Genomic DNA, 54,919 nt, shown 5'->3' with positions numbered 1-54,919 from the left:
CTAGCCCCGCAGCGGCGGCGCCCCTTCCTCGCACTGGACCTACGCCGGATGAACCGCCTGCTGTCGCTCGACCCCGTCTCGCGGACCGCGATCCTCCAACCGGGGCTGCGCGCTCCCGAGGCCGAGGCGCTCCTGGCGGAACAGGGCTTCACGCTCGGCCACTTCCCCCAGTCCTACGAGTGGGCCACCATCGGCGGATTCGCCGCCGCCCGCTCCAGCGGCCAGGCGTCCGCCGGCTACGGGCGCTTCGACGAGATGGTGCTGGGCCTGACCGTCGCCACCCCGCGGGGCACCCTCGACGCCGGCCGGGCCCCGCGTTCCGCGGCCGGCCCCGACCTGCGGCAGCTGGTCCTCGGCTCCGAGGGCGCGCTCGGCGTCATCACGTCCGTGACGGTGCGGATCCGCCCCGTTCCCCAGGCCAAGGTCTACGAGGGCTGGCGCTTCGCCTCCTTCGCCGAGGGCGCCGCGGCCCTGCGCCGGCTCGCCCAGGACGGGCCCCGCCCCACGGTGCTTCGCCTGTCGGACGAGACCGAGACGATGGTCGGCCTCGCCCAGCCCGACGCCATCGGCGCGGGAGGGTCCGCGCCCGCCGGATGCACGGCGATCGCCGGCTACGAGGGCACCGCGCAGGACACCGCGTCGCGCCGGGGACAGGCCGCGGCCGTCCTGCGCGCCTGCGGCGGCGCGTACCTGGGCGAGGAGCCCGGCGAACGCTGGGCGCGCGGCCGGTTCTCCGCCCCGTACCTCCGGGACGCGCTCCTCGACGCGGGCGCCTTCGCCGAGACCGTCGAGACCGCCGCCTTCTGGTCCCGGATCCCGGAGCTGTACGACGCCGTGCGTGAGGCGCTCACCGGCACCCTGTCCGCGGCCGGCACCCCGCCGCTGGTGATGTGCCACATCTCGCACGTCTATGAGAACGGCGCTTCGCTCTACTTCACCGTCGTCTCCGCGCAGGGCGAGGACCCCGTGGCGCACTGGACCCCCGCCAAGGAGGCCGCCAACGACGCCATCCTCTCCGCGGGCGGCACCATCAGCCACCACCACGGCGTGGGCACGGACCACCGCGACTGGTACGTCCGGGAAGCGGGGCCGCTCGGCGTGGAGGCCCTGCGCGCCGTCAAGGACGCGCTCGACCCCGACGGGCTGCTCAATCCCGGCATCCTGCTGCCCGTCCCCTGACCCTGCTGGCGGCCCGGGCACGGGCGCTCGCGTGCCGTCGGCCCGCCATCACCGCACGTCGCCCTAGCCGCCGGCCCCCCCGGGTGCGTTTCCGGGTCGCCGCAGCGACGCCGTAGCATCCGCTGAGGAGCGACGACATGGGAAGGGACGCGATGGAACCGGACGTGACCGTGGCAGCACGCACGGAGGACGTGGCGCTCACCCGCGCCGCGCAGGCCGGTGACGTCACGGCGCTCGGCCTGCTCCTGGGGCGGCACCAGGCGGGAATGCGGGCCGTCGCTCTGAGCATCCTGGGCCCGGGGCCCGATGTGGACGACGTGCTGCAGGACGCCGCGCTCACGGCGCTGCGCCGCATCGGCGACCTGCGCGACCCCGCGGCGGTCGGGCCGTGGCTGCGCATGGTCGTCCGCAACGGCGCGCGCTCCCTGCTGCGCGGTACGGTCGCCGCCGCGCCGGTCGACGACCTCGTCCTGCGCGCGGCCGACTCCGGTCCCGAGCGATGGCTGGAGCGCACCGCGCTGCGGGACTGGATCTGGGAGGCCATCGAGCAGCTCTCCCCGGCCCTGCGGCTGCCGCTCGTGCTACGGCACTTCACCACCGGCGTCAGCTCGTACGACCAGATCGCCTCCGCCTGCGGGCTTCCCGTCGGCACGGTCCGCAGCCGGCTCAGCCAGGCTCGCGCCAAGCTCACCCAGGCTCTCGCCGACACCGCGGAGAGCGCCCACGACGACACCGCCCGGCGTACCCGCGCCAGCGCGGCCGAGGCCCACGAGACACTGGCCGCGGCCGAGAGCGGCCACTTCGCCGAACTGCTGCGCGAGCGCTGGTCACCCGAGGTCGCCCTGCTGCGTGGCAAGCAGCGGGTGGGTGGCCGGAACTTCCTGATCCGCGGCATGGAGTGCGACCTGGCCGACGGCGTCCGCCAGCGGCTCGCCCACGCCGTCGCCGGGCAGTCGCTCGCCATCTGGGAGATGGACATCGTCAATCCCCCGGACAACCCCGACCACTGCCCGCCCACCGTCGCCTGGCTGATGACCCATGACGCGACGGGACGGGTCGAGCACCTGCGCCTGCACCACCCCCGCCCCGTGCCCGTCCCCGACGTCGCGGCCGCCTGAGCGGAACGGGGCGGGCCGGGGTGGGCTGACCGGGGACGGGGGTGGCCGCGGCTCAGCGGTGGAAGCGGATGTAGCCGTTGCCGTCCGCGTCCGAGCCGCGCTTGGTGTAGGCGTGGACGTCGGCGCGGCTGCCCGAGGGCTTGTAGAGGTAGATCGTGTCGCGGTCGTTGTTCCACAGGAAGTTGCAGTTGTCGCGGTAGACCACGTTGTTCTTGTCGGAGTCCGTGCCGTGGCCGCCGCGGAGCTTCACGTAGTCGCCGGGCTGGAGGTAGTGGTTCGCGGTGAAGCGGAAGCGGTTGCCGGTGGCGTCCTTGACGACGTAGCCCTTGAGGTTGACCGTGGCCGAGGCGGAGTAGTTCCTGATCGTCAGGTACTCGGCGCGGGTGTTGCCGGAGGAGCAGCTGTTGGAGTCGCGCCCGGGGGCGTCGTACTGCGCCCCGAGGACTTTGAGAGCCGAGCTGTACTCGGCGGCGTGCGCCTGGGTCGGTATGAGAACGGCGGTGGCGCAGGCCGCGGCGAACGCGGCCACGCCGATACGGGCGTGCTGGGACATGGGTATCCCCCCTGTTGGGACAGAGCCGGGCGCGTCACGCGCGCGGCGGAAGCAGGACCCTACATCAGGAGCCCGGCCGCGGGGCCGTCGGCTCTCGAACCGGCTCGTCAGAGCCGTCGTCGGACGTCGTGGGCCTGTGGCCCGTCCACTCCGTTCGCGCGTGAACGGCGCGCGCGGAGCGGGCGGAGGACGCGTGGCGGGTGCGCCGACCGCCCGTCGTGCCGGGAACGCGGACCCCTCGTCGACGCCTTACGAGGTGTCACATCACGCCAGGGCGACGGACGTCGGACGTGACGGGACGTGTCGGGACGTGACCTATGGGACGCGGTCGTTCCCCGTAGGTTCCGCACCGCGCAAGGGCGTGCCCCACAGGGCGGGGTGCTGCCAGGATGTGCGCATGAGCGAGAAGGCACAGGGGCGCGACGAACTGCTGGCGGCCGCGGTGGGGTTGCGTCAGCGCGGGGACGCGGAGGCGGCGAGGGAGCGGCTGGTCGCCGCGGTGGAACGGTTCCCCGGGGACGCGGAGGTGGCCTACCAGGCGGCGTGGGCACACGACGTGCTGGGCCTGGAGGCCGAGGCGGTGCCCTACTACGAGCAGGCCCTGCGCGGCACGGGGCTGTCGGAGGACGACCGGCGCGGCGCGCTACTGGGCCTGGGCAGCACCTACCGGGTCCTGGGCCGGTACGACGAGGCGGTGCGGCTGCTGCGTGCGGCCGTCATGGACTTCCCCGGCGACGGCGCGCTGCGGACCTTCCTGGCGATGGCCCTGTACAACACCGGCGGACACCGGGAGGCCATGCGGATCCTGCTGACGCTGCTGGCCGACAGCAGCTCCGACCCGGACATCGCACGCTACCGGCGGGCCGTGGCCTCCTACGCGGAGGACCTCGACGCCACCGTGTGACCTGGTGACCTGGCCGCGCGGGGCGCGTGCCCGCTCGCGTGGGCACCGCGCCCGCCGCCCGGGTCCGAACCACCGTCCGCCGGGCGGCACTTCGGATGCCGGAGCGAGAGCGGGCCGGGCGGCGAAGCCCGCCGCGCACATGCATGCGCCGTCCCGCGAGCGCCGGGTGCCGCCGGATCCACGACGGCACCGTCCGTGCCGCCGCGTCCCCCCCCGGTGGGACGCGGCGGAGCCTCAGCGGCGCAGGAGACGGCGGCTGACGACGGCGCAGATACCGATGAGCACCGCGGCGAAACCGAGGAGCGCCAGCCGCTGCGAGACGTACAGCGTGCCCACGCCGAGCCTGAGGACGGGCACCGACAGGCCGATGTACGCGGTCAGGAAGAGCCGTCGAAGGAGCCTGCCCGGCGAGGTCCTCCCGGGCATGTCACGCCGTGGCGTCCGCCTCCCGTGCGGCGCCTTCCCCGGGGTGCCGCCGCGTGGCGCCGCTCCCGGCCGGACGGTCCATCTCGCGCCATTCCGGCCGCAGTCCCGCCAGGCTGGTGATCAGTAGGTACACGGCCCCGCAGGCGAGCAGCACCGGCACGAGCCCGGCGGACGCCACCGCGGCCCCGGCGGCCAACCCGCCGAGTGGGATGCCCGCCCAGGCCAACGAGTCGCCGAGGGCGCCCACCCGGCCCAGCATCCGGCGCGGCACCCGCTCGAGAAGGACCGCTCCCAGCACGGGGTTGAGGAAGCCCGAGCCGAAACCGCTGACGGCGAAGACGGCCAGCACCGCTCCCAACGGGACGTCGAGGGTGAGGATCAGGAACCTCGGCGCTCCCGCCAGCAGGAAGCCGATCAGGAACACCGCCCGGCGTCGCAGGCGGTGAGCGGCCATCGCGGCGATCAGGCTCCCGGCCACCGCGGCGGCCCCCATCACGCTGCCGGTGAGGCCGATCACGGCCGGCCCGTTGCCGGACTCCTTCGCCCAGACGGGCCTGAGGACCGTCGTGAACGCCGCGTCCAGCAGGTTGGTGACGCTCACCATGGCGATGACGACGAGCAGCAGCGGCTCGCCCCGCAGAAAGGCGAAGCCCGCGCCGAAGCGTTTCCAGTAGCCCTCGTCCTCCCCTCCAGGGTGCGGCGACGCGCACTCGGCCGGACCCGCCGCACGGCGGGGGAGCGCCAGCGCGATGATCAGCGAACCGAAGGCGAAGCTGCCCGCGGTGACGACGAGCCCCGTCAAGGGGCCGAGCAGCGCCACGAGGGAACCGCCGACCGCCGGGCCCACGGTGGAGGCCAGTCGCTCCGTCGCGCCCGACAGGCCGGCGGCCCGCTCCAGCCGGACCCCGGCGCGTTCGGCGGCTTCCGGGACCATGACCTCCTTGGCAAGGTCCCCGGGTCCGCGGGTGGCGCCGATCACCGCGACCAGGGCCAGCAGGAGCGGAAAGGACAGCAGGTCCGCGGCATGGAGCAGGACGACGGCGGCGGCCGCGGTCGCGCTGGTGAGGTCCGTGGTCCAGGAGACGGCCCGGGAGCCGACCCGGTCCACCAGTGGTCCGGCCAGCGCCTTGACCACCACGTAGGGGAACATTTCGCAGAAGGCGACGAGCCCGGTCCGGGTGGCGCTGCCGGTCGTGACGAGCACGAACCAGGGCAGGGCGACCGCCGACACCGCCGTGCCGCTCAGCGAAACGGCCATCGCAGCCAGCACTCCGACCAGAGGCCGCAAGGACCGCCGACCGGATATGCCTGGCGTGTCCGGGGCACTCAGGGGCCGCTCCTTCACGAAGTCCCCGTTCCTGACCCCGTCTCAGGACCGGTGTGCCGCTCCGGCGCCGCGGGTGCGTCCGGTTCCGGCAGGAGCTGGGTGATGACGCCGACCCGCTCGGCCCTCGCAGGGGCATCCGCCGCGGCCTCGGGAGTGTCCCTCCGGTACCGGGCGAGGACGGCTCGCAACTCCAGCCCCAGGGCGACGGCCTCCTCGGGCGTGAGCCGCAGGGCCCAGTCGCTCAGGTCGAAGGCGTCCCGCCACACGCGGGGCATCGTCTGCAGCTCGTTCAGCGTCTGCTGGGTGCGCACGGTGTACGTGGCGGCCACGGACTGCAGGAAGGCCAGGGTGGCCTCGGGCTCTCGATCGACCAGCTCCCGGTCGTTGAGTCGTGTCGTCTGGTGCACCGCTCGCCACCAGCGCTCGCGCGCGTTGCCGCGCTCCGCGTCCTCCTCGACGAAACCGGCCGCGCCGAGTTGGCGCAGGTGATAGCTGGCGGTGCCGGAATTCACGCCCAGCCGTTCGGCGAGGCGGGTGGCCGTGGACGGGCCGTACTTCCTCAGCAGTCCGATGAGCTGGACACGCACCGGATGCGCCATGGCGCGCAGCCCCTTGGCGTCCAGGACGACCGAGTCGTCCTCAACCGGGCCTTCCCGTCTGTTCGTTGAGTCGGTCACACCGCACAGGCTAGACCGCGAAGAAGTGTTTGCAAAGAGATCTTTGCAAACACTTCTTCGCGGTCCCTCCGCGCGGATGGCGCCTTAGTTGCTGCTAACATGCAAGTGAAGGTAGTCGACCCTGGCACAACCGCGCGGAGGTGGTCGAGATGGTGAGCCGCATCCGGCTGGAAGACCGTGAGTGCCCGCTGTCGACGACGGTCGGGCACGTCGGCGAATGGTGGACGCTGCTCATCCTGCACGACGCGTTCGACGGATACACCCGCTTCGACCAGTTCCAGGAGAACCTCGGCATCTCGTCGAGCATGCTGACCACCCGCCTCAAGACCCTGGTCGCGGACGGGCTGCTGGAACGGCGGCCGTACCAGACCAACCCGACCCGCTACGAGTACCTCCTCACGGACCTCGGCCGCTCACTGCGCCCGGTGATCGTCGCCCTGGCGGCGTGGGGCAACTCCCGCCTCGCGCCGCATGAGCGCAGCATGATCCTGGTCGACGCGAAAACGGGCGAGGAGGTCGAGCCGGTCGTGGTCGACGCCGCGACGGGCCGGCGGCTCGACGACGGCGAGGCCTTCGTCTACGCGGCGGGCCCGGCCGCGAGCGAACTCATGCGCGCCCGCTACGCCGGCCGCGACAGCGGCTGACCCGAGACGAGCAACCGGAGGCAAGCTCCCGTGCCCACTGCGGACGAACTACTCGGCCATGCCGCCGTCGCCGCGCTCGCCGACTGCCTGGACACGGCCGGCGCGGCACGGATGGCCGCCGCCGTGCGCGACGCCCTGCCGGCGCTCGACGGCCTGGCGCTGCGCGAGCGCAGCGACCTCGTGCGCGACGCGATGCTCGCATCCGGCCCGCCGGAGGCGGCGGCCCTGGAGGCGGTCGTACGGTCAGCGCTGCCCGACCCGCGCTTCACCGGGTGGATGATCTGGCCGGTCACCGAGGCCGTGGCCGTCCTCGCCTCCGGCCCGGCCGCGGGCACGGCCTTCGAGGACGGGCTCCACCTCCTCGCGGACCTGACGCCGCGACTGACCGCCGAGTTCGCCCTCCGCCGCATGCTCAACGCCGACCTCGACCGGGCGCTCGCCGTCGTCAGCGGTTGGACGGCACACCCGGACGAGCATGTGCGCCGCCTCGCCAGCGAGGGGACCCGGCCCCGCCTGCCGTGGGCCGTACGCGTGCCGGCGATCCTCGCCTGGCCCGAGGCGACCCTGCCGATCCTGGACGCGCTCTACCAGGACCCCTCGGAGTACGTGCGCAGATCCGTCGCCAACCACGTCAACGACATCAGCCACGCCCGGGTGGACCTGGCCGTCGAGACGGCCCGGCGGTGGACGGCGGCCCCCGACGCTCACACCCCCCGGCTCGTCCGCCACGCGCTCCGCACCGCCGTCAAGCAGGGCGACCGGGGCGCGCTGGCGCTGCTGGGCTTCGGCCCCGCGACGGAACTGACCGTCGAGGGGCCGTCCGTGCCTCGGCCGGTCGTCGCGGTGGGCGGGGAACTGCGCTTCGCCTTCACGCTGGAGAACCACGGCGACACGCCGCTCCGCCTCGTCGTCGACTACGTCGTGCACTACCGCAAGGCCAATGGCGCCACGTCGCCCAAGGTCTACAAACTGACGACCCGCACCCTGCGGCCGGGGGAGCGGAGCGAGCACACCGGCACACGCTCCTTCAAGCCGATCAGCACCCGGGTCTTCCACCTCGGCGAGCACATCCTCGAACTGCAGGTCAACGGAGAGCCCCGCGGCAAGGTCCGCTTCGACGTCGTCAGCGACGACCCGCGGACCGGGAGCGACGCGTAAGGGGCCGGACGGAAAACCGGATGCGAGTGCCGCGCGGCCGACCCTACGCTGGGCCCGCGTGCGGCGTGAGGCGCGCCGTACCGATCGTCAGCGGATCGGAGACCCACGGGGTATGACCAGTCAACTCTTCGCCGTCTGCTTCAACGCCCCCCGGCCGCCGGACCTGGCGCGGTTCTGGTCCGGGCTCCTGGGTTGGGAATCGGCCGACGGCCCGGACGGCGACGTGGTGATCGCGCCTCCTGACGCCGCCGGATTCCGCATCCGCTTCCGGCCGAGCCAAGAACCGAAGACCGGTCAGAACCGCGCGCACTTCGACCTGACCAGCGCCTCCCCCGAGGAGCAGCAGGAGACGGTGGCCAGGGCGCTGCGGCTCGGCGGGAAGCACATCGACGTGGGCCAACTCCCGGAGGAGGGGCACGTGGTGCTCGCCGATCCGGACGGCAACGAGTTCTGCGTCATCGAGGCGGGCAACGCGTTCCTCGCCGATACCGGCTTCATCGGGGCGCTGGCCTGCGACGGTACGCAGCACGTCGGTTACTTCTGGAGCGAGGCGCTGCGATGGCCGCTTGTCTGGGACCAGGATCAGGAGACCGCGATCCAGGCGCCGGACGGCGGCACGAAGATCACGTGGGGCGGCCCCCCGGTGGCGCCGAAGACGGGCCCGAACAGGCTGCACCTCGAGCTGGTCGTCCCCGCCGACGCCTCCTTCGAGGCGGAGCTCGACCGGCTGGTCTCGCTGGGCGCGTCACACATCGACGCAGCCGAAGGCGACGGCGAGCAGGCACTGATGCTCGACCCCGACGGCAACGAGTTCTCCCTGCGCGGACTCCGGTAGCGGGGTCGCCGTCGCACGGCGGCGCGGTCCGCCGCGGCAGGGTGACGAACGCTGCCGCGGTGTACCGGGAGCGCTGCCACGCCGGTCAGCGGACGACGATCCGGTGCTCACCGGCCGGCACGAGTTCGCCGATGACCGGGGCGCCGGGCACCTCTCCCGCCACCAGCAGGCCCCCCGACGTCTGGGCGTCCGCCAGCAGCAGCCGGGTCAGTTCGTCCGCGCCGCCGAAGTCGGTGTACGGGGCGACCCAGGCGAGGTTGCGGCGGGTGCCGCCGCTGACGTAGCCCTCCGCCGCGGCCTCCCGGGCGCCGTCGAGGTACGGCACCGCCGAGGCGTGCACCACCGCGCTCACCCCGGAGGCCCGAACCAGCTTGTACAGATGGCCCAGGAGCCCGAAACCGGTCACATCGGTCGCGCACACGGCGCCCGCCGCAAGCGCCGCCTCGGCCGCGTCCCGGTTCAGCGTCGTCATGGTCTCCACGGCCTGCGGGAACACCTCGCCGGTCGTCTTGTGGCGGTTGTTGAGCACGCCCAGCCCCAGGGGCTTGGTCAGCGACAGTGGGACACCGGCCCGGCCGGCGTCGTTGCGCAGCAGGCGGTCCGGGTCGGCTGTGCCGGTGACCGCCATGCCGTACTTCGGCTCCGGATCGTCCACGCTGTGCCCGCCCCCCACGACGCAGCCCGCCAGGCCCGCGACGTCCAGCCCCCCGCGCAACACCTCCCGGGCCAGCTCGATCGGCAGGAGATCCCGCGGCCAGCTCAGCAGGTTGACCGCCACGAGGGGAGTGCCGCCCATGGCGTAGACGTCGGAGAGGGCGTTGGCGGCGGCGATCCGGCCCCAGTCGTAGGGATCGTCGACGACCGGGGTGAAGAAGTCGGCGGTGGTCACCACCGCCCGTGCGCCGGGCCCGCACTGCCGGACGACGGCGGCGTCGTCACCGGTCTCCAGACCGACGAGCACCTCGCCCCCGGGTGAGCCCCCCGAGCCCCACGGGATCAGCCCGGCCACCATCTCCTCCAGCTCCCCCGGGGGGATCTTGCAGGCGCAGCCGCCGCCATGGGCGTACTGCGTGAGCCGTACCTCGTCCTGCCGGACGCCGGTCTCCGTCATGATCGCGTGATCCTCTCGGTGAGCACCGCAGTGTGGCGCGTTGACTTGGGTGGAGGGGCGGAGTTCGATGAATGTCCGGCCACGGCAGGGAGACGTCAAGGTGCCTGGTGGCCCTCCCGGTCTTCAAAACCGAGGTGTCCGAGCAACTCGGGCAGGCGGGTTCGATTCCCGTCCGTCTCCGCCGGCCGGGCCGGTGCCGTGTCTCACCGCGCCGCGCCCGCGTCCCTCGTCCCCTGGAGCGGCGCAGCGGCGCAGGGCGCCGTCCAGGCGTACGGTCCGGCCCGTCCGGTCGAGATGCTCCAGCAGCGGGATGCAGACCCGCCGGGTGGTGTCCAGCGCCCGCCGCGCCTGGCTCGCGGTGAACGGCTGCTCCAGCCGGGCCAGCAGCGCCGCCGCCCGCGCGTCCGCGCCCGGCAGCAGCACGATGCCCTCGCCGATCCGCAGCAGCGCGCCCGCCGCCTCGGCCGCCGCGAGCAGCTTCGGCGTCAGCCCCAGCCGCTCCAGCCGCTCGGCCTCCGGTGCCCGGAACGGGGCGCGTGCCAGGTCGGCGCGGACCTCTTCGACGGCGGATTGCGCCGCGGGCGGCAGCGTCGGGCGCGCACGGCTCCCATAGAGCCTGCCGTCCCCCTGCCGCAGTTCCGGCGCGCCCCCGGCCAGCGCCTCCACCAGCGAGCGGTCCGGCAGCCCGAGCGCCTGGCGGGCCGCCTCCAAGGGCAGGCCCGGCTCCAGGGGGTTGCGCAGGGCGTGCTCCTCGACCGCCTCCCGCAGCCCGTCGCGCAGCGCGGCCCAGCGCTGCGGGTCCGCCAGCCAGTCTCCGGCCACCGGTTCGCTCGGCGGCAGGACGCCCATGGCGAGCAGCTCCGCGCGCCGGACCAGGCCCCGCCGGCGCAGTTCCGCCGCCCCGTCCGCGACGGGACGGGAGCGCAGATCCTGCGCCCGAGCCGCCGACGCGCCGCGACGGGTCAGCGGAGGCGGCCGCACGTCGAGCACAGTGAGACCCGCGGGGACCCGGTGGCGCCCCGGGTCCCGCAGCAGCGCGGTGTCGGCGACCCGCAGGGGCAGCGCCGTGGCCAGCCGCAGGCGCGCGCTGTCGTCACCGAGCGGACGGACGGTCACCGGCACCGCCGCCGAACCGGCGTGCAGCATGAGTTCGCGCGGCAGGTCGCCGGCGGCGTCACCGCGCAGGCGCACGTCGACGAGGTCGGTGGTCAGCCAGCGGTCCGGGGTCAGCAGCGCGTCCCCGCGCCCCAGCGACCCGGCTCCGGGCCCGGTCACGTTGACCGCGACCCGGGCCACCGCGAGGACCTCCTGGCGCGGCTCCTTCAGCGACTCCAGGCCGCGCACGCGCAACGGCCTGCCGTCGCGGGCGAGCCGCAGGTGGTCGCCGACCCGGACGGTGCCCGCGGCGAGCGTCCCGGTGACGACCGTGCCCCGGCCCCGCACCGTGAAGGCGCGGTCGACCCACAGCCGCACGTCCGCCGCCGGATCGGGCGGCGGAGTTGCGCGTGCCAGCCGGACGAGGGTCGCGCGCAGCTCCTCGAGCCCGGCGCCGGTGACGGGGCTGACGGCCACGCACTCCACCTCCCCCAGGGAGGACTCCGCGATGCGGGCCCGGGCCTCCTTCCGCGCCGCGTCGGGGTCGGCCAGGTCGCAGCGCGAGACGGCGAGGACGCCGTGCCGCACCCCGAGGGCGTCCAGGACGGCGAGGTGCTCCTCGGACTGCGGCTGCCAGCCCTGGTCGGCGGCGACCACGAAAAGCACCGCGGGGACCGGGCCGACACCGGCCAGCATGTTGCCCACCAGGCGCTCGTGCCCGGGCACATCCACGAAGGCCATCTCCCCGGCGCCGGGAAGCCGTGTCCACACGAACCCGAGATCCAGGGTCATGCCGCGCCGCCGCTCCTCCGCCCAGCGGTCGGGCTCCATCCCCGTCAGCGCCCGCAGCAGCGCGGACTTGCCGTGGTCGACGTGCCCGGCGGTGGCGACGACGTGCATGTCAGGCCCCCGTACCCGGCAGGATGCCGGCCCGGCGCACACAGACCGCCAGTTCCTCGTCCGCCTCCTCCGGCACGGCCCGCAGATCCAGCAGGCACCGGCCGTCCTCCACACGGGCCAGCACCGCGGGCTCCGCCCGCCGCAGCAGGGCCGCGTACCCCGCGGGCAGGGACACGGCGGCGCTCGGCAGGGTGACGCCTGGCGCGCCGCCGCCGCCGACGACCGCCAGGGTGTCGCGCGCCGTGCTGTCGAAGCCGTGGGCGCGAAGCTCGGCCGCGAGGCGCTCGGCGCGGTCCCGCAGCCGCCCCGAGTCGGCGTGCAGTGCCGCCCGGGTCGGGGTCTCGGGCCCGCGAACGGTCGCCTCCAGCGCCGCGAGGGTCAGCTTGTCCACCCGCAGGGCGCGGGCCAGCGGATGGCGGGCCAGCCGGCGCACCAGATCCGAGCGGCCCAGCACGAGTCCGCACTGCGGCCCGCCCAGCAGCTTGTCGCCGCTCGCGGTGACCAGCGACGCCCCCGCCCGCAGCCAGCCGGAGGCGTCCGGCTCGTCCGGCAGCACCGGGTCCGGGACGAGCAGCCCCGAACCGATGTCGGCCACCACGGGCACACCGAGCCGCGCCAGTTCCGCGACGGGCACGTCCCGGGTGAAGCCGGTGACAAGGAAGTTGGAGGGATGGACCTTCAGGATGAGCCCGGTGTCCGGCCCCACGGCCGCCGCGTAGTCGTCCGGCGTGGACCGGTTGGTCGTCCCCACCTCGCGCAGCCGGGCGCCCGTGGACACCAGCAGATCGGGCAGCCTGAACCCGTCGCCGATCTCCACGAGCTCACCGCGGCTGACGACGATCTCCCGGCCCTGCGCCAGTGCCGTGGCCGCCAGAACCAGGGCCGCGGCCCCGTTGTTGACCACGTGCGCCGCCTCGGCCGCGGGCACCTGCCGCAGCAGCGCGTCCAGCGCGGACCGCCCCCTGCGGGAACGCGCGCCGGTGGCCAGGTCCAGCTCCACGTCCGTGGTCCCGGAGGCGGCGAGCACGGCGTCACGGGCCGCCCGCGACAACGGGGCCCGACCGAGATTGGTGTGCAGCAGCACCCCTGTGGCGTTGAGCACCGGACGCAGCCTGGCGGCGGTCGCCGGGAGCGCCGCGACGGCGATGTCGGCGAGCCCGTCGGCGGGCACCTCGCCGGCACGCGCCCGCTCCTGCACCCCGGCCACCACCTCCTTGACAACGGACCGCCCCAGCCGCTCCGTCGCCGCGGCGAGCCGGGGGTCGGCGAGCAGCGTGTCGGTGCGCGGCACGTGACGGCGCGTGTCGGCGGACGGGGAGGGAACGGTGGAGGTCTGGTCGCGGTCCATCGGCTGCACCTCGCTCTGGCCTGTCTGCGGCCCAGGGTACGGCGGCCCCGGCCGCCGGTCGTGGCTGCGCCGCGCCGGGTCGTGATGTCGTGTGCGGGTGCGTCGTGGTCGGCGGTTGCGGTTTCTGCCACCGACGGCAGGAGGCCCTGCCGCGGCACGCGCAAGAAGACGCCACGGAGCGGCGACCGGATGGCAGCTTCGAACACGTCATCGCCGCGACGCGGGCACAGGGGAAATCGGTCGCAGAAAGTGGTGGGGGGATGAAAGCGGTGGAGAGTCGGTCCCGCGTGATGAATCTTCTTCGAGCGCACGCCCCGCGCGCCGACGGGGTACCCCCGGCAAACGCTCCGCGCCGGCTCAGGCCGCCCCCGCGGCCCGCAACCGGTCCCGCTGCGGCTTGACCACGTACGCGGGGTCCTTCGTCGATACGACACCCGCCTCGAAGGTGCCGAAGCGCTGCAGGGCGCTGCCCGCCAGCAGGGCGAGTCCGCCGGCGGCCGCCGCGGCGCGGCTGCGCCGGGCGAGGGTCAGCGCGGTGAGGGCGCCGCCCAGTGTGAGGTACTCCGACGCCTTGCGCAGCCGGTGCGGGAGGCCGGTGGTGTACGCCTCCGTCACCAGACCCGGCCGGCGGTCGATGAGCCGCGAGGCGACGATCTCGGCTGCCGCGCCTACCACGCCGAGGCGCCGGGCGGGCCCCGCCTCGGCCACGGAGGTCAGGAGCATGCCCAGCCCCGCGCCACTCGCCGCCGCCGACCCGGTGAAGACGAAGGGCAGTTCGCGGCGGGCGTCGTGCCACGCGGGCACGGCCGTCTGCGACAGCAGCACCGCCGTGTACGAGGCGACGCCGGGGGCGAAGAGCGCCGCCGACAGCCCGGCCGGTCGTGCCGCCCCGCGCAGCAGCCTCCCGGGCAGTGTGGCGCGCACGCCCGCGGGCAGCACCTCGGCCGCGGCCGCCAGTGCGCTGCCGGGCCCGTACGCCACGAGGATCCAGGTGCCCACCGACATCGGCGAACTCGGCTTGGCCACCCGGAGCATGTGGTGGAAGCGTTCCGGCCGCCCGAGGTCGGCGACCAGCAGATACATGCTCGCGAGCAGGGCGCCGAAGCCGCCGATCCGGCCTGCCCGGGCCAGCTCGGGGCGCCTGGTAAGGTCCGCGCCGGCCGCGAGCAGGGCGGCCCCGGCGGACAGCCCGCCGGTGAACAGGTACGCCGGGACTTTCCACTCCCACACCGGCGGCTTGAGCACCGGACGCCCGTAGTAGGAGCGGAACGTCGCCTTCGGCACCATGGAGCGCTCGCGGCTCCCGTCGTCGTCGCGACCGTGCCGGCCGGCCCCGTCGCGGGTCACCGCCGCACCCCGCCGACGAAGACGGCGGCGGAAGCCGCCAGCAGCGCCGACGCCGCCACGCCCGCATGCTTCCACATCGACTTCAGGTCGCGGGTCGGCACGACCGGGTCCGGCGGGAACCCGTACACCTCCGGATCGTCCAGCAGCAGGAAGAACGCGCCGTCCCCGCCGACCCCGTCGTCCGGGTCGCGGCCGTAGAGCTGGGCCTCGGTGACGCCCGCCTCGTGCAGCTGCGCCACGCGCTGGTCGGCCCGTTCGCGCAGCTCGTCCAGCGGCCCGAACTGGATGGAGTCCGTGGGGCAGGCCTTGGCGCAGGCCGGTTCCAGGCCGTCGCGGAGCCGGTCGTAGCACATCGTGCACTTCCAGGCCCGGCCGTCGTCGGGACGCCGGTCGATGACGCCGTAGGGGCAGCCGGACACGCAGTAGCCGCAGCCGTTGCAGATGTCGGGCTGAACGACGACCGTGCCGAACTCGGTGCGGAACAGCGCCCCGGTCGGGCATACGTCGAGGCACCCGGCGTGCGTGCAGTGCTTGCACACGTCCGAGGACATCAGCCAGCGGAAGTCGGTGCGGGTCTCGGCGCCCGTCCCGGCACCGGGCAGGTCGAAGGAGGGGAAACCCAGGTCCACCGGTGCCGTGCCGAGGTCGCCGCCGCCGCGTTCGGCGACCTCCAGGGCGTCCGCCACCACCTCGGCCGTCCCCTCCGTGCTGGAGGGGCCGACGGGCAGGCCGGCCAGGCCCGCGTCCTGCCGGCCCAGCGGGCGCTGCTGCTCGACGAAGGCGACGTGCCGCCACGAGCTCGCGCCCAGCATGCCGGTGTTGTCGAAGGACATGCCCAGCAGGTCGATGCCGTCCTCGGGGATGGCGTTCCACTCCTTGCAGGCCACCTCGCACGCCTTGCAGCCGATGCACACGGAGGTGTCGGTGAAGAAGCCCATCCGCGGCGGGTGGTCGCGGTGCCCGGCGTCGCCGGCGGGATCCGCGAGCGGCCCGTAGAAGCTGTTGTCCTGCGTCATGACGGCTCCTCCGGCCGGTCCGGTTCCAGGTGCGCCCGCTCGACGCGGCCGTCGGCCGTCGCTATGCGGGTGCCGGTCTCCGTCGTGATCCCGGCCCTTCGCCGGTAGTCCTCGACGTACTCGAGCAGGGCCGGTCCCCTCGGGCGCCGTCCCGGCCGGACGTCGCAGGTCAGCACCTTGCTCTCCTGGATGAACACATTGGGGTCGGCGACCACGCCGATCAGGTCGTTGACCACGTCGCCCTTGCTGAGCCCGGTCTGGCCCCAGTGGTACGGCATCCAGACCTGGTGGACGACGCGCCCGTCGACACGCAGCGGCGCCATCCGGTCGGTCACCATGACGCGCGCGTCGACCGCCGTCCTGCTGGTGACCACATGGGCCCAGTCCAGGTGGCGCAGCCCGCGCTCCGCCGCCAGCTCCGGCGAGACCTCCACGAACAACTCCGGCTGGAGCTCCGCCAGGTAGGGCAGCTGCCGGCTCATCGCCCCCGCCGTGTGGTGCTCGGTGAGCCGGGCCGCGGTGAACACGTAGGGGAACACCTCGGAGTGCGCCTCGGGCGGCGCGGGGTTGGACGGGTTGTCGGGCCGCCCGTAGACCTTCCGCACCGGGTTGCCCTGCTGGCCGTAGAGCAGGTTGCGCATCGGCGACTCGTGGGGCTCGTAGTGCGTGGGCAGCGGGCCGTCCGCGAGCCCGGCCGGGGCGAACAGCCACCCCTTGCCGTCGCGCATCATGATGAACGCGTCGTCGCCCTCGAGCGCCTCGGCGCCGGACGCCCCCGGCGGGGCCTTGTAGTCCGGCGGCTTGTTCTTCTCGAAGTCGGGGATGTCGTTGCCGGTCCACTCGCCGGCCTCCGCGTCCCACCAGACCAGCTTCTTCCGCTCGCTCCAGGGCCGCCCCTGCGGGTCGGCGGAGGCGCGGTTGTACAGCACACGACGGTTGAGAGGCCAGGTCCAGCCCCACTCGGCGTCGTACGGGCCGGTCTCGAAGCGGGAGGTGCGCCGCCTGGCCTGGTTGGTCTCACCTGCGTAGACGCCGCTGTAGATCCAGCAGCCGCAGGCCGTCGAGCCGTCGGCCCTCAGGTCGAGGTAGCTGTCGACGGTCCGCCCGGTGCGCAGGTCGATGCCGTTGATGCGGCGCAGCACGTCCGACGGAGAGGGCTCGTCGCCCTCGACCTCGTAGTCCCAGGCCAGGTCCAGCACGGGGCGGTCGCGCTCATCGGTCGAGCCGGCCAGCCGCTCCTTGATCCGCAGCCCGAGCTGGTAGAAGAACCACAGCTCGGAGCGCTGGTCCCCGGAGGGTTCGACGGCCTGGTCCCGCCACTGCAGCATCCGCTGCGTCTGCGTGAAGGTGCCGGCCTTCTCCACGTGCGAGGCCGCCGGGAAGAAGAACACCTCCGTGCGGCAGGTCTCCGTGGTGATCTCCCCGGTCTCGATCTCCGGCGCGTCCTTCCAGAACGTGGCGCTCTCGATCATCGCGAGGTCGCGGACGACGAGCCAGTCGAGGTTCGCCATGCCCAGGCGCTGCAGGCGGCCGTGGGCCGAGCCGACCGCGGGGTTCTGGCCGAGCAGGAAGTAGCCGAAGACCTTGCCCCCGTCGACCATGTCCATCACGGTGCGGTAGGTGCCGTGGTCGCCGTCTATCCGCGGCAGGTAGTCGTAGCAGTAGTCGTTCTCCGCCGTCGCGGCGTCGCCCCAGTACTCCTTGAGCAGTGACACCGTGTAGGCGTCGGCGGCCCCCCAGAAGCCCTTCTGCCCGCGCCCGCGGATCCCGTCAAGGTAGGTGGCCAGGTCCTCGTGGGACACGTCCGGCATCGGCAGGTAGCCCGGCAGCAGGTTGAACAGGGTGGGCACGTCGGTGGAGCCTTGGATGCTGGCGTGGCCCCGCAGGGCGAAGATCCCGCCGCCCGGGCGCCCGATGTTGCCCAGCAGCAGCTGGATGATCGACCCGGCCCGGATGAACTGCGCGCCCACCGAGTGCTGGGTCCAGCCGACGCTGTACACCAGCGAGGCGGTGCGCTCCCGGCCCGAGTTCTGCGTCCAGGCCCGGCAGACCTCCAGGAACAGCTCCTGCGGCACGCCGCAGATCCGTTCCACCATCTCGGGGGTGTAGCGCGAGAAGTGCCGCTTGAGCACCTGGAAGACGCAGCGGGGGTGCTCCAGCGTGGGGTCGGACTCGATGCCGCCCGGCGCCCCCTCGATGAAGGGGCCGCCCGCGCCGTGCTGGTAGGGGGCGGACACCTCCTTGTTGTGGTGGCCCGGACGGCCTTCCGCGGGGACGCTCGCGTACGACCAGCTCGACGCGTCGTACGCCGCGGTGTGCGGGTCGTAGCCGCTGAACAGCCCGTCCAGGTCCTCGGTGTCCTGGAACCGCTCGCTCACGAGGAAGGGCGCGTTGGTGTACGCCGCCACGTACTCCCGGAAGTCCAGGTCGTGCGTGAGGATGTGGTTGATCACGCCGCCGAGGAACGCGATGTCGGTACCGGCCCGGATGGTGACGTGCTGGTCCGCGTGCGCGCTCGTGCGCGTGAAGCGGGGGTCGATGTGGTAGACCTTGGCGCCGCGCGCCTTGGCCTCCATGACCCACTGGAACCCGACGGGATGGGCCTCGGCCATGTTGGAGCCCATGATGATGATGCAGTCGGAGTTGACCAGGTCCTGCTGGTAGTCCGTGGCACCGCCACGTCCGAACGAGGCTCCCAGACCGGGAACCGTGGCGGAGTGTCAAATGCGGGCCTGGTTCTCGATCTGCAGGGCGCCGAGCGCGGTGAACAGCTTCTTGATGAGGTAGTTCTCCTCGTTGTCCAGCGTCGCCCCGCCGAGGCTGGCCAGGCCCATGGTGCGGCGCAGGGTCCTGCCCTCGGCGTCGGTGTCCTGCCATCCCTTGCGCCGTGCGTCGAGCACCCGGTCGGCCACCATGTCCATGGCCGCGTCCAGGTCCAGTTCCTGCCACTCGGTGCCGTACGGCGGGCGGTAGAGCACCCGCTGCTCCCGCTGAGGACCGGTGACCAGCTGCTTGCTCGCCGAGCCCTTCGGGCACAACCGGCCGCGCGAGATGGGACTGTCCGGGTTGCCCTCGATCTGGACGACCTTCTCGTCCTTGACGAAGACGCGTTGCGCGCAGCCCACGGCACAGTACGGGCACACCGAGCCGGCCACCCGGTCGGCGCTCTCCGTGCGGGATCCGAGGCCGGCCGAGCGGGCCGACTGCGCGGCCTTGCCCCGGCCCAGTGGGTCCGTCCCCGTGAGCTGCCGGTACACCGGCCAGGCGCCGATCCACCGCTTCATGCCCATCCGCCCGCTCCTTCGTGCGCTTCTCCCCGCGTCCTTTCGACGCTACCGCGCGGACGGCCGCCCGCAAGTCCAGGGCGACGCCGCCCCTCCGCACGGCTTCCTAGCCGGAAGGTGCCGTGGCGGCGCCGGCAGCGGTGGCGAGCAGCCCGGTGGCCAGATCGACGTCGCGGGCCGTGGTCCACCGCCCCACCGACAGCCGCAGGGCGGTCAGGGCACGCTCGTCCTCCAGGCCCATGGCCCGCAGCACGGGCGAGGGCGCGCGGCTGCCGCTGTGGCACGCGGATCCGGTGGATGCCGCGACCCGGGGTACCGCGGCGAGCAGGTCGTGGCCCAGCACGCCGTCGATGCTGACGTTCAGGGTGGTGGGCAGGCGGTGGCGCTCGGACCCGTTGAGGTGGACACGGCCGGGCAGTGCCCGGGACAGGCCCCTGTGCAGCCGGTCGCGGAGTTCCTCGGCTCGCGCGCCGGCGCCGTCGGCGAGGTCCGCCGCCGCGATCTCGGCGGCCGCCCCCAGGGCCACCGCGAGGGCGACGTTCTCCGTGCCGGCCCGCAGCCCGCGCTCCTGCCCGCCGCCGTAGACCAGCGGTTCCAGGCGCAGGCCCGGGCGTACGTACAGCGCGGCCACGCCCTTGGGCGCGTACATCTTGTGCCCCACCACCGTCAGCAGGTCCACGCCGAGCGCGCCCACGTCCAGGGGGATCTTCCCGGCGGCCTGCGCGGCATCGCAGTGGAACAGCACGCCTTGGTCGCGGGCGAGCCGGGCGAGTTCCGCGACGGGCTGCAGGGTGCCGGTCTCGTTGTTGGCGGCCATGACGGAGACCAGCACGGTGTCGGGGGTCAGCGCGGCGGCCAGGACGTCCGGGTCGAGCCGGCCCTCCCGGTCCACCGGCAGGACCGTCACCCGCGCCCCGTGCAGCCGCCGCAGCGCGGCGCAGGTCTCCAGCACCGCCGGGTGCTCGGTGACCTGGGTGATCACCCGTGGGCGGTCGGCTCCGGAGGCGAGCACCGCGCCGCGCACCGCCAGGTTGTTCGCCTCGGATCCGGAGCCGGTGAACACGATGTCCCGCGCCGCCGCCCCGATCAGCGCAGCGACCTGGCGGCGGGCCCGCGCGAGCGCCGCGGCCGGCTCCGCGGCCCAGGCGTGCCCGCTGGAGGGGTTGCCGAAGCCGGTGGTCAGGCAGGGCGCCATCGCCTCGACCACACTGGGGTCGACGGGCGTGGTGGCGTTGTGGTCCAGGTAGACGGTGTCCCTGCCGAGGCCGGGATGCGGCGGCGCCTTCATGAGTCGTTCCTGCCTTCGTGGACGGGGGTCCTTCGTGGACGCGGGCCCCCTCGCGGAGGTGTCCGGAGCGGACGCGACGGGTGCGCCGGTGTGCCCGCCATCAGCCGATCGCCGGCCGGCCGCCGGACACGTCGAGGACGGCGCCGGTGATGTATCCCGCGCGGGCCGAGGCCAGGAAGACGATCGCCTCGACGATCTCCTCGGGCTCGGCGGGCCGGTCCAGGACGGTGGCGCGTGCGACGGACGTGAGCGCCTTCTCACCCATCTTCACGGTGCCGGGGGTGCGGACCGGCCCGCTGGCCACGGCGTTCACGCGTACCCCGCGCGCCCCGAACTCGTCGGCCCACACGCGCGTCATGAGCTCCAGCGCCGCCTTGGAGGCCCCGTAGACGGCGGCCCCCCGCGCGGGAACGCTCGCCGCCAAAGTGCTCAGGTTGACGACCGCCCCGCGGCCGCGCGCGGCCATGCCCGGAACGAGGGCCCCGACCAGCAGCAGGGGCGCCCGGGCGTTGACGGCCATGTGGACGTCGAACATCTCGGCCGTGGAATCGGCGGCGCCCGCGAACCGGTAGATGCCCGCGTTGTTGACCAGGACGTCCACCGCGCCCGCCGCCTCGGCCAGGTGCAGCACGTCACCGGGATCGGACAGGTCGGCGGCGACGAACCGGGCGCGCCCGCCGGTGGCTTCCGCCTCCGCAACGACCCGCGCGCCGCGGTCCGCGTCCCGTCCGTGGACGACGACCTCGGCGCCCAGCGCCGCCAGCCGCAGCGCCGCCCCCCGTCCGATGCCGGCGGTGGCCCCGGTGACGAGGGCGGTGGCTCCGGCGAACTCCTGGAACTCCTGGGGCACGGCTTGCTCCTCGGGGCACGGCGGTGCGATCGGCGGACCGCGCGGTCCTGGTCCGCGCTGGTTGTCTACCGCACGGACCGCCACCCCCGAAGTCGGCTCGCCGCCGCAGCGGCCGTTCGTGGCGGGCCCGTCCGGGGCCTCGTCACGCCGCTTCGCCCCGCCCCTCGGCGCCTCTCTGCCCCGGCCGGCGCCCGGCCCGTCCGCGGCGCCGACGGACGCCATGGGCAGCCGGCGACATCACCCCGAAGCACCTCGCCTTCCGCGAGGTCCTCGCCCGGCACACCACCGTCCCCGACGAGCCCGTGCGAGCCGTCCGAGAAGCCCAGTCCCGGCTCCGGCGGCCCCGAGCGCCGCTCGTCAGGCCTCGCCCACCAGCACCCCCGCGAAGTGCCGGAATTCCGTCCGTTCGCGGTGCATGGCCCACAGGACGCCCGCCAGCGCGGCGGGATCGTGCCGGGGGTGCCCGGCCGCGATGACCCCGGGGACGATCAGCTGCGCGACGTGGATGTCCTCACCCGCCAGCGTGTCGTGCAGCATCCGGGCGTAGGCGCTCTGCGCCGCGTACGCCACGGAGGTCCCGGCGCGGGCGGGCAGCGGCCGCACCGCGCTGCCGCCGCCCACGAAGAGGATGGTGCCCCGCCCGAGGAACCGCATGTCGGGCAGCACCGCGTGGACGGCGGTGACGGCCCCGCACAGGGAGAACCGCAGGGGCCCCGCGAAGTCGGCCGCGGTCGTCTCGAGCAGGGGCCGCATGAAGTCCCGGTGCGGCGCCGGGCTGTACTGCAGCACCTCGATCGGCCCGAGCGCGGACGCGGCGGCGTCCAGCGCGGCGCCGAGGGCGTCCGGGTCCAGGACGTCGGCCGCGAACCCCTGCGCGTGCACGCCGTCCTGGTCCAGCGCGGCCGCCAACGCGTCCAGGCGGTCCTGGTCGCGGGCGACGAGCGCGACGTCGAAACCGTCGCTGCCGAACTGGCGCGCCGAGGCGGCGCCCAACCCGCGCCCCGCGCCGACGATGACCATCGTCGTCATGTCTGTCCTCGTGTTCCGCTGCGGGCGCGCTCAGCGCGGCACGAGCTTGAGCGTCACGGCGCGTGCCGTCCCGCCGGCCGTGGGTTCGGTGCGGTCCGCGCCGCGGCAGGCGGCGTCGCGCCGTTCGTCGACGACCCGGTCGTCGACCTCCGCGAAGTCGACGTCCCGCTCGACCCCTCCGGTGCTGATCCGGCCCTTGCGCCGGGTCCGTGCGGCGCCGAACCATGTGCCGCCGCGTCCGTGGTCGGACCGCACATAGAGGTCGCCACCGTCGCGGAGCACCCAGATCGTGGTGGGCGGGTCCAGGGTGCCCGGATCGCACCGGGGCGCGAGCGACAGCTCGTCGGCGGGCTCGATGCGGTCCAGTTCGTCCTTCGTCCACGTCGTCATCGGCGCGACTCCTCGGCGGTGTCGGGAACCCAGTTTCGTGCGTCCTGCCGCAATGATCGACAATTTCGGCCCCGGGCTGAAGTTCCCTGCGGCCAGACGTGTCCCGACCACCGTCCGCCCGCGCGCCAGGGCCCGCCTCGCACCGGCGAAATGGGGTGGAGCGGACAGCGGCGCCCTCCTTAGGGTCGGGGGATGAGCACACGCACCTTCCGCGTCACCGTCCGCGGTGTCTTCGACGGCCTCACCACCGAGCAGCGCGCCGAACTCCTCGCCGACGCGGCGGAACACGACGTCCTGCGCGCCGCCTTCACCCCCGAGGGCCACCTCACCTACGACATCGCGGCCCGCCCGGCCTTCACCTTCCGCTTCCTCGACTCGGGGGAGGCGGAGGAGGACATCCTCGAGGCGGCCGTACGCGCCGAGACGGCGGCCAGGGCGTGGCTGGACGAACGGGGCTACGGTCACAGGAACCTCAGGTCCCAGGCCGAGGACCTCTCCCAGGCGCCGCTGGGCAAGCGGCAGCGCCGCGCCGCGGCCCGGGGGAACACCTGACGCACGGGCGTCGTCCGATGCCGCGGGGTCGGGGGGTGTCAACTATGGTTGACACCCTCCGAGTCGGCTTCGTCGAGGAGGGCCGGCTGCGGCAGGTCTTCCGGCGCGACGGCCGCTGGTACGACATGTTCACCATGGGCCTCCTGGAGGGCGAGCTCCGCGACTGAGCCGCCGCCCTCGCGGTGGGTCGCCGGCAAGGGCCGCCGGGTGGCTCGGGGGAGGTCCGGGCCGCTGGTCGCGCCGGGTACGGGGCTGACGTAGCCTGGCGGCGTCAGGAGTGATCCGCGGCAGGCGCAGGATCCGGAGCAGGCACAGGGGGTCCGCGTGACCACAGCACCATGTCCCGATCTCGAGCGGGCCCCGGTAGACACCGCGGCCGCGCCCCCGGAGGACGGCTGCGCCGACTGCCTGGCCGCCGGGCACCGCGACTGGGTCCATCTGCGGCTGTGCCTCACCTGCGGCCACATCGGCTGCTGCGACAGCTCCCCGGGGCGGCACGCCACCGCGCACTACGAGGCCACCGCTCACCCCGTGATCCGCTCCTACCAGCCGGGCGAGACCTGGCGCTGGTGCTACGTGCACGAGTCCACGGCCTGAGGCCGGGAGACCGCCTTCCGGGGCCGGGGTCCGACCGTCGTCCCGGGGGCTCGCGTCAGGAAAGGGCGGCGCCAAGCAACGGGTGGAACAGCCGAGTCGTGTGCTGATCGATCGGGCACTCGAGTCCCCAGGGGTGGCCATGACCAGCGGCTGCGACGCTCCTGGCGACTACGTCTCCGCCGAGCAGCTCCGCGGGCGGATCGACACCTCCAAGGTGCATCCGGCGCGGCCACGACGTGTTCCCCGGGCGGCACCACTGGCGGCCGGACGACGTCGACGACACCCGTGCGGACGCCTCCGAGGAGTGCGTCGCGACCCTCGAGGACATCGACGAGACCCGCTACCGGAGCATCGACGACGTCACGGACGCGGACATCGACGTCTTCGTCGCGGCGGCCCGCACGCCCTGGCGCCGCGCCGGCGCCGTCTCCCGGACGACGGAGGGGGCGGCGCCGGGCGTCAGCGCCGGTAGATCGTGATCGAGTGCCCCACCTCGTCGATCGGCTCGCTGCCTGCGATGAGTTCCGCCAGCCGGCCCTCGGCCTTGGCGACCGCGGAGTCCGACACCACGAGCAGCCCGTGGACCCGGTCCTTCGGGACATCGCGCGGGTCGGCGGCGTCGATGCCGTAGTGGGCGGGATCGCCGCTCCCCTTGTAGACCAGCCACACCCGCTCGCCGGGGTGGCGTTCGCGGAGCCGGTCCGCGAGGCGGCCCAGGTCCTGGCCCCAGTCGACGTTCGAGTCGTGCAGGCGCAGATGGGTCTTCGACGTGCCGCCGAAGGCCTCGTTGGAGTACGGCAGGTAGTACGGGAAGGTGCGCAGCGAGCTGACGGCGACGAAGACGGCGAGTGCCGCCGCCGCGGCCGCCCAGCGCCGCCGCAGGGCGGTGGTGCACGCGGCCGTGACCGCCCCGAGCATGGGCAGGAAGATGACGTAGCGGACGCCGAAGTCGCGTGAGCCGGTCATGGCGGCGGCCGTCAGCACGGCGGCCGGGACGAGCAGGTACGGGGCGGCGGGCCGCAGCCTGGGCAGTGCGAGCAGCGCGACGGCGCCGGCGAGCCACAGGGCGAGCATGCCGAGCGGGGTCTTCACCAGCACCGCGGCGGGCAGGTAGTACCACAGCGCCCCGCGGTAGTGGCGGCCGAAGAGGAAGCCCTCGAAGGTCGAGTCCTCGAAGCCGAACTGCACCGCCATCCCGTCCTTGTAAGCCCTGGGCAGCGGGAGCGCGTCGACGGCCGCGGCCCGCAGCCCGCGCAGGGCCGGCAGGGTGTCGGGCGCCGTCCAGCGCAGCCGCGGGTCGACGACCAGATAGGCCGCCCACACCACCGCGACAGCCAGGACCCCGACCCCGCCCGCAGCGACCGCGGCGCGCCGCAGCGACCGTCCCGCGGCGGGCCGCTCCGTGCCCCGCTCCGCGCCGCGCCGGTCCGCGTGCCACACCGACAGCGCGGCCGCGAGCAGCAGGACCGGGACGGCGGGGAGCGTGCTCATCCGCGTGGCGACCGCCGCGCCCAACGCCGACCCTGCGAGCGGCAGATGGAGCCTGGGACGTTTCCGGGCCCGCCACAGCGCCCACGCCGACGTCAGCAGGAAACCGGCTGCCGGGACGTCGAGGGTCGCCAGCGAGCCGTGCGCGATGACGTCGGGTGAGAACGCGTACAGGGCGAGCGCGAGCAGCCCTCCGGGCGCCCCGGTGAGATCCCGCGCGAAGGCGAGCACCACCAGCCCGAACAGCAGCGTCAGCGCGATGACCGGCAGCCGGGCGGCCCGCATGAGCCGCCCGGGATCGTTGCCCTGCGCGTAGAGCACGCTGCGGCCGAGCTCCGTCTGGTCGCCCTCGAAGGACGGGTCGAGACGCGGGTGGGCGAAGGCCAGGCCGCCGGCGATGAGCAGCTTGCCGAGCGGCGGGTGCTCGGGGTTGAAGCGCAGGCTGTGCTCGCGCAGATAGACCGTCGCGGTGCCCACGTACACCGGCTCGTCGATCGTGGGCGTCTGCTGGACCGCGGTCGTCACCATCGCCCACGCCATCTGCGCGAGGAGCGCCAGCACGGCCAGGACGTACAGCGGGCGGCGCAGGGGCGGCGGAGGAGACGGGAAGCGGCGCGCCCGCAGGGCGCCGACGGCCCCGGGCGTCACCGGCTCGGGGGACACCGGTGCGTGCGTCATCGGCGTCACCGGCTCGGGGGACACCGGTGCGGGCGAGGGTTGTCGCCGCGTCACGGTGCGCCCACCCCGCCGCCCGTCCTTGCGGCGCCGCAGCCTCGCGCAGGACTCCTCGCGGCCGGGGCCGCCGGCGCCGCCGGCCGCGCCGCCGACCTCGGCGGCTGGGCTCGGTCTGCCGCACGGGGTGCGTGCCGCGCGCCGTACCGTGGGCGCATGGCAGTCCCGGAACTGATCCGCATCGTCTCCCGCTCCTCACCGATGGCGCTGGCTCAAGTAGAGCGCGTACGCACGGAGCTCGCCGCGCTCCACCCCGGTATCCGGACGGAGGTCGTGCCCGTCACCACTTCCGGTGACCGCTGGATGGGCGACCTCGCCCGGTTGGGGGGCAAGGGCGCGTTCACCAAGGAGGTCGACGCCGCGCTGCTGGAGGGGCGGGCGGACCTGGCCGTCCACTGCGTGAAGGACGTGCCCGCCGACCGGCCGCTGCCCGCCGGGACGGTCTTCGCCGCGTTCCTGAAGCGGGACGACATCCGCGACGCCCTGGTGCACCCCGGCGGACTCACCCTCGACCGGCTCCCGCCCGGCACGCGCGTCGGCACCTCCTCCGTGCGCCGCGTCGCCCAGATCTCGGCAGCGCACCCGCATCTGACGTGTGTTCCGATGCGCGGCAACGCCAACCGCCGTCTGGACAAGCTCGCGGCGGGCGACGCCGACGCGCTGCTCCTGGCCGTGTCCGGGCTGCGGAGGATCGGCAGGACCGACGTCATCAGCGAGGTGCTGCCGGTGGAGACGATGGTGCCGCCCATCGGAGCGGGTGTCCTCGCCCTGCAGTGCCGCGAGGGCGACACCGGGACGATCGACGCCGTGAGCGATCTCGGCGACCCGGCCGCGCATCGGGAGACCACGGCCGAGCGGATGTTCCTCCACGTCCTGCAGGGCCACTGCAACAGCCCGATCGCAGGCTACGCCCACGCCGGACCCGAAGGCAGGCTCTCCCTGCGGGCACGGGTCTTCTCCCCGGACGGCAAGACCGTCCTCGAGGCCCATGAGTGGGCGGGCCCCCTCGACCCCGCCACGCTCGGCACGTCGGTCGCGGTGGCGCTGCTGCGGCAGGGTGCGCGCGAGCTCATCGACAGCATCGGCCACTGAAGCGCGTTGCCGGAGCGGGAACCGGGCGGCGCACCGACCCCGAACCGGGCCGCCCGGGGCAGCGCGGGGAGACTGGGGGTGCCGCTCTCGCCGTCCGCCACCGCCCTGGGAGACCGCATGCCCCGCCGAGACCCCCGTGTGCTCGTCTACACCCGCACCACCGCCTACCGGCACGACTCGATCCCGGACGGAGTCCGGGCCCTTTCCGAACTGGGGGCCGAGCACGGCTTCCGGGTCGACGCCACCGAACGGCCCGAGGACGTCGAGGGGACGCGTCTGCGCCGATACGACGCCGTGGTCTTCCTATCCACCAGCGGGGAGGTGCTCAGCGACGCGGGCCGGACCGCTCTCGTGGCGCACCACGCGGACGGCTCCGGATTCATGGGAGTGCACGCCGCGGCCTGCACCGAGGGCGCCTGGCCCTACTACGGGAAGCTGCTGGGCGCGCGCTTCACCGGGCATCCGCCCCTCCAGGCGGGCACAGTGCTCATCGAGGACACCGCGCATCCGGCCACGGCGCACCTGGGCGCGGCCTGGAAGGTCACCGACGAGTGGTACGACTTCGACCGCAGCCCTCGTCCCGGAGTCCGGGTACTGGCCCGCGCCGACGAGTCCTCGTACACGGGCGGTTCGATGGGGGCCGACCATCCGCTGGTCTGGTGCCACGAGTACGGCGGCGGCCCCGTCTTCTACACGGCGCTGGGCCACTCCGCCCGGGCGTACCACGACGCGGCCTTCCGGGCCCATCTGCTCGGCGGGCTCCGGTCGGTGCTGCCCGAGGGGACCGGCTGAGCCGGTCGGTCAGGAGGTCGCGCGGATGGCCGGGCCCGCGACGCCGACCCCTCTGTCCGCGCCGCCTCCACGGGCCGGCGATCCGGGCGTGGGCCGACGGCCCGGTCTCACAGGCGCCGCAGCACGGCGACGACCTTGCCCAGGATGACCGCCTCCTCGCCGGGTATCGGGTCGTAGGCGGGGTTGTGCGGCATGAGCCAGACCCGGTCGCCCTCGTGCTTGAGCCGCTTGACGGTGGCCTCGCCGTCGATCATCGCGGCCACGATGTCGCCGTGGTCGGCCGCGTCCTGACTGCGCACCGTCACCCAGTCGCCGTCGCAGATCGCGACACCGGTCATGGAGTCGCCCACCACCTTGAGGGCGAACAGCTCGCCCGCGCCGACGATCTGCCGGGGGAGCACGAAGACCTCGTCGACCTGCTCCTCGGCGAGGATCGGCGTGCCGGCCGCGATCCGGCCGACCACGGGTACACGCGCGGACGGCGAGGCGCTCACGGGCGCCGCGCCCGGCTCCGATTCGTGCTGCGCCGGCCAGGAGCACCGCACGCGGTAGGCGCGCGGCCGGTGCGGATCCTGCTCGAGCACGCCCTTGCGCTGCAGCACCGCCAGCTGGTGGGCGACCGAGGACGTACTGGCCAGTCCCACGGCTTCACCGATCTCACGCATCGACGGCGGGAAGCCGCGGGTCTCCACCGAGTTCAGGATCGCCTCGACGATGTGGGACTGACGGTTGGTCAGCCCGTCGGGGCCGGGGTTGTCCGAGCCCTTCGGGCGCCCACGGCGCACTGTCGTAGTGGTGGGCTCCATGCCCCGTCCCTCCCTGTGCGGATCCTGCTGCGATGCGTAACGTTACCCTGATCCATGACGTTTTTGGAACGCGTGTGCGAAGGCGTGGAAAGCGTGTGCATGCCGCGTGTCGCACCGCGCTGTCCCGCACGGCTCCTGCAGTCGCGCACACGATTCCTGCCCGGTCCCCTTGGGGGCCGTGCGTCCGCACGCGGAAGTGCGGCGGGACGCAACGCGGCCTGAGCCCGTGGCCGTCCCCGCTGCCCGTCCCCCGCAGCTGCCCGCACGCGTCACGGCAGGGTGCGCGGCCCCCCGCCGAGGGCTTGGAGCTGCGCTGTGTAGGCTGAATCGGGCAGCCGGGCAGGGTGACGGTGGAGGAAGACGCGGCGATGCGGTCAGCGGACGCGGAGCAGGGGGACTCACTCGACGACGCCGCGGCGGTGTTCACGGCCGTGCGCCCGCGCCTGTTCGGCATCGCGTACCGGATGCTCGGCAGTGCCGCGGAGGCCGAGGACGTCGTCCAGGACGTCTGGCTCCGATGGCAGGGCGCCGACCGCTCCGCCGTGGAGAACCCGACCGCGTTCCTCACCACCGCGACGACCCGGCTGGCGATCAACGTCACCCAGTCCGCCCGCGTCCGGCGCGAGGGCTATGTCGGCCCCTGGCTCCCCGAACCGGTCGACACCCGTTCCGACCCCGCGCTCGGCGCCGAACGCAGCGAGGCGGTGGAGATCGCGCTGCTGCTCCTGCTGGAACGGCTGACGCCCACCGAGCGGGCGGCGTATGTGCTGCGCGAGGCGTTCGACTACCCGTACCGGGAGATCGCCGGAGTGCTCGACCTGAGCGAGCCCAACGCCCGCCAGCTCGTCAGCCGTGCCCGCAAGCACGTAGCCGCCGGGCGGCGCGAGCGGGTGGGGACGCAGGAGCACCGCCGACTGCTGGAGGCGTTCGTCGCGGCCGCCAGGGCGGGAGACATGGCAGGCCTGGAGAAGCTGCTCGCCACGGACGTGGTCAACTACGGCGACGGCGGCGGCGCCGTGCGCAACGCCGCGAAGATCCCCGTGGTCGGCAGCACCAGGGTGGCGAGGTTCATCACCGCCTTCGCGCCGCGCTTCTGGCCCGACACCGAAGTGGCGTGGGTCGAGGCGAACGGGCAGACCGCGGCGCTCGTCGTCCACGCCGGCACGCCGATGGCCCTTCTGGCCATCAGCGCCTCCGAGCAGGGCATCGACCAGCTCATGTGGGTGCTCAACCCGGAGAAGCTGACGGGCTTCAGCTCCCTGGCCGCAGCGGCCTCGTCCGCGCCGCCCGAGTAGCCGAGACCTCGGGCGGGTCGGTCCGTTCGGGTGACCTCGCCGGAGCGTCGCACGGCCGACGCAGGCGGAAGCCGCGCCCGACGGTCTCCCGTGGGCGCGGCCTCCGCTTCTGCGAGGTGCGTGACCGCCGGAACGCCTGCGGGAGGCGCGCGGCCGGTCGTCAGATGAGATGTGCCGGTCTGTGCCGGGGGCGCTCGAGCCGTTACCGGCCGCCGCCACCGCCACCGCCGTGGCCACCGCCGCCGCCACCGCCGTGGCCGCCGCCACCGCCGCCGTGGCCGCCGCCACCGTAGCCGCCGCCATGGCCGCCGCCGTAGCCGCCACCATCATGGCCGTAGCCACCGCCCCAGCCGCCGTAACCGCCCCAGCCGCCGTGGTCGCCCCAGCCGCCGTAACCGCGGTCGTAACCGCCCCAGCCGCCGTAGCCCCCGCCGCCGTAGCCGCCGTAACCCCCGCCGCCGTGGCCACCGCCGCCGCCGTGGCCACCGCCACCGCCGCCGCCGCCGTGTTCGGCATAGCTCACCACTGAGGCCGGTGAGCTCGTCGGCGCAGCGACGGCCGTCGAGGCCGCACCCCCCAGCGCCAGCGCAAGGCCTGCCACTGCGGCGAGGGGCCACTTGGAAACACGCATGAGAACTCTCCTAGCCAGGTCGATTCCTGGTGTGGACGTCAAAGGCACCACGGACCGGGACACCGGCCCGTATCCCCGCGGCCGCGACAGATGACCATGGCGGCCGGGAAAGGTTGTTCGAAATGTTGCCTTTGTCACTATTCGTCCACAACCCCACGCTCCAACCGTCAGGGCGTGACGTCAAGGAACGAGCCGGGTAGTCCGACTACCACGCTCCCGGGGCGTCGGGGGCGCCCTGGCGTCAGGCGCTCGATGCGTCGTCGAAGGGCTCGTCGCTCCACCGGAACCAGGCTCGACCACCCTCGATGTGCAGCAGGAACTCGGGGACGGGGCCGGAAGGCGAGGACAGCGCCACGACCCGGCGCACCTCGTTGTACGCGGCCTCCCACGCCTCCCAGGGCTCGTCCTCCTCGGCCGGAGCGGTCATCGCGACCCGCATCAGGGCGAGCTCGCGCGCGAACAGAGGCTCCACCCGGGCGAAGGCCGGGGCGGGCGCGAACCGCCCCGACAGCCACGGGAAGTCGGCCTCCTCGACCGTGATGCCGCCGACGGGCTCCCCGTCGTGCAGTACCCGCCAGGTCCCGCCCACGAATCCCATCGCGTCTCCATCGGCCTCAGTGACCGGCGGCCGCTGCCTGCTGCGGCTCCTCGTGCAACGCGGAATCTGCCGCGCCCCGGGTGAAGGCGGTGAACGCCACGCGCAGCCCCGCGCGTTCGGGCGAGCAGCAGAACGGTCCCGCGGTGGCCGCGGTGTCGGGGTCGAGCGGTGCCAGCCGCACGAGCCGCCACGGACCGTCGTCACGGCGGGCGCGGATCGTGACGGCGTCGCCGGAACGGCTGGCGCGGACGGTGACGCTGCACCCGGCCCAGTCCGGTACCGGCGCGAGCGACCAGTCCGACACGCCGCGGGTGACGACCGCGCCCAGGTGCGGCACACCGTCGGACATCTCGATCCCGGCCTTGACCCACGTCCGCGCGTCGACCCGGATCATGAGCCCGGCCTGGTCGTACAGCGTGTCGAAGTCCGCGCGGAAGGTCACCTCCATCGACGTCTCCGTGGGGAAGCCGGTGAGCAGGGCGTGCCCGTCGTCCCGGACGAAGCCGTAACCGGTGGTGCGCCAGAAGTCGCTGCGGTCGCGGGTGGTGACCAGCAGTCCCGATCCGTCCGCCTCGGCGTGCTGCGGGGCGTTGAGCCAGGTGGCCTCGTCCCAGTCGATCGGATGCCGCTCGTCCATGGACCGTCCTTCCGTCGGGCGGGCCCCGGACGCGAATGCCGGGGGCCGCCGGTGGCGTGGCGGCCCCAGCGTAGAGCAGCGGCCCGGTGGCGGGACACGGCGTGGGGCAGGCGGAGGAAGGCGGTCACTCCCGCTCGGAGCGGAGGGGCGGCACCCGCGAAGTCCCGGGTTCGGGTCCGCTGGACAGCGCGGACAACCCTTCGACCGCTCGCGATTCGTACCTCCCGATGTCCGTCGGCTCGCGCCGGACGGTGATCAGAGCCGCGTCGTCGCCGAGCTGCCCGCCGCAGTAGGCGAGGAGGTCGTCGTGCACGTGCCCCACGAGCCCCTTCGGGTCGGCGGGGCCCGCCCAGGACGCCACGCGCTCGGCGAGCGGGTAGAAGCGGCCGGCGGCGTCACGGGCCTCGGTGACACCGTCGGTGTAGAGCAGCAGGACGTCGCCGGGTGCGAAGGGGAAGATGTCCACGCCCGGGTGGGAGGGCTGCAGCAGCCCCAAGCCGATGGGAGGTGCGGGCTGGGTCGCGTCGAGGGGGACGATGCCGCCGGCGGACAGCCGCAGCGGGGAAGGGTGGCCGCAGTTGAGAATGCGGACCTCGGGCCGGTCGTCCGGGAAGTCCACCAGGATCGCGGTGATGAACGACTCGACCGCCGCGTCGTCCTGCTCGCCGTCACTACTGGACTGCGCGGCCTTCCAGGACACCGTCGCCTCCAGGTGCGCGTACATCGCCCGCAGCGGCGGCGCGCGGTAGGCGACGCTGCGGAAGGCGCCGAGCAGCAGAGAGGCGTCGCCGATCGCGGGCAGCCCCTTGCCGCGGACGTCACCGATGAGCAGCCGGGTGCCGCCGGGCGTGCGCACGGCCGCGAAGAGGTCGCCGCCGATCCGGGCCTGGTCCTCCGCGGCCTGGTAGGCGAAGGCGATCCGCAGCGGGCCGATGCGCTCCGGCAGGGGCTGCAGGACGACCTGCTGCGCCGCCTCCGCCACCGAGCGCACCTGCTGCAGTTCGGCCTGGTGCCGTTCGCGCAGCACGACGAAGAGCACGGTGAAGGCCGAGACGAGGATGAGCGCGATGATCTCGCTCTGCCGGTACGACGCGGTGATGGTGCCGTCGGCGACCGACACGACGGTGAGCGCCGCCACCGCCAGCGCCCCGATCAGGGCGGTGAGCTTGAGCCTGCCGAAGGATGCGGTCAGCGCGGGCGCCACCACCAGAAGCGGGCCCAGGTGGCCTTCGGTGGGGATCACCAGGTCGCTGACGACGATGGCAACGATCAGCAGAAGGGGGACCGCGATCAGAGCGGGGTTCCGCTCCGGGGTCCAGGATGTGCGTGAGCGCCGTGGGAAACGCATACCTCTTGCTTACACCTCGACGGCCGCACCCGGCCAAGGCCGGAGGCCGCCGGACAACCCCCGCCTGCCGTCCGTCCACGGCAGAACCCTACTGAGGGGCCGTCCCTGTCTGTCGTGCCGGCCGTGTCCGGTCGCAGCCGTGGGGCAGGGCCGAGCGCCGGGGTCAGGACGGCGCGTGCCGCAGCGGGGCCAGGGCCCGGCTCCAGGACAGGACCTCGTCGAGGACGAGTGCCAGTTCGCCCGCGCGGCGCGGGCCGGGCTCGAAACGGCTCATGTCGGCGAAGTCGCGGAAGAGGGAGAGCGCCACCTGCGCGCGGACGGTGGCCACCCGCAGCTCCGCCATCACCAGCCGCAGATGCTCCACCGCGCGGGTGCCGCCGACGCTGCCGTACGCGACGAAACCCGCCGCCTTGTTGTTCCACTCGGCGAAGAGGTAGTCGATGGCGTTCTTGAGCGCCCCCGGGATCGAGTGGTTGTACTCGGCCGTCACGAAGACGTAGCCGTCGAAGGAGTCGATCTTCTCCGCCCATGCGAGGGTGTGCGGTCGGCTGTACCGGCCCAAGGAGGGCGGCACGGGCTCGTCGAGCAGCGGAAGCTGGTAGTCGAAGACGTCGACCAGCTCGTACTCGGCGTCGCCGCGCAGCACGGCGTTCTCGTACACCCACTGCGCGACAGCCTCGCCGAGGCGTCCGGGGCGGGTGCTGCCGAGGATGACGGCGATCCTGGTCATGGCTGCTCCTGGACGGTCCTGTTCCGATGACGGGCGGCACGGTCGCCGCACGCGACCGGGCCGTTGTGGGACCTTCCATGGGCGTCCGCCGGTGAACCCGGCGGGGCCGGGGGTTCACCCGATCGCGCCCCTGCGGGGCGGGCCCACCGAGGTGGCTCGGCGCGTGTGCGCCGTGGTCTCAGCGGTCCCGGGGCACCGGGAGGACGCGGAAGGCGAGGGGTGCGACGGGGCCTGCCGGTAGGCGGGAGGGGGACGGGCGGCGCGCCGTGCCGAGGTCGATCTCGATCACCCGAGGTCGGGGAGCGGGGGCCGGGCGGGCGTCCGCGGTTCGATGGGCTCCCGGCGGGGCCGGGCCCGCCATGTCGAGCGCCGTGGGTCTCAGCGGTTCCGAGGTTCCAGGGAGATGCGGACCGTGATGCGTTTGCCGACGGGTTGGCGCTGGACGTCGTACCCCTCGCAGACCGCGAGGATGATCTCCAGGCCGTGCTGGCCGATCCGCCCCGGTTCGGCGGCGCGGGCCAGCGGGAGGGCGCTGCTGGTGTCCCAGACGGAGACGAGCAGCGTCGCCCTGTCGACGTCCACCTCGAGGTCGAGCAGGCCGGGGCCGGGCGCGTACTTGCAGGTGTTGGTGACCAGCTCACTCACGACCAGTTGCGCCGTCTCGACCGTCTCGACCGGTACCGGGACGCCGTGCTCCCCCTGGACGCGGGCGAGGAAGGCGGCGGTGAAGCGCCGCGCCGCGGAAATCGCCTGTGAGTCACCCTCGTGTGCGAATCCCGCGGTGATGCTCGGCCACTCGGCCAGGTGGGCGGCTCGGCCCTCCAGCCTCGGTTCCATGGTGGTGCCTTTCGTGCAGCGTCCCGGCCGGTCGCCCTCCGGCGCGGCCAGTCGTCCGTCTACCCCGATTTCCGCGGCTGACGCCCGCGCGCCTCCCGAGTCGCGCTCACGGGCGGGGCGGCCTGGTGACGGTGTCCAGGTAGAAGGCGTCGATGCTGCGCACCGCACGCTCGAAGTCGTCCAGGTTGACGGGCTTGGTGACGTACGCGTTGGCGTGCTGCCGGTAGGCGCCGGCCACGTCGTCGGGTGCCGCGGAGGTGGTGAGCACCACCACGGGGATGGCGCGCAGCTCCTCGTCGCTCTTGAGGATCGCCAGCAGCTCGTGGCCGTTCATGCGCGGCATGTTGAGATCGAGCACGATCAGGTCGGGCTGCCGGTTGGCCGGGTCGCGCAGATACTCCAGAGCCGCGAGGCCGTCCTCGACCTGGGTCAGGTTGCGAGCGCCGCGGTCGGCGAGGGCGTCCCCGATGAGCATCGCGTCCGCCGGGTCGTCCTCGACCAGCAGCACGTCGTAGGGGCGGGCTGGGGCGATCATCATCATCGGCTCCGGGTCCGGTCGGTGCGCCCTGGGGGGCGGTGGGGGGTGTCGCTGGTCACCAGGCCGGGCCAGCGGCGGCGAGCACCCTGGCGGCTGATGTTGCAGGCACGGCCGATCTGGGGGTATCCGGCACCTGCGGCGGCCGCCTGCTCGGCCGCCAGGTTCTCCAAGTGCCCCACCGCCTCGTGGAGGAAGTTGAGCATGTGCAGGTACGCCAGGGCTTCCCCGCGCGCCGCGACAGCGTCGTCGTCCGCGGCCCCGGGGCCTGTGAGGGGACGGAGGGTACGACGGGCCAGGCGCCGGACGAGGTCGTCGACCGCGCCGATGGTCAGCGCGGCGAGTTCCTCCTCCGGCATACGCGGAGCGAAGTGGGTGCCAGGCATGCCCCCACCTTAAGGTCCTGCCGCCCGGCACGACAACAAGTGTTGTCGCATGGCCGATACAGTGGATACGCCGGCGCCGGACCCGGCGCAGGGCAGGGGAACCAAGGAGGGCGCACAGCGTGGCTACGGGCGAGACGATCGTGCAGACGGCCGGAGGGCCGGAAGCGGCGCACGCGCCCGACCGCGCTCACGGGCGGAGCGGGCTTTCGTCGTGGACCACCCGCCGGTGGCTGCGCGTGGGCGTGGGAGTCGCCCTCGCGGTGCTCGCGGCCCTCGGCTCGCTCGGCATATGGGCGCTGAACCGCAGTACGACGTTGACCGACCAGTTGGTGGACCAGCGCTCCCCTGCCCTGGTCAACGCCATCCGACTGGAGGCCGCGCTCGTGAACCAGGAGACCGGTATCCGCGGCTACGGACTCAGTGGGCAACGGCAGTTCCTCGAACCGTACACACAGGGTCTGGCGGACGAACGGACCGCCCTGGACCGGCTGCACCCGCTCGTGCAGGGCGACCCGCGGGCCCGTGCCGACCTCGACGAGGTCGCAGACGCGGCCGCCGCCTGGCAGGGGGTGATCGCACAGCCGGTCGCCGACGCCCGTGCGACGCCCGGGCGGCCGGTGCCGCTCGCCACCGAGCGGGCCGGCGAGGGCCGGGCGGCCTTCGACCGGGTCCGCCGCTCCCTCAGCGCCCAGCAGGAGCACCTGCGGCAGGCCCGGATCACCGCCGGGGAGCAGCTCGAGGCGTCCGTGCGGCTGCGCAACGGGGTGTTCACCGCCATCGCCGCGGTCATCGTGCTGCTGGCCGTCCTCGTCTTCGAGGGGCTGCGCCGCGGGATCACCCGGCCGCTGGAACGGCTGGGCACCGATGTCCGGCATGTCACGCGGGGCCGCTTCGACCACCCCATCGCCGCGACGGGCCCGGCCGACCTCCGCAGGCTCGGCCTGGACGTGGAGGCCATGCGGCGCAGGCTCGCGGAGGAGCTGTCCGCCGCCGAGCGGACCCGGCGGCTCCTCGACGAGCAGGCCGCCGACCTCAGGCGCTCCAACGCCGAACTGGAGCAGTTCGCCTACGTTGCCTCGCACGACCTGCAGGAGCCCCTGCGCAAGGTGTCGAGCTTCACCCAGCTCCTGCAGCGCCGCTACGGGGACCGGCTGGACGAGCGGGCCGACCAGTACATCGCGTTCGCCGTCGACGGCGCGAACCGCATGCAGACCCTGATCAGCGACCTGCTGGACTTCTCCCGGGTGGGACGGGTCCACAACCAGCACGCCGCCGTGGACCTCGACCGGATCGCCGACCAGACCGCGGACGTGCTGAGCGTCGCCATCGAGGAGGCGGGAGCGGAGATCCGGCGCGACCCACTGCCCACGGTCGTCGGGGACGCCACGCAACTTGGCATGCTCTGGCAGAACCTGATCTCCAACGCGGTGAAGTTCCGCCATCCCGGGCGCCCGCCGCGCATCTCCGTCACGGCCCGGCGCGACGGCGATCTGTGGCAGTTCTCCGTAGCGGACAACGGCATCGGTATCGACTCGGAGTTCGCCGAGAAGGTCTTCGTGATCTTCCAACGGCTGCACACCAAGGACGCCTATCCGGGCAACGGGATCGGGCTCGCCATGTGCAAGAAGATCGTCGAGTTCCACGGCGGCGACATCGCCATCGACCCGGAGTACGGGCCGGGTGCGCGCATCGTCTTCACCCTCCCCGCTCAGCAGCCCGAAGCCGGGGCCGGGGCCGAGCCCGAAGCCGGGGCCGGGGCCGAGCCACAGCCCGGGACCTGGTCCCGGGTCGTGCCGGACGCGGCGGGCGCCGACGCGGGCGCGGGGGAGTCCCGGCCGTGACGACACACCCCGCGCCGCTGACCCCCGTCACGCACCACAGGATCCTGCTCGTCGAGGACGACGCCGGAGACGCCCTGCTGGTCACCGAACTGCTCGCGGACACCTCCCTGCGGTACACCCTCGTCTGGCACAAGACTCTCGCGGACGCGGTCTTCGAGCTGTCGCGACGGGCCGCCGACTGCGTGCTGCTCGATCTGCACCTGCCCGACGCCGCGGGCCTCGGCGCCGTCGCGGAGATCCAGCGCGCCGACCCCGGCACCGCGGTCATCGTCCTGACCGGGCTCGCGGAGGGGCAGGCCGGTTCCGAGGCCCTCGCCACCGGTGCCCAGGACTATCTCGTCAAGGGCAAGGTCGAACCGGAGCTGCTGCAGCGCGCCGTTCGCTACGCGGTCCAGCGCAAGCAGGTCGAACGGGCCGGCGCCGACCTGCAGGCGGGCAGGCTGCGGGCGCAGGAGAACGCCCGCCTCGAACGCGGCCTGCTGCCGCAGCCGCTGCTGACCACCCCGGCCGTCACCGCCACCAGCCGCTACCTCCCCGGACGGGAGAGCGCCCTGTTGGGGGGCGACTTCCTCGACGTGGTGCAGACCGACGACGGCCGCGTGCACGCCGTGATCGGCGACGTCAGCGGTCACGGACCGGACGCCGCGGCACTCGGCGTCTGCCTGCGCATCGCCTGGCGCGCGCTGATCCTGGGCGGCCACCGGGGCATGGAACTCCTTCGCCTGCTGGAGCGGATCCTCGTCGCCGAACGCTCACACCCCGACATGTTCACCACGTGCGCCCTGCTCACCCTGGACCTTGCCGCTTCGCGCGCCACGGTGCACCTGGCCGGACACCACGAGCCCCTGCTGACCACCGGCGGCGCCACACAGCCGGCCGAAGCGGCCCACGGCATCGCCCTCGGCATCGCGCCGGGCCTGGACCACTGGCCCGCCAGCGTCCTGGAGCTGCCCGAGCGCGGCACCCTGACCCTGTACACCGACGGCCTCATCGAGGGCCATATGGGCCCCGGCGGCGAACGGCTCGGCTCGAAGGGGCTGCTGCGCCTGCTGGCCGACACCCCGGTGACGGGCCCCGACGCCCACCTGGACGCCCTCATCAGGCAGGTCCGCGCCCTCGACGGGGAACGCCATACGGACGACCTCGCGGTGCTGCGCCTGGACTGGGACGCGACGGCGGCCGACGGCGCGGCCGGGCCCGTCGGCGGGTCAGCCGGCGCGGCGGTGGACGGCCGGCGCCGCTGACTCCAGGCGCTCCAGCAGCAGCCCCTCGCGGGTGGACCAGGGGCAGATCTCCACGCTGTCCACCCCGCACATCTCCATCAGGGCCTCGGCCACCAGTGCCCCGGCCAGCGACTGACCGGCGCGGTGCCGTGAGATGCCGGGGAGTTTGGCCCGCTCGGCGGGGCCCCTGGCGGCCAGGAGGGGGACGATCTTCCGTACCTGCCGCAGCGACAGTCGTTCGGGACCCTCGCCCAAGGGGCCTTGGGCCGCCGCGAGCCGTGCCAGCTGGGTGAACGTCTTCGACGAGGCCAGCACCCGACCGTCCCGCGGCGCGCGCGGCAGGGCGCCGCCGAGCTCGCCCACCGACGCGCGCAGACTCTCGCGGACCTCGCGCAGCCGCCGCCCGGAGGTCACGGCGTCCGCGAGGTCCATGCGGCGGTTGACGGCGCGGGCCCCGAGGGGGAGCGAGTGGACCGCGCGCGGCTGCTCCCCGGCGCCGTCCGCGATCTCCACCGTGCCGCCGCCGATGTCCAGTACCAGCAGGGGACGCCCGTCCCGCCCCGCCCACTGACGGGCGGCTACATAGGCCAGTCGTGCCTCCTCCTCGCCCGGCAGCACACGCAGCCGCGTCCCGGTGGTCCGCGCCACCTGCGCGATGACCTCGTCGCGGTTGGGGGCGTCCCGGATGACGGAGGTCGCGAAGGCGTACACCGAGGGCAGCGAACGCCCCCCGTCGGCCGCCAGCGTGCGCGCCACCGCGCGCTGGACGCTGCGCACGCCCGACCTGTCGAGGCGTCCCGCGGCGTCGAGCGTCTCGTGCAGCCGCAGCCGCACCTTGCGCGCCAGCACCGGTTCCAGCGGCGAGTCGTCCCCTCGTTCCACGACCGTGAGCAGGGCACTGTGGCACCCGACGTCGAGCACTCCTGTTCTGCGTACCTTCCCTTGCGTCTTCAATCCGTACCTCCACCCCGTCGTCCGCGTCGCACGCTCCCCGTTCCCCCCCCCGGTGGGCGGCTGTCGTCCCCGGTGACGGGCGGATCTCCGACGAGATCGTCGCGGAACGCACACGGTCGCTCACGGTACCCGAGGGGCCGCCGGAGCTGCATCGGGGAGCACTTCCGGCCGTGCCGACCCCCGTCACGAAGGCCCTGTTGACGGGCGCCGCGGCGGGGTCCGTTGCGGCAGTGGGCGTACAGATGCGAAGACCCGGCGTAAAAACGCCCCGCATCGGGTAAAGAGGGCTCCGTGGACGTCTCCGACCGGAGGCGGCCGCGGGTCACGCAGTCGGCGTGGCTCTTCAGCTGGCACGTGAAGGATGGACGCGGTGGCGACAGGCGTCGTGAAGTGGTTCAACTCGGAAAAGGGCTTCGGCTTCATCGCACAGGACGGAGGTGGCCCCGATGTGTTCGCGCACTACTCGAACATCGCCGGCAACGGCTACCGCGAACTGGTCGAGGGTGAGGCCGTGACGTTCGACGTCACCCAGGGACAGAAGGGGCCGCAGGCGGAGAACATCATCCGCAACTGACGGTTCGCGACCGGGGTGGCCGGGTCGTCCACGGCAGCGTTCGAGACCGCTGCCGGGGACGGCTCGGCCACCCCGTCTTCGCGCCGCCCCGTCTCCGGTGGTGTCCGCCCCGCTCCCTTACGACCCGGCGTGCGCGACGAGGACACTCAGCCGGCAGGAGCACTTATCGGCCGGCGCGGCCTGCGCGACGGCCTCATCGGCATCAGCGATCCCGGGCCCATCAGCGTGGCGCGCCCCCACCCGCACGCTGAGCGGGGACGCGTGCATCGATCTCGGAGAGTGTGTGCTCGCCGTCCTCCGCCCCACCCGGCCACACGTCCGGGTCCGTAGCCTTCACCGAGCAGCGCACAAGGGCGCTGAGCTTCGGCGACGCCGTCTGTGACGGCCACCTCACCGGCGACCTGCCGGAGCCCGATGTGCCGGCTACCGGCGCACCGCGGTGTTCCTCGCCGGGCCACGGGCGGAGCTCGGGCGCGGCCGGCTGCACGAGGTGGCGGAGCGCTACCTGCGCCGCAGCGCTCCGGCGGACCACGCCCGAGTGGTGCCGGCGCCAAGGCGGGCAGGTGGAGCGGGCCCGGGTGAGGTGGGCTCAGGGCACCCGCAGGGTGACGTACGCGACGGTGTCCCCGGGCAGCACATACCGTTCGACCTCGACGAAACCCTGTGCCTCGGCGAAGCGCAGCCCCGCGGAGTTCGACGCCAGGACGACCGTCTCGACAACTGCCGCCCCCATCTCCCGCGCCCTGTCCATTCCGCGGGTGAACAGACGCGTCCCGTAGCCCTGTCCCCGGTGGGCGGGCAGTACGCGGGCGATGACCGTGGCCGTGGCGTCCTCGCCGGTGGGCGGCCGCACGGTGGAGCAGCCGACGACGGCGTCCCCGAGGTAGGCGATCTCCAGGTGGTTGCGGTGCGAGCGTTCGCGCACGTCGTCGAGGGAGAGCGGGCCGGTCGGGATGACGGTGTTGTGGACGGACCGCCAGTCCTCGAGCATGGCGTCGTCATGGGGCTGTTCGATGCGAAGGATCGGCATCGCAGCAGGAAAACCCCGTGCCGCGTGCGGCGTCAACCGGGTTGTCGCGCAGGCCGTCCGTGCCCGGACGCGTCGTGCGGCCCGATGGGCGAGCGCAGCGGTTAGCGTGGGCCCGGACCCGGAGGAGAACCCTGGTGCACACCACCCTTGCCGTGCTGTTCGCGCTGCTCGCCGCCATCAGCAATGCCCTGGCCACCGTGCTCCAGCGCTACGCGGCCCGCACCGTTCCGCTCTCTGCGGGGCTGCGTCTGGCGCTCATCGGCGAACTGCTGCGCAAGCCCGTCTGGCTGGCCGGGTTCGGCGCGGTGATCGCGGCAGCCGCGTGCCAGGCGCTGGCGCTGCTGAACGGCGCGCTGTCGCTCGTCCAGCCGCTGTTCGTGCTCGAGTTGCCCTTCGCCCTGTTCATCGGCGGCATGGTGCTGCGCCGCCCGCTTCCGCCGCGCGGCTGGGCCGCTGTCGCCGCCCTGGTGGTGGGGCTGGGCCTGGGACTGTGGGCCGCCGCGCCCAGCGGCGGCGTTGACCGGCCGTCCATCGGCGTGTGGGTGCTGGCGCTGATCAGCTGTGCCGCGGCCGTCCTGGCGCTGGTCGGCACCGCGGTCCGGCGTCCCGCAGGCCGGGCCCGGGCCGCCTGCTTCGGTCTCTCGGCGGCCATCTGCTACGCCCTGACGGCAGGACTCATGAAGGACGCCACGCAGGTGTGGGCCACCGACGGGGCGGCCGCGTTCTTCACCGCATGGCAGACGTACGGCTTCGCCGCCGTCGGGGTCGCGGCCGTCTTCCTCCTGGAGAACGCCATGCAGTCCGGGCCCCTGGTGGCCTCCCAGCCCGCGCTGACGCTGGGGGACGCGACCGTGAGCCTCGCGCTCGGTGTGGCCGTGTTCGAGGAGCGGCTGCGGGGAGGCTGGTGGGTACTGCCCATGCTGCTGGGGGCGTCGCTTGTGGTGGCGGGTGCCTTCGTCGTGGTGCGGGTCCCCTTGGTGCGCACGCTGGTGGCGCCGGACGCGCCCCGCTGAGCGGCGCCGGGTGGCCTGATCCACCTGCCTCGCGCGGCGTCGGCGGTGTCGCCTCCTGGGCGCTGACTTCGTCCGCGGTCGGTTCAGGGCTGTCAGGGGACCTGCCGTGCACGGGCGGACGCAGTCGCGGGGCGGCTGGTGGCTGTCGCACAGGCTGCCGGGGGCGTCGCTTTGTGGTGGCGGGTGCCTACGTCGTGGTGCGGGTTCCCTTGGGAGCGCAGGCTGGTGGCGCCGGACGCGCCCCGTCGAGCGCCGCCGGGCGGTGTGCGGCGGCGAAGGAATTCAGATCCACCCGCGGCGGGTGGCCTCCATCGCTATCTGGAACCGGGTCTGGGCGCCGAAGCGCTGCATGAGCCGGGTGACATGACGCTGGACGGTCCGTTCGCTCCAGCCCAGGGCGCGGCCCGCGGACTTGTCGGTGGCGCCCGCCGCGAGCAGCGTCAGCAGTTTCGCCTCCTCGGCGCTGAGTTCGTCCCCGGTCTGTTCGAGGCTGCCCAGGGACCCGCCGTGCGCGGGCAGACGCACCTGCATGCTGCGCTCCCACAACGTCTCGAAGAGGGCGACGAGCGCGTCGAGCAGGGGCGAGGGGTGGATCACATAGGACGCCGTCAAGGTGTTGTCGCCCGGGCGCAGCAGGGGGATGATGGCGATGCGGTCGTCGAAGACGGCCAGCTTCATCGGCAGGTCGGACGCCACCCGGGCCTGCTCCCCGTGCTGGATGCCGATCGTGACGTTCGCGAGCCAGCCGGGCAGGGTGAGCACGGTGCTGTCGTAGATGACGCGGTAGGCGACGCCGCGTTTGAGCAGTTCGAGCTCGACCGGGTTGGGTTGGGTGTGCTCCTCGACGGTGGCGTACGGCGGCCGGTCGAACCCCCGCACCTGTGTGCGCGTGCTCTGCTGGAGCTGCGCCCAGCGGCGGTTGACGTCGTCCCGTCCCGAGACGACCTCGACCAGCTCGCCGGGGTTCACGAAACGTGTCGCGGCGCGGTACAGGTCCATCAGGCCGGAGATGTGGGACCGGACGTCGTGCAACGCCCTTTCCCTCTCGCGCAGCACGGCCTCCAGCGCGCTGTCGGGAGAGACCGCGGCATAGGTGACGGGGCGTCCGGTGGAGCGCACGGCGAGGCCGAGGGAGACCAGCGACCGCACACTGCGGCGCGTCGCGGGTACGGGCAGCTGGCTGTCGAGCGCCAACTCCGCCACCGTGGCGTGCACCCGGCGCACGAGGACCTCGTACACCGTTTCGTCCTGCCGGCTCAGGCCGATGGGTTCGAGCATGGTCCTGTCGTCCGCCTTCGCGCTGTCTTCACGTGTCGTACTCCCGTCACCTGACGGGAAGTCGCCTCCTGATCATCTTGTCAGCCCGGTCAACCGGATGTCAGCGTTCCCCGCGGTACGTCGTCAATCCTCTTGACGTGGACACACGTCGCACGAAGGAGCGCCCATGCCGCTGCCTGTTCCCCGCCTACTCCGGGACCGCCGCCACCGAGCGTGGCTGCCGGCACTCGGGATATGCACGCTGCTGCTGACCGCCCTTCCGGCCGCGGCGCAGGAGAGCGGCGAGGCGACGTCGGCGCCGTCCCCGACCGGGCGGCAGAAGATCGACCCGGCGCTGCTGAGCAGGATGGACGCGGCCGAGGCGCGGGGCGACGGCCGTGTCGAGGCCGCGGTGGTGCTCCGCGACGGCTCCGCCGCGCTCACCGAGCAGGGAGATGACCCGGGCGAGGCCAGGGCCCGACTGGAGCGCAGCGCGCGGTCCGTGCAGTCCCCGGTCGTGGACCTCGTCGAAGCGCGCGGCGACAAGGTGCTCAACACCTTCTGGCTGAAGAACATGCTGCTGGTCAAGGTCCGGCCGCAGACCCTCCAGGAACTGGCCGACCTCGCACCGGTCGACCACATCATCCCCAACTTCACGCTCGAGGCGCCCCCCGTCGAGGTCGAGAAGGACGTCAAGGCCGCCCGCGCCGCCGCAGCGGGGGCGAGCACCTGGGGCCTGACGAAGATCGGCGTCGACAAGCTGCGCGCCGAGCAGGGGCCCACGGGCGAGGGCGTCCGCGTCGCCGTCCTGGACACCGGCGTCGACATCAGCCACCCCGACCTGGCCGGGAAGCTCGCCACCGACGACGCCACAGATCCCGCGCACCCGGGTGGCTGGCTGGAGTTCGGCGAGGACGGTGAGCCCGTTCCCTCCCTGCCCCACGACAGTGCCTACCACGGCACCCACGTCGCCGGCACCATCGCCGGCGGCGACGCCTCGGGCACCGCGATCGGCGTCGCACCGGACGCCGAGCTGATGGCCGGACTGGTCATCCCCGGCGGTCACGGCTCGCTCGCCCAGGTGATCGCGGGCATGCAGTGGGCGATGTCCCCGTACGACGCGGACGGGAAGCCCGCCGGTGAACCCGCCGACGTCGTCAGCATGTCCCTCGGGTCCGAGGGCTACTCGGACGAGTTCATCGACATCACCCGCAACCTGCGCCGTGCCGGGGTCTTCCCCGCGTTCGCCATCGGCAACGACTGCGCCGCCGGCTCCGCGAGTCCCGGGAACGTCTACGAGGCCGTGTCCGTCGGCGCCACCGACGAGGCCGACGACGTGGCCGATTTCTCCTGCGGCGAGGTCGTCGACCGCACCGACTGGATCGACGCGCCCGCCGATTGGCCGCAGTCGTACGTCGTGCCCAACGTCTCCGCCCCCGGCGTCGACATCCTCTCCGCCTTCCCGGGCGGCGAGTACGGGGTGCTCGACGGCACGTCCATGGCCACGCCGCACGTGTCCGGCACAGTCGCGCTGATGCTCCAGGCACGTCCGGACCTCACCGTGGACGACGCCCTCGCGATCCTCACCGGCACCTCCTTCTTCGACCAGCGCTACGGCGCACGCCCGAACCCGCGGTACGGCTGGGGCCGCATCGACGCCTACGCCGCGGTGCACGAGGCGGCACTGACCAGCGGTGTGCGGGGCACGGTGAAGGACGCCAAGAGCGGCCGCCCGCTGGCCGGCGTCACCGTCGCGCGTGAGAACGGACGCACCGTCACCACCGACGCCGACGGCCGTTTCGAGATGCGCCTCGCGGCAGGCACGCACGAACTGCGGCTGACCCGCTTCGGCTACGTGGAGCAGAAGGCCACCGAGCGGGTGAGCACCGACCGCTTCACCGACGTTTCCCTCAAGCTCGCCCCCACCGGCCGCGGGACGATCACCGGCCGGGTCACCTTCGGCCCGACGGGCTCCACGGTGCCCGGGGCGACGGTCGCCGTCCTCGACGTCCCCGACCCGCTGAAGGCGACGACCGACCGCGAGGGCCGCTACACCATCCGCGACGTGCCCGTCGGCGACTACGAGGTGGGCGCGAACGCGGCCGGTATCTCGCGCTCCAAGCCCGTACCGGTCACCGTCCGGGAGAAGGGGCCACAGACCACGGCCGACCTGCGACTGCCCCGGCCGTCCGCGACCGCGCGTGTGTCGCTGACCTCCGAGGGCGAGCAGGCCAACCACGAGGCCTGGTGGCCCAGGATGAGCGCCGACGGATCCGCGGTGGCGTTCGCCAGCCCGGCCTCCAACTTCGTTCCGGGCGACACCAACGGCGAGCTCGACATCTTCGTCGCCGACCGGCGCACCGGCCAGACCGAGCGGGTGTCCGTCGCCTCCGACGGCACCCAGGCCGACAGCTTCTCGCTGACGCCCTCGCTCAGCTCCGACGGCCGCTTCGTCGGTTTCAACAGCGGCGCCACCAACCTGGTGCCCGGCGACACCAACGAGCAGACCGACAGCTTCGTGCACGACCGCGGGACGGGCACGACCGAGCGGGTGTCCGTGGCCTCCGACGGCACCCAGGGCAACGGCCTGTCCTCCTCGCCCTCCCTCAGCGCCGACGGACGCTACGCGGTGTTCATCAGCGACGCCGACAACCTGGTGCCCGGCGACACCAACAACACCACCGACGTTTTCATCCGCGACCGGCAGACCGGCACCACCAGCCGGATCTCGCAGGCCCCCGACGGCAGCCCCGGCGACGGCCCCTCCAGGGAGCAGTCGGTCAGCGCCGACGGCCGGTACGTCGCCTTCCAGAGCGCCGCGAGCAACCTGGTGCCCGGCGACACCGACGGTGAGCTCGACGTCTTCGTCCACGACCGGCAGACCGGCACCACCACCCTGGTGCCCGGTCCGCAGCCCGGGGAGAACAGCGGCCCCGTCATCAGCGCGGACGGCCAGGTCGTGGCCTTCACCAACAACTGGCAGCTGTTCGCGCACGACCTTCGCACCGGTGCCACCGAGCAGGTCTCCGTCGGCTCGGGGTCCCAGCCCGACAACTGGGCCTTCGCACCGGCGCTGAGCGACGACGGCAGCAAGGTCGCCTTCTACAGCTACGCGAGCAACCTGGTGCCCGACGACACCAACGGGCAGGCGGACGTCTTCGTCCGCGACCGCACGGCCGGCACGACCGAGCGCGTGTCGACCGGCGTGGACGGCGTGCAGGGCGACGCCGCGTCCGACTTCCCCTCCCTCAGCGGGGACGGCCGGTACGTGGCCTTCGAGAGCGGCGCGACGAACCTCGTCGAGGGCGACACCAACCGCCGCTACGACGTCTTCGTCCACGACCGGACCCCGGGCCCCGAGCCGGTGTTCGCGCCGAGCGACCTGTCGGTCACCCCGGACAGCGCCCGGCCGGACAAGAAGGTGCGCGTCTCCGTCCACGTGAAGAACGTCGGCGAGCGGGCCGGGACCTACCAGGCCGTGCTCCTGGTCGGCGGCGAGGTCGAGGAGCGCCGTGCCGTGCAGGTCCCCTCCGGTAAGGACATCCGTGTGGACTTCACCGTGCGCCGCGACACGCCCGGGACGTACAGCGTCGCCCTGGGTGCGCTGACGGGCGAGTTCACCGTGCGCAAGTGAGCCGCGCGGACGGCTGACTCCACGGTCCCGCGCCCGGATTCCCCGGGCGCGGGACCGCTCCGTTCGGGAGCCGCCGAAAGCCGGGCCGGCCGGGACCGGGGGGCGCCGGCGGACCGGTCAGCAGGGCTGTTCGCCCCAGATGGTCTTGCCCGTCCCGCTGTGGCGGCAGCCCCAGCGCTGGGTCAGCTGGGCGACGATGAACAGCCCCCGGCCGCTCTCGTCGAAGGTGCGGGCCCGGCGCAGATGCGGGGTGGTGCTGCTGCTGTCGGAGACCTCGCAGGTCAGCATGGCGTCATGCCGGATGAGGCGCAGCCGGAACGGCGGAACGGCGTGGCGGATGGCGTTGGTGACGAGTTCGCTGGCGATCAGCTGGGTCGACTGCGTCGCATCCGCGAGGCCCCAGTCGGCGAGCTTGGCCGCCACGTGGGCGCGCGCGTGGGAGACGGCGGCGGGGTCGTGCGCCAGATCCCAGGTGGCGACGGCGTCGCTGCCGAACGTGCGGGTGCGGGCGGCGAGGACCGCGGCGCAGGGCCGGTCGGCCCGCGGCAGGGCGCGCAGGACGGCACGGCACACGTCGTCCAGGGAGCGGCCGTGCTCCCCGGTACGGGCGAGCGCGCCGAGGACCGTCTCGTCGGCCGGCTCACCGACGGGGGAACCGGTGCGCACGAGCAGGACACTGCCCGTGGGGAACTCCACCTCGGTGGCTTCGGCGGACGGCCGTGCCATGCCCAAGGGCCGGGACGGCGGAAGCTCGAGGTCCACCACCGTGCCGTCGGGGGTGACGGCGAGGGGTGCGGGGTGCCCGGCCGTGGAGAGCGAGCACCGGCCGGACACCGGGTCGTAGACCGCGTACAGGCAGGCGGCGCTGACCTGTCTCCCCTCGGGCCGGAGCCGACCGAGCACGTCGTCGAGGTGGGTCAGCAGTTCGTCCGGCTGGAGGTCGATGTCTGCCAGGGTGCGCACCGCGGCCCGCAGCCCGGTGGCCGCCGCGCTCGCCGCCGTCCCGCTGTCCGCGCTCGCCGCCGTCCCGCTGTCCTCGGACACCGATCCCGCCACGAGGGCGACCCGGGCGCCGGGCAGTGGGATCGCGTCGAGCCAGTGGGCGCTGGACCCCGTGTGATCGCACGCCGGCACGTAGCGGCCGACGGCCTCCACCGCCCCCGATCCCGGCAGGGACGTCACCAGCAGGCCGTCGGGGGCCGAAGGGGCGGAATCGCAGCGCTGGGGGTGGGAGCGGTCGCTTCCGGCGGGCGAGGGGACCGCCGCAGCCGTGACGGGTGCCGGGACGCACGTGCCGGGCGCCGGGCACTGCCGTTGCTGCAGACGCAGCCGGGCCCGGCACAGCACGACGCTCGCGGCGAAGGAGAGCGCGGCGGCCATGATGACGACGGTCCGGCCGCCCACCGACACCCCGCCGATCACGAAGCCGTAGATCGCCACGCTGGCAGCGAGCGTGGCGACGCCGATGGCGAAGGTGCGCCTGACCGGCAGCACCGTGGCGGCCGCGAGGGGCGCGAACGCCGAGTATGGCGCCCAGCGCAGGCCTCCCGCCGACGCCTCCAACTGGACCGCGCACACCGCGCCGAGGTAGCACAGCAGCAGCACGGGGCCGGGGCTCCACAGGCGGCGGAGTACGAGTGCGCCCCCCGGCTCCCTGCCGTGGCCGATACGTCCCTGCGGCACTGCGGTACGTTCGCCGATCATGGTGCGGCCTCCGACGGGTGGGGCGACCGGGGGGCGGGCGGATCCTGTCCGGCACCCGCCGGCGCCGGTCGCTGCACCGCCATCATCGCCAGGTCGTCGTCGAGGCGCTGCCCGGTGTGGGCGTCCAGGTCACCACTGACATGGCGCAGCAACTCGTCCGGCCTGTCCCAGTTCCAGGTGCCGGCCCGTTCGTGGAAGGGGTAGAAGTCGCCCGAGTCGTCCCGGGCTTCGATGGCGCCGTCGGTGTAGAGGAGGAGAGTGTCGCCGGCACCGAAGGCGAAGGTGTCCATGTGGAAGTCGTCCGGGGAGTCGCCGGCCAGGCCGAAGGGCGGCGAGGGCCGGTCCGCCTCGAGAGAGGTGATCCGTCCGGCATGCCGGACCAGCGGAAGCGGGTGCCCGCAGCTGACGATCCGCAGGACGCCCGTGGTGTCGGGCACTTCCACCAGGAGGGCGGTGATGAAGCGTTCAGCCGCCTCGGGGCCCGCCTCGGGTCCCGCCTCGTCGAGCTCGGCCAAGTGCCTCTGGATGCTGCGCTCCAACGTCGCCGCCAGGCCCGGCAAGGTGGTGTGGTGGTGGGCGGCCTCGCGGAAGGCGCCCAGCAACGCGGAGGCGTCCTCCACGGCCGGCAGCCCCTTGCCGCGGACGTCACCGATCAGAAACCTCGTCGCGTGGTCGGTGCGGGCGGCGCCGAAGAGGTCCCCGCCCACCAGGGCGTGCGCGGCGGCCGCGCGGTAGACGGAGGCGACCCGCAGGGGACCCATGCGCGGCGGGATCGGCCGCAGCAGCACCCTTTGGGCGGCCTCGGACACCGCCCGCACCTCGTTGAGCTCCGCCAGGTCGCGGTCGTGCAAGGTGCGTGCGGCGATGACGAAGGCGGAGACCGCGAGCACCGAGCCGATGTGGATGGGCATGATGGGCGTGTGCCACAGCCCGTCGTGGCGGTCGACGAGCAGGACCGCGCCGCTGGCGATGAGGGCGACGCACGCGGTGAACCGGGCACGGGCGAACGCGGCCGTGCATGTCGGGGCGGCGACCAGGAGCGGGGACAGATGGATGGCCACCGGCGCCAGCGCCCCGGCCAGGGTGATCGCCGCGATCAGCCCGCCCGGCAGGGACATCTGGATGCGGACGCCCGCCCTCGGGACGTGTTCGCCTGCCCGGACGGCATGCCGCGGGTGCCTCCCGTGTCCTCCGGCGCGGCGCGCGCCGGAGGGGGCGAGGCGGCGCGTCGCCCGGCCGGCCGCCGGGACGGGGGGAGAGAAGAGTTTCATGAAGGGTCCTGCGGGTGGTTCGTACGCGTGCGCGGACGTCACGCGTACGGTGCGCGTGCGCCCTCCGGCACGGCGGGAACGCGCGACCACGCACCTGCGGACGGACGGGATGTCACCCGGCCCGGTGGGGGGACCGGCCGGTCGGCCGGAATGTTCGGATGCGGCCCGTATCCGAGGGCCGGGGAACCGGCCGCCGTCGCGGAACCGTCGCGCTGGGCGGTAACACCGGAAGCCGCCGGCAGGCGGGGCACTGTCGACGGCCGGCCGCCGGGAAAGCGGAAGCGGAGCCGGTACCGGATGCGCCCGGGCTTTTGTGGGCGCGCGGATTCGTCTGGATCATGGCTCCACCGTCCTTACGTGTCGCATCGTGGAAACCACTGCCGCAATGCGGTATCCACTCTGCGACCGAGGTGCGGCGGCGTCAAGGCGTTCCGGTCGGCGCCGGGACACGACGGTCGGTCGTCTCGGGAAGGCGGCGATCCGGCACGGCGCCTGGACCGGGGCGCCCAGCGGGGTGAGAACCGGTTCCGGCACCGACGTGGGACAGCCGCCCCGCGGCGGATCGCCGGACCGCGACCGGCAGCCCGCGCCCCGCTGCGGAGCCGCCCCGGGATCACAACCGGTCGAAGGTCGCGGGCACCGGCAGCGTGGACCAGCGCGGCATCGGCCAGGCGATGACGACGGCCCGGCCGACCACGTCGTCCACCGGCACGAAGCCCCCGCCGGGCTGGCGGACGTGGGCACGCGAATCCTCCGACGCGTTGCGGTGGTCGCCCATCACCCACAGGTGGTCCGCGGGGACGGTGACCTGCCCGACCGGGTTGTCGTCGCAGGGAGTGGCGCCCGGGTAGATGTACGGCTCGTCCAGCGGCTTCCCGTTCACCGCGACCGGCTTGCCGCGCTCGCAGTCCACGGTGTCCCCGCCGACCGCGATCACCCGCTTGATGAGGTCCTGCTCGTCGGCGGAGGGCGCCAGCCCGACGAACGAAAGAGCCTGCGTGATGACGTTGCGGCCGGTCTGCTGCGGCTGGTCGCCCAGCCAGCCGCCGGGATCGCGGAAGACGACCACCTCGCCGCGATGCGGCTTCGCCCCGAACCACGGGGTGAGTTTGTCGACCAGGACCCGGTCTCCTACCTGGAGGGTGTTCTGCATCGAACCCGAAGGGATGGAGAAGGCCTGCACGAGGAAAGTCTTGATGCCCAGGGCCATGACCAGTGCCAGGAGCACGAGGAGCGGCAACTCCTGCCACCAGGGACGCTGCGCGCGGGTGCCGCGGCCGCGTGTGCGCCGGGCGGGCTTCTGCGGCCCGTCGTCGCCGGCGTCGCGGACACGGGTCCGGCCGTCCTCTCCAGCGGTCATGACTTGCTCCTTCGAAGTGTCGGTGCGAGGGCGCGGTGCGGGCCCGTACAGCAAACGATCAGGAGTTCCCGCTTCCGCTTCCGGCGGCCGACGGCCTGGACCGCCGGGGGTGGAACCGTGAGCACCCGCCCCCGCGTGATCAACGGACGTGATCCGGAAGAACGACGCCACCGCCGTCGGTGCGCATCTGGCCGCTGTCTGGACGGCGGGCTGCGCCCTGACCGCCGTGCAGCTGCCGGTGCTGGTCCTCGTGCTGTTCCTCGACGGGCCGGTGGCCGTCCAGGGCGCCGCGGCGGCCGGCACGGCGGCACTGGCCTCGGCGTTCCTCGCCACCCTGGGCCGCGCCGCGCGCACCGTCGTGCCGGCCACCCGCCGGGCGGGGGGCCTGTGGGGCTGGACGGCGGTGGTGTACCTGTCCGGCACCGCCGGGGCGCTCGCTGCGGCGGTACTGCTGCACCATGTCGGCGGCGGCGCGGGCCGGCTCGTGCTGCTCCCCGTCGGAGGGACCTGTCACGCGCTTGCCGCCGGGTTCTTCCTGCCCGGGGCCAGGGCCCGGCTCGCCACGACCGCCGCGGCCGTCGTTCTTGTGGCCGGCGGGGGATACGCCGCCTGGGACGCGACCCGTCCGCCCACCCTCGACGCGTGGCTGAGCGCCAACGGCGTGGACGGCGCGCTGCTGCGCGTCGGCGACCCGCCCACCGGCTACACCCTGCTGGTCGGGGGAGCGAGCCGCGACGGCTTCGGCGCCCACTACGAGAGCCCGCACGTCCCGGCCCTGGGCCTCCATGTCGAACGCGCCGGGCCGGGCACCCGGCGCGTGGACGCGCGCGGCTGCCCCGTTCCGTTCGGCCAGGAGATCCACTGCCGCGACGACGGGGGCGGCCGCCTGCTGATCGCCTACGGCGGCGACCGCCCCCGTCGTGAACAGCGGTTGTTACGTGGGGGGTTGGTCTGCACCGTCACCCTGCGGGGAGCCGGCGAGGCCCAGCTCCCGGCCGCACGCCAGGTCCTGTCCACGCTCCGGCCGGCGACCCGCGCCGAACTCGCCGCTCTGGTGGAGCTGCCGATGCCGCGCTGACGACCGGTGCCGGGTGAACCGGGGCCCGGCCCCGGTTCACCCGGCGGAGGTCAGCGGCAGTCGCCCGCCGGCCGGGCACGGGTCACCAGGTCGAAGGACGTGGTGGTCGTGTCCAGCCACAGCACACGGTTGCCGGTGCCGGCGACGGCGAACGTCTGGCGGCCCGCACCGCACGAGACGCGGCCGAGCGGGGTCCCCTTGGACGTGAACTGGTACTGCTTGGTGTTGAGGTAGGGAACGTCGGTCCGGGCCAGCGGGGAGACCTCCACGGTGACGGCGGTGTCCGACGCGGTCAGGTCCGAGACCCCGAGCAACGCGGACGAGGTCTCCGGGATGACGTCCTCGACGTGCGAGCCGTCGAGGTCGCTCCTGCGCAGCGCCGCCTGACCCTCGTCGTAGACGTTCGAGTCGGCGAGCCAGTACACGCCGGAAGCGGTCGCCACGGGCTTGCTGAACCCCACGGTGCGGATCGGGGTGCCGAAGGAGGTCGTGCCCGTTCGCGTGTCGTACACGTCGACGACGGCGCGGCTCTGCTGGTTGTCGTCGCCCCACCAGCCGCTGACCATGTACGCGATGCGCCCGTCCTTCACGGAGGGCGACTCGGCCCGGGCGAAGTCGGTGACCGCGGCCACGTCGGGACGGTTCTGCGGGATGGTGTGCGGTGTGGGGTCCGAACCCTTGAGGTAGCGAAGGGAGGTGCGGCCCTCGTCCTCGTTCTCGTACCAGGCGACCGTGTCGCCGTCCATGCTCAGGCTGCCGATCGAGCGGGACGTGCGGTAGAGCAGCTTCGCCGGGCCACCGGTCACGGGGGCGGACATGAGGTCGAAGGTGTCGCCGACGGCCACCCACACCACGCGCTTGCCGTCGGTGACGGGGCTGAAGTGGTAGCGCCCGTCCTCCGGGGAGATCCGGCGGGCCTTGCCCTTGCCGTCGATGCGGCCGGCCCACATCGAGTACGGGGCCGTGCTGTCGGCGCTGGAGCGGGGGACCACCCACCAGTCGCCGCCGGTGGCGGGGCTGATGTCGTTGGCGTAGTAGACCTCCATCGTGCCGAGCCGGTCGAGCAGCAGGTCGCTGTCCAGGCCGAGGCTCTTCTCCCAGTCGGGGACGATGCCGTGGGTGTCGAAGGCCTTCTTCACCTGCTCCATGCGGTCGCCCTTGACGTGCAGCGACTTGGCGGCGGCGAGGACCGCGTCACGGCCCTCGGTGAAACCGTCGAGAGGGGTGAGGTAGGAGGTGAGCGCCTTGTAGACGATCTGGTCGGCGAGTTCGCCGCCCAGGGCCTCGCGGATGTCCCACAGCGCGCCGCCGAAGATGGTGGAGTTGAGGTGCACGCCTCCCTGGTCGTTGAGCGGCCCGAGCGGCATGCTGACGAAGTCGCCGGTGTCCGCGCCGTCGTTGAGGTCGCGGAGGGCGCAGTCCTTCGGCGCCAGGGTGCGGCAGAGGTCGCCGCCGATCAGGCCCGCCTCGGGGTCGCTCATGGGGGTGCCGCTGACGGTGATGTCGATGGCGTTGCCGAAGTAGTCGGCGATGGCCTCGTTCATGGCGCCGGACTGGCCCGAGTAGACGAGGTCGGCGGTGTGCTCGACGACGCCGTGGGTCATCTCGTGGCCGACGACGTCCGGGTCCGAGGAGAGCGAGCGGTACTCGCTGTCACCGGTGCCGTAGACCATCTTGCTGCCGTCCCAGAAGGCGTTGACCCAGGGGAAGCCGAGCACATCGGTGACGCCGACGAGCGAGTTGATGGCCATGCCCTTGCCGTCGAGGCTGTCGCGCTGGAAGGTGCCGCGGTAGTACTCGTAGACCTTGCCGGCCGCCCAGTGGGCGTCGACCGCCCCGTTGTCGGTCAGCTCCTGCGGAACCTTCGTGGTGGGCGAGGCGAACGGCACCACCCCCGCCGGCCACTCGCCGTCGAGGTCCACCCACCACAGGCTGGAGGCGTCCCAGGTCTGGATGACGTTGTGCGCCTTGCTGTCGGCCATGTGCGCGCTGTCGCGCAGCAGGTAGCCGCCGGTGGCGGTGTCCTTGGTGAGGTTCAGCGGCACGGTGGCGCCGTTGAGCAGGATCCCGCTGCCGGTGACGCCTGTGGAACCGCTCGCCGGAGTGGTGGGGGCCTTGCCTCGCTCCGGAGTGCTGCTCGCCGCCCCGCGCCTGGTGGGCGCCGCGGCCGTCAGGGTGCGCAGCGCTCCCGACTGGAAGCGGACGATGCCGGTGGCGGCGTCGACGTAGACCTCCTGCGCCACCGGGGCGCCGGTGGCAGGGTCGGTGCCGCGCACCGTGACGTGGCGCGCCAGCAGGCCGTCACCGAGCGGCAGCACGGTCAGCCCGCGGTCGGTGCCGGACAGGCCGGGCCCGGCCGCGGAGCGGGACGGGGCGGCCCCGCCGCCGACACGCGGCCCGCGGGCGAGGGCGGTCTCCACCTGGTGCACGGCACGCTGCACTGCC

General features: G+C 73.7%; 49 protein-coding genes, 1 tRNA gene and 1 pseudogene. 20 read left to right on the top strand and 31 right to left on the bottom strand.

Annotation, left to right across the window (positions count from 1 at the left end):
• Both AC3ET4_RS16675 and AC3ET4_RS16670 read left to right on the top strand, forming a co-directional pair.
• A partial coding sequence (locus AC3ET4_RS16675; protein ID WP_431950008.1) for an FAD-binding oxidoreductase occupies positions 1-1,179 on the top strand: 1,179 nt, incomplete at its 5' end.
• Positions 1,180-1,316: 137 nt separating this feature from the next.
• A complete protein-coding gene (locus AC3ET4_RS16670; protein ID WP_431950006.1) occupies positions 1,317-2,297 on the top strand; it encodes an RNA polymerase sigma factor in 981 nt (326 codons plus the stop codon).
• A gap of 52 nt (positions 2,298-2,349) precedes the next feature.
• Here the strand turns inward: AC3ET4_RS16670 and AC3ET4_RS16665 are convergent, their stop codons facing one another.
• Complete coding sequence (locus AC3ET4_RS16665; RefSeq protein WP_431950004.1) at positions 2,350-2,850, bottom strand: lamin tail domain-containing protein; 501 nt, start codon at positions 2,848-2,850, stop codon at positions 2,350-2,352.
• A 397-nt stretch (positions 2,851-3,247) separates the two neighbouring features.
• Here AC3ET4_RS16665 and AC3ET4_RS16660 point away from each other — a divergent pair, with 397 nt between their 5' ends.
• Positions 3,248-3,754, top strand: coding sequence for a tetratricopeptide repeat protein (locus AC3ET4_RS16660; protein ID WP_431950002.1), 507 nt, complete (start codon positions 3,248-3,250; stop codon positions 3,752-3,754).
• A 234-nt stretch (positions 3,755-3,988) separates the two neighbouring features.
• On the opposite strand, the gene AC3ET4_RS16655 is transcribed toward AC3ET4_RS16660, so the two are convergent.
• The 3 genes from AC3ET4_RS16655 to AC3ET4_RS16645 all read right to left on the bottom strand — a co-directional run bounded on the left by AC3ET4_RS16655 (position 3,989) and on the right by AC3ET4_RS16645 (position 6,106).
• Entirely contained in the window at positions 3,989-4,180 is a 192-nt protein-coding gene (locus tag AC3ET4_RS16655; RefSeq protein ID WP_431950000.1) for a hypothetical protein, read from the bottom strand.
• A gap of 1 nt (position 4,181) precedes the next feature.
• A complete protein-coding gene (locus tag AC3ET4_RS16650) occupies positions 4,182-5,438 on the bottom strand; it encodes an MFS transporter (protein ID WP_431949998.1) in 1,257 nt (418 codons plus the stop codon).
• Between the two features lie 83 nt (positions 5,439-5,521).
• Complete coding sequence (locus AC3ET4_RS16645; protein WP_431950010.1) at positions 5,522-6,106, bottom strand: helix-turn-helix domain-containing protein; 585 nt, start codon at positions 6,104-6,106, stop codon at positions 5,522-5,524.
• Positions 6,107-6,333: 227 nt separating this feature from the next.
• On the opposite strand from AC3ET4_RS16645, the gene AC3ET4_RS16640 reads away from it, so the two are divergent.
• The 3 genes from AC3ET4_RS16640 (at position 6,334) to AC3ET4_RS16630 (ending at position 8,821) form a co-directional block, all read left to right on the top strand.
• Positions 6,334-6,828 carry a winged helix-turn-helix transcriptional regulator gene (locus AC3ET4_RS16640; RefSeq protein WP_431949996.1) on the top strand — a complete coding sequence of 165 codons (495 nt, stop codon included), beginning with the start codon at positions 6,334-6,336 and terminating at the stop codon, positions 6,826-6,828.
• A 30-nt stretch (positions 6,829-6,858) separates the two neighbouring features.
• Positions 6,859-7,986: a DNA alkylation repair protein gene (locus AC3ET4_RS16635; protein ID WP_431949994.1), complete on the top strand. Its 1,128-nt coding sequence runs from the start codon at positions 6,859-6,861 to the stop codon at positions 7,984-7,986.
• Positions 7,987-8,098: 112 nt separating this feature from the next.
• Entirely contained in the window at positions 8,099-8,821 is a 723-nt protein-coding gene (locus tag AC3ET4_RS16630) for a VOC family protein (protein ID WP_431949992.1), read from the top strand.
• 85 nt (positions 8,822-8,906) lie between these two features.
• Here AC3ET4_RS16630 and selD read toward each other — a convergent pair whose 3' ends face one another.
• On the bottom strand, positions 8,907-9,932 hold the full coding sequence (gene selD / locus AC3ET4_RS16625) for a selenide, water dikinase SelD (protein WP_431949990.1): 1,026 nt from the start codon (positions 9,930-9,932) through the stop codon (positions 8,907-8,909).
• Positions 9,933-10,020: 88 nt separating this feature from the next.
• Here selD and AC3ET4_RS16620 point away from each other — a divergent pair.
• A tRNA-Sec gene (locus tag AC3ET4_RS16620) sits at positions 10,021-10,113 on the top strand.
• 92 nt (positions 10,114-10,205) lie between these two features.
• On the opposite strand, the pseudogene selB reads toward AC3ET4_RS16620, so the two are convergent.
• The 9 genes and pseudogenes from selB to AC3ET4_RS16575 form a co-directional block, all read right to left on the bottom strand.
• A pseudogene (gene selB, locus AC3ET4_RS16615) lies at positions 10,206-11,927 on the bottom strand (selenocysteine-specific translation elongation factor); the annotation flags it as partial.
• Position 11,928: 1 nt separating this feature from the next.
• Positions 11,929-13,275 (bottom strand): L-seryl-tRNA(Sec) selenium transferase, encoded by a 1,347-nt coding sequence (gene selA / locus AC3ET4_RS16610; RefSeq protein ID WP_431949988.1) that lies wholly within the window; start codon positions 13,273-13,275, stop codon positions 11,929-11,931.
• A gap of 357 nt (positions 13,276-13,632) precedes the next feature.
• Positions 13,633-14,622, bottom strand: coding sequence for an NrfD/PsrC family molybdoenzyme membrane anchor subunit (nrfD, locus tag AC3ET4_RS16605; protein WP_431949986.1), 990 nt, complete (start codon positions 14,620-14,622; stop codon positions 13,633-13,635).
• Complete coding sequence (locus tag AC3ET4_RS16600; RefSeq protein WP_431949984.1) at positions 14,619-15,638, bottom strand: 4Fe-4S dicluster domain-containing protein; 1,020 nt, start codon at positions 15,636-15,638, stop codon at positions 14,619-14,621. Before AC3ET4_RS16600 ends, nrfD begins: the two co-directional genes overlap by 4 nt.
• The gene (gene fdh / locus AC3ET4_RS16595; protein ID WP_431949982.1) at positions 15,635-18,928 is read right to left on the bottom strand and encodes a formate dehydrogenase; all 3,294 of its coding nucleotides are present in this window, start codon (positions 18,926-18,928) and stop codon (positions 15,635-15,637) included. Before fdh ends, AC3ET4_RS16600 begins: the two co-directional genes overlap by 4 nt.
• A 100-nt stretch (positions 18,929-19,028) precedes the next feature.
• Positions 19,029-20,210 (bottom strand): cysteine desulfurase family protein, encoded by a 1,182-nt coding sequence (locus AC3ET4_RS16590; protein ID WP_431949980.1) that lies wholly within the window; start codon positions 20,208-20,210, stop codon positions 19,029-19,031.
• A 100-nt stretch (positions 20,211-20,310) separates the two neighbouring features.
• Entirely contained in the window at positions 20,311-21,060 is a 750-nt protein-coding gene (locus tag AC3ET4_RS16585) for an SDR family NAD(P)-dependent oxidoreductase (protein ID WP_431949978.1), read from the bottom strand.
• Positions 21,061-21,417: 357 nt separating this feature from the next.
• Complete coding sequence (locus AC3ET4_RS16580) at positions 21,418-22,089, bottom strand: SDR family NAD(P)-dependent oxidoreductase (protein ID WP_431949976.1); 672 nt, start codon at positions 22,087-22,089, stop codon at positions 21,418-21,420.
• Positions 22,090-22,119: 30 nt separating this feature from the next.
• The gene (locus AC3ET4_RS16575; RefSeq protein ID WP_431949974.1) at positions 22,120-22,479 is read right to left on the bottom strand and encodes a DUF2255 family protein; all 360 of its coding nucleotides are present in this window, start codon (positions 22,477-22,479) and stop codon (positions 22,120-22,122) included.
• A 192-nt stretch (positions 22,480-22,671) separates the two neighbouring features.
• Here AC3ET4_RS16575 and AC3ET4_RS16570 point away from each other — a divergent pair, with 192 nt between their 5' ends.
• From AC3ET4_RS16570 to AC3ET4_RS16555, 4 genes are all read left to right on the top strand, one after another.
• On the top strand, positions 22,672-23,031 hold the full coding sequence (locus AC3ET4_RS16570) for a DUF6204 family protein (protein WP_431949972.1): 360 nt from the start codon (positions 22,672-22,674) through the stop codon (positions 23,029-23,031).
• Positions 23,032-23,075: 44 nt separating this feature from the next.
• Positions 23,076-23,198, top strand: coding sequence for a hypothetical protein (locus AC3ET4_RS16565; RefSeq protein WP_431949970.1), 123 nt, complete (start codon positions 23,076-23,078; stop codon positions 23,196-23,198).
• A gap of 157 nt (positions 23,199-23,355) precedes the next feature.
• Complete coding sequence (locus tag AC3ET4_RS16560) at positions 23,356-23,628, top strand: UBP-type zinc finger domain-containing protein (RefSeq protein WP_431949968.1); 273 nt, start codon at positions 23,356-23,358, stop codon at positions 23,626-23,628.
• 236 nt (positions 23,629-23,864) lie between these two features.
• A complete protein-coding gene (locus AC3ET4_RS16555) occupies positions 23,865-24,107 on the top strand; it encodes a hypothetical protein (RefSeq protein ID WP_431949966.1) in 243 nt (80 codons plus the stop codon).
• On the opposite strand, the gene AC3ET4_RS16550 is transcribed toward AC3ET4_RS16555, so the two are convergent.
• Positions 24,088-25,794 carry an ArnT family glycosyltransferase gene (locus AC3ET4_RS16550; protein ID WP_431949964.1) on the bottom strand — a complete coding sequence of 569 codons (1,707 nt, stop codon included), beginning with the start codon at positions 25,792-25,794 and terminating at the stop codon, positions 24,088-24,090. The genes AC3ET4_RS16555 and AC3ET4_RS16550 overlap by 20 nt on opposite strands.
• 210 nt (positions 25,795-26,004) lie before the next feature.
• On the opposite strand from AC3ET4_RS16550, the gene hemC reads away from it, so the two are divergent.
• Positions 26,005-26,940 (top strand): hydroxymethylbilane synthase, encoded by a 936-nt coding sequence (gene hemC, locus AC3ET4_RS16545; protein ID WP_431949962.1) that lies wholly within the window; start codon positions 26,005-26,007, stop codon positions 26,938-26,940.
• A gap of 117 nt (positions 26,941-27,057) precedes the next feature.
• Positions 27,058-27,732: a ThuA domain-containing protein gene (locus tag AC3ET4_RS16540; protein WP_431949960.1), complete on the top strand. Its 675-nt coding sequence runs from the start codon at positions 27,058-27,060 to the stop codon at positions 27,730-27,732.
• 107 nt (positions 27,733-27,839) lie between these two features.
• Here AC3ET4_RS16540 and lexA read toward each other — a convergent pair whose 3' ends face one another.
• On the bottom strand, positions 27,840-28,538 hold the full coding sequence (gene lexA / locus AC3ET4_RS16535) for a transcriptional repressor LexA (protein WP_431949958.1): 699 nt from the start codon (positions 28,536-28,538) through the stop codon (positions 27,840-27,842).
• A 368-nt stretch (positions 28,539-28,906) separates the two neighbouring features.
• Here lexA and AC3ET4_RS16530 point away from each other — a divergent pair, with 368 nt between their 5' ends.
• On the top strand, positions 28,907-29,833 hold the full coding sequence (locus AC3ET4_RS16530; RefSeq protein WP_431949956.1) for an RNA polymerase sigma-70 factor: 927 nt from the start codon (positions 28,907-28,909) through the stop codon (positions 29,831-29,833).
• A gap of 202 nt (positions 29,834-30,035) precedes the next feature.
• Here AC3ET4_RS16530 and AC3ET4_RS16525 read toward each other — a convergent pair whose 3' ends face one another.
• The 8 genes from AC3ET4_RS16525 to AC3ET4_RS16490 all read right to left on the bottom strand — a co-directional run bounded on the left by AC3ET4_RS16525 (position 30,036) and on the right by AC3ET4_RS16490 (position 35,535).
• Positions 30,036-30,464 carry a hypothetical protein gene (locus AC3ET4_RS16525; protein WP_431949954.1) on the bottom strand — a complete coding sequence of 143 codons (429 nt, stop codon included), beginning with the start codon at positions 30,462-30,464 and terminating at the stop codon, positions 30,036-30,038.
• 241 nt (positions 30,465-30,705) lie between these two features.
• The gene (locus tag AC3ET4_RS16520; RefSeq protein WP_431949952.1) at positions 30,706-31,062 is read right to left on the bottom strand and encodes a hypothetical protein; all 357 of its coding nucleotides are present in this window, start codon (positions 31,060-31,062) and stop codon (positions 30,706-30,708) included.
• Between the two features lie 16 nt (positions 31,063-31,078).
• A complete protein-coding gene (locus AC3ET4_RS16515; protein ID WP_431949950.1) occupies positions 31,079-31,699 on the bottom strand; it encodes a DUF1349 domain-containing protein in 621 nt (206 codons plus the stop codon).
• 124 nt (positions 31,700-31,823) lie between these two features.
• Entirely contained in the window at positions 31,824-33,047 is a 1,224-nt protein-coding gene (locus tag AC3ET4_RS16510) for a PP2C family protein-serine/threonine phosphatase (protein ID WP_431949948.1), read from the bottom strand.
• Positions 33,048-33,210: 163 nt separating this feature from the next.
• A complete protein-coding gene (locus AC3ET4_RS16505) occupies positions 33,211-33,777 on the bottom strand; it encodes an NADPH-dependent FMN reductase (RefSeq protein WP_431949946.1) in 567 nt (188 codons plus the stop codon).
• Positions 33,778-34,155: 378 nt separating this feature from the next.
• A complete protein-coding gene (locus AC3ET4_RS16500; protein ID WP_431949944.1) occupies positions 34,156-34,614 on the bottom strand; it encodes an ATP-binding protein in 459 nt (152 codons plus the stop codon).
• Positions 34,615-34,720: 106 nt separating this feature from the next.
• On the bottom strand, positions 34,721-35,152 hold the full coding sequence (locus AC3ET4_RS16495) for a response regulator (protein WP_431949942.1): 432 nt from the start codon (positions 35,150-35,152) through the stop codon (positions 34,721-34,723).
• Entirely contained in the window at positions 35,152-35,535 is a 384-nt protein-coding gene (locus AC3ET4_RS16490; RefSeq protein ID WP_431949940.1) for a hypothetical protein, read from the bottom strand. The genes AC3ET4_RS16495 and AC3ET4_RS16490 overlap by 1 nt, the downstream gene beginning before the upstream one ends.
• 119 nt (positions 35,536-35,654) lie before the next feature.
• On the opposite strand from AC3ET4_RS16490, the gene AC3ET4_RS16485 reads away from it, so the two are divergent.
• Together AC3ET4_RS16485 and AC3ET4_RS16480 are read left to right on the top strand one after the other, a co-directional pair.
• Entirely contained in the window at positions 35,655-37,376 is a 1,722-nt protein-coding gene (locus AC3ET4_RS16485; RefSeq protein ID WP_431949938.1) for a sensor histidine kinase, read from the top strand.
• Positions 37,373-38,620, top strand: a complete 1,248-nt coding sequence (locus tag AC3ET4_RS16480; protein WP_431949936.1) for a PP2C family protein-serine/threonine phosphatase — start codon at positions 37,373-37,375, stop codon at positions 38,618-38,620. The genes AC3ET4_RS16485 and AC3ET4_RS16480 overlap by 4 nt, the downstream gene beginning before the upstream one ends.
• Here the strand turns inward: AC3ET4_RS16480 and AC3ET4_RS16475 are convergent.
• Positions 38,585-39,520, bottom strand: coding sequence for a Ppx/GppA phosphatase family protein (locus AC3ET4_RS16475; protein ID WP_431949934.1), 936 nt, complete (start codon positions 39,518-39,520; stop codon positions 38,585-38,587). The two genes, AC3ET4_RS16480 and AC3ET4_RS16475, sit on opposite strands and share 36 nt — an antisense overlap.
• 403 nt (positions 39,521-39,923) lie before the next feature.
• Between AC3ET4_RS16475 and AC3ET4_RS16470 the strand changes: the two genes are divergently transcribed.
• Positions 39,924-40,127 (top strand): cold-shock protein, encoded by a 204-nt coding sequence (locus AC3ET4_RS16470; RefSeq protein ID WP_018557881.1) that lies wholly within the window; start codon positions 39,924-39,926, stop codon positions 40,125-40,127.
• A 589-nt stretch (positions 40,128-40,716) separates the two neighbouring features.
• Here the strand turns inward: AC3ET4_RS16470 and AC3ET4_RS16465 are convergent.
• Positions 40,717-41,157: a GNAT family N-acetyltransferase gene (locus tag AC3ET4_RS16465; RefSeq protein ID WP_431949931.1), complete on the bottom strand. Its 441-nt coding sequence runs from the start codon at positions 41,155-41,157 to the stop codon at positions 40,717-40,719.
• A gap of 134 nt (positions 41,158-41,291) precedes the next feature.
• Here AC3ET4_RS16465 and AC3ET4_RS16460 point away from each other — a divergent pair, with 134 nt between their 5' ends.
• Entirely contained in the window at positions 41,292-42,170 is an 879-nt protein-coding gene (locus tag AC3ET4_RS16460; protein ID WP_431949929.1) for a DMT family transporter, read from the top strand.
• A gap of 282 nt (positions 42,171-42,452) precedes the next feature.
• Here the strand turns inward: AC3ET4_RS16460 and AC3ET4_RS16455 are convergent, their stop codons facing one another.
• Positions 42,453-43,448: a helix-turn-helix transcriptional regulator gene (locus AC3ET4_RS16455; protein WP_431949927.1), complete on the bottom strand. Its 996-nt coding sequence runs from the start codon at positions 43,446-43,448 to the stop codon at positions 42,453-42,455.
• 166 nt (positions 43,449-43,614) lie between these two features.
• On the opposite strand from AC3ET4_RS16455, the gene AC3ET4_RS16450 reads away from it, so the two are divergent.
• Positions 43,615-47,061 (top strand): S8 family serine peptidase, encoded by a 3,447-nt coding sequence (locus AC3ET4_RS16450; protein WP_431949925.1) that lies wholly within the window; start codon positions 43,615-43,617, stop codon positions 47,059-47,061.
• Between the two features lie 117 nt (positions 47,062-47,178).
• Here AC3ET4_RS16450 and AC3ET4_RS16445 read toward each other — a convergent pair whose 3' ends face one another.
• The 3 genes from AC3ET4_RS16445 to lepB all read right to left on the bottom strand — a co-directional run bounded on the left by AC3ET4_RS16445 (position 47,179) and on the right by lepB (position 51,396).
• Complete coding sequence (locus tag AC3ET4_RS16445) at positions 47,179-48,765, bottom strand: SpoIIE family protein phosphatase (RefSeq protein WP_431949923.1); 1,587 nt, start codon at positions 48,763-48,765, stop codon at positions 47,179-47,181.
• Positions 48,762-50,036, bottom strand: a complete 1,275-nt coding sequence (locus AC3ET4_RS16440) for a PP2C family protein-serine/threonine phosphatase (RefSeq protein WP_431949921.1) — start codon at positions 50,034-50,036, stop codon at positions 48,762-48,764. The genes AC3ET4_RS16445 and AC3ET4_RS16440 overlap by 4 nt, the downstream gene beginning before the upstream one ends.
• A 613-nt stretch (positions 50,037-50,649) precedes the next feature.
• Positions 50,650-51,396, bottom strand: coding sequence for a signal peptidase I (gene lepB / locus AC3ET4_RS16435; protein WP_431949919.1), 747 nt, complete (start codon positions 51,394-51,396; stop codon positions 50,650-50,652).
• A gap of 148 nt (positions 51,397-51,544) precedes the next feature.
• Here lepB and AC3ET4_RS16430 point away from each other — a divergent pair, with 148 nt between their 5' ends.
• Positions 51,545-52,474 (top strand): hypothetical protein, encoded by a 930-nt coding sequence (locus AC3ET4_RS16430; RefSeq protein ID WP_431949917.1) that lies wholly within the window; start codon positions 51,545-51,547, stop codon positions 52,472-52,474.
• Positions 52,475-52,524: 50 nt separating this feature from the next.
• Here AC3ET4_RS16430 and AC3ET4_RS16425 read toward each other — a convergent pair.
• A partial coding sequence (locus tag AC3ET4_RS16425; protein WP_431949915.1) for a M4 family metallopeptidase occupies positions 52,525-54,919 on the bottom strand: 2,395 nt, incomplete at its 5' end.

The organism is Actinacidiphila sp. bgisy167, assembly GCF_057707665.1.
Note: the sequence above shows the minus strand (reverse complement) of the source record. Positions and strands in the feature narration are given on the sequence as shown.

Coding starts and splice junctions, on each gene's coding strand:
- selA (WP_431949988.1), bottom strand. CDS start 13,275: ATGGACCGCGACCAGACCTCCACCGTTCCCTCCCCGTCCGCCGACACG.
- AC3ET4_RS16665 (WP_431950004.1), bottom strand. CDS start 2,850: ATGTCCCAGCACGCCCGTATCGGCGTGGCCGCGTTCGCCGCGGCCTGC.
- AC3ET4_RS16445 (WP_431949923.1), bottom strand. CDS start 48,765: ATGATCGGCGAACGTACCGCAGTGCCGCAGGGACGTATCGGCCACGGC.
- selD (WP_431949990.1), bottom strand. CDS start 9,932: ATGACGGAGACCGGCGTCCGGCAGGACGAGGTACGGCTCACGCAGTAC.
- AC3ET4_RS16565 (WP_431949970.1), top strand. CDS start 23,076: ATGGTTGACACCCTCCGAGTCGGCTTCGTCGAGGAGGGCCGGCTGCGG.
- AC3ET4_RS16490 (WP_431949940.1), bottom strand. CDS start 35,535: ATGCCTGGCACCCACTTCGCTCCGCGTATGCCGGAGGAGGAACTCGCC.
- AC3ET4_RS16575 (WP_431949974.1), bottom strand. CDS start 22,479: ATGACGACGTGGACGAAGGACGAACTGGACCGCATCGAGCCCGCCGAC.
- AC3ET4_RS16645 (WP_431950010.1), bottom strand. CDS start 6,106: ATGGCGCATCCGGTGCGTGTCCAGCTCATCGGACTGCTGAGGAAGTAC.
- lepB (WP_431949919.1), bottom strand. CDS start 51,396: ATGACCGCTGGAGAGGACGGCCGGACCCGTGTCCGCGACGCCGGCGAC.
- AC3ET4_RS16450 (WP_431949925.1), top strand. CDS start 43,615: ATGCCGCTGCCTGTTCCCCGCCTACTCCGGGACCGCCGCCACCGAGCG.
- hemC (WP_431949962.1), top strand. CDS start 26,005: ATGGCAGTCCCGGAACTGATCCGCATCGTCTCCCGCTCCTCACCGATG.
- AC3ET4_RS16455 (WP_431949927.1), bottom strand. CDS start 43,448: ATGCTCGAACCCATCGGCCTGAGCCGGCAGGACGAAACGGTGTACGAG.
- AC3ET4_RS16540 (WP_431949960.1), top strand. CDS start 27,058: ATGCCCCGCCGAGACCCCCGTGTGCTCGTCTACACCCGCACCACCGCC.
- AC3ET4_RS16670 (WP_431950006.1), top strand. CDS start 1,317: ATGGGAAGGGACGCGATGGAACCGGACGTGACCGTGGCAGCACGCACG.
- lexA (WP_431949958.1), bottom strand. CDS start 28,538: ATGGAGCCCACCACTACGACAGTGCGCCGTGGGCGCCCGAAGGGCTCG.
- AC3ET4_RS16500 (WP_431949944.1), bottom strand. CDS start 34,614: ATGGAACCGAGGCTGGAGGGCCGAGCCGCCCACCTGGCCGAGTGGCCG.
- AC3ET4_RS16505 (WP_431949946.1), bottom strand. CDS start 33,777: ATGACCAGGATCGCCGTCATCCTCGGCAGCACCCGCCCCGGACGCCTC.
- AC3ET4_RS16640 (WP_431949996.1), top strand. CDS start 6,334: ATGGTGAGCCGCATCCGGCTGGAAGACCGTGAGTGCCCGCTGTCGACG.
- AC3ET4_RS16580 (WP_431949976.1), bottom strand. CDS start 22,089: ATGACGACGATGGTCATCGTCGGCGCGGGGCGCGGGTTGGGCGCCGCC.
- AC3ET4_RS16495 (WP_431949942.1), bottom strand. CDS start 35,152: ATGATGATCGCCCCAGCCCGCCCCTACGACGTGCTGCTGGTCGAGGAC.
- AC3ET4_RS16525 (WP_431949954.1), bottom strand. CDS start 30,464: ATGCGTGTTTCCAAGTGGCCCCTCGCCGCAGTGGCAGGCCTTGCGCTG.
- AC3ET4_RS16510 (WP_431949948.1), bottom strand. CDS start 33,047: ATGCGTTTCCCACGGCGCTCACGCACATCCTGGACCCCGGAGCGGAAC.
- AC3ET4_RS16465 (WP_431949931.1), bottom strand. CDS start 41,157: ATGCCGATCCTTCGCATCGAACAGCCCCATGACGACGCCATGCTCGAG.
- AC3ET4_RS16515 (WP_431949950.1), bottom strand. CDS start 31,699: ATGGACGAGCGGCATCCGATCGACTGGGACGAGGCCACCTGGCTCAAC.
- AC3ET4_RS16520 (WP_431949952.1), bottom strand. CDS start 31,062: ATGGGATTCGTGGGCGGGACCTGGCGGGTACTGCACGACGGGGAGCCC.
- AC3ET4_RS16655 (WP_431950000.1), bottom strand. CDS start 4,180: ATGCCCGGGAGGACCTCGCCGGGCAGGCTCCTTCGACGGCTCTTCCTG.
- AC3ET4_RS16650 (WP_431949998.1), bottom strand. CDS start 5,438: ATGGCCGTTTCGCTGAGCGGCACGGCGGTGTCGGCGGTCGCCCTGCCC.
- AC3ET4_RS16590 (WP_431949980.1), bottom strand. CDS start 20,210: ATGAAGGCGCCGCCGCATCCCGGCCTCGGCAGGGACACCGTCTACCTG.
- AC3ET4_RS16570 (WP_431949972.1), top strand. CDS start 22,672: ATGAGCACACGCACCTTCCGCGTCACCGTCCGCGGTGTCTTCGACGGC.
- AC3ET4_RS16440 (WP_431949921.1), bottom strand. CDS start 50,036: ATGAAACTCTTCTCTCCCCCCGTCCCGGCGGCCGGCCGGGCGACGCGC.
- AC3ET4_RS16630 (WP_431949992.1), top strand. CDS start 8,099: ATGACCAGTCAACTCTTCGCCGTCTGCTTCAACGCCCCCCGGCCGCCG.
- AC3ET4_RS16660 (WP_431950002.1), top strand. CDS start 3,248: ATGAGCGAGAAGGCACAGGGGCGCGACGAACTGCTGGCGGCCGCGGTG.
- AC3ET4_RS16600 (WP_431949984.1), bottom strand. CDS start 15,638: ATGACGCAGGACAACAGCTTCTACGGGCCGCTCGCGGATCCCGCCGGC.
- AC3ET4_RS16550 (WP_431949964.1), bottom strand. CDS start 25,794: ATGACGCACGCACCGGTGTCCCCCGAGCCGGTGACGCCCGGGGCCGTC.
- AC3ET4_RS16530 (WP_431949956.1), top strand. CDS start 28,907: ATGCGGTCAGCGGACGCGGAGCAGGGGGACTCACTCGACGACGCCGCG.